The 57,671-nt window shown below is 71.5% G+C and carries 42 protein-coding genes, 9 tRNA genes, 1 pseudogene and 1 riboswitch (1 of these 53 running past the window's edge); of the genes and pseudogenes, 28 read left to right on the plus strand and 24 right to left on the minus strand.

Annotated features, from left to right (window positions below; genetic code table 11):
• From CG723_RS42610 to CG723_RS42630, 5 genes and pseudogenes are all read left to right on the plus strand, one after another.
• A pseudogene (locus tag CG723_RS42610) lies at positions 1-790 on the plus strand (DNA polymerase III subunit gamma and tau); the annotation flags it as partial.
• Positions 791-977: 187 nt separating this feature from the next.
• Complete coding sequence (gene purD, locus CG723_RS42615) at positions 978-2,231, plus strand: phosphoribosylamine--glycine ligase (RefSeq protein ID WP_100598979.1); 1,254 nt, start codon at positions 978-980, stop codon at positions 2,229-2,231.
• A gap of 274 nt (positions 2,232-2,505) precedes the next feature.
• Positions 2,506-4,362, plus strand: a complete 1,857-nt coding sequence (locus tag CG723_RS42620; protein ID WP_100598980.1) for a hypothetical protein — start codon at positions 2,506-2,508, stop codon at positions 4,360-4,362.
• Positions 4,363-4,564: 202 nt separating this feature from the next.
• The gene (locus tag CG723_RS42625; RefSeq protein ID WP_234374832.1) at positions 4,565-6,106 is read left to right on the plus strand and encodes a N,N-dimethylformamidase beta subunit family domain-containing protein; all 1,542 of its coding nucleotides are present in this window, start codon (positions 4,565-4,567) and stop codon (positions 6,104-6,106) included.
• 113 nt (positions 6,107-6,219) lie between these two features.
• Positions 6,220-7,116, plus strand: coding sequence for a phosphoribosylaminoimidazolesuccinocarboxamide synthase (locus tag CG723_RS42630; protein ID WP_100598939.1), 897 nt, complete (start codon positions 6,220-6,222; stop codon positions 7,114-7,116).
• A 57-nt stretch (positions 7,117-7,173) separates the two neighbouring features.
• Here CG723_RS42630 and CG723_RS42635 read toward each other — a convergent pair.
• From CG723_RS42635 to CG723_RS42670, 8 genes are all read right to left on the minus strand, one after another.
• Positions 7,174-7,249, minus strand: a tRNA-Gly gene (locus CG723_RS42635).
• A 23-nt stretch (positions 7,250-7,272) separates the two neighbouring features.
• Positions 7,273-7,881, minus strand: a complete 609-nt coding sequence (locus CG723_RS42640; RefSeq protein WP_100598940.1) for a response regulator transcription factor — start codon at positions 7,879-7,881, stop codon at positions 7,273-7,275.
• A complete protein-coding gene (locus CG723_RS42645; protein ID WP_100598941.1) occupies positions 7,878-9,137 on the minus strand; it encodes a sensor histidine kinase in 1,260 nt (419 codons plus the stop codon). Before CG723_RS42645 ends, CG723_RS42640 begins: the two co-directional genes overlap by 4 nt.
• 17 nt (positions 9,138-9,154) lie before the next feature.
• Positions 9,155-9,964 carry an ABC transporter permease gene (locus CG723_RS42650; RefSeq protein ID WP_100598942.1) on the minus strand — a complete coding sequence of 270 codons (810 nt, stop codon included), beginning with the start codon at positions 9,962-9,964 and terminating at the stop codon, positions 9,155-9,157.
• Entirely contained in the window at positions 9,961-10,932 is a 972-nt protein-coding gene (locus CG723_RS42655; RefSeq protein WP_100598943.1) for an ABC transporter ATP-binding protein, read from the minus strand. The genes CG723_RS42650 and CG723_RS42655 overlap by 4 nt, the downstream gene beginning before the upstream one ends.
• Before the next feature lie 154 nt (positions 10,933-11,086).
• Positions 11,087-11,162 (minus strand) — tRNA-Gly (locus CG723_RS42660).
• A gap of 79 nt (positions 11,163-11,241) precedes the next feature.
• A tRNA-Gly gene (locus CG723_RS42665) sits at positions 11,242-11,313 on the minus strand.
• A gap of 111 nt (positions 11,314-11,424) precedes the next feature.
• Entirely contained in the window at positions 11,425-11,766 is a 342-nt protein-coding gene (locus tag CG723_RS42670) for a histone-like nucleoid-structuring protein Lsr2 (protein WP_100598944.1), read from the minus strand.
• A 328-nt stretch (positions 11,767-12,094) separates the two neighbouring features.
• Between CG723_RS42670 and purS the strand changes: the two genes are divergently transcribed.
• The 9 genes from purS (at position 12,095) to purM (ending at position 21,368) form a co-directional block, all read left to right on the plus strand.
• Positions 12,095-12,361 (plus strand): phosphoribosylformylglycinamidine synthase subunit PurS, encoded by a 267-nt coding sequence (purS, locus tag CG723_RS42675; protein WP_100598945.1) that lies wholly within the window; start codon positions 12,095-12,097, stop codon positions 12,359-12,361.
• On the plus strand, positions 12,358-13,041 hold the full coding sequence (gene purQ / locus CG723_RS42680) for a phosphoribosylformylglycinamidine synthase subunit PurQ (RefSeq protein WP_100598946.1): 684 nt from the start codon (positions 12,358-12,360) through the stop codon (positions 13,039-13,041). The genes purS and purQ overlap by 4 nt, the downstream gene beginning before the upstream one ends.
• Positions 13,038-15,287, plus strand: a complete 2,250-nt coding sequence (gene purL / locus CG723_RS42685) for a phosphoribosylformylglycinamidine synthase subunit PurL (RefSeq protein WP_100598947.1) — start codon at positions 13,038-13,040, stop codon at positions 15,285-15,287. Before purQ ends, purL begins: the two co-directional genes overlap by 4 nt.
• Positions 15,288-15,453: 166 nt before the next feature.
• Positions 15,454-15,978, plus strand: coding sequence for a hypothetical protein (locus CG723_RS48420; protein WP_234374833.1), 525 nt, complete (start codon positions 15,454-15,456; stop codon positions 15,976-15,978).
• Positions 15,903-16,691, plus strand: a complete 789-nt coding sequence (locus CG723_RS48425; protein ID WP_234374834.1) for a hypothetical protein — start codon at positions 15,903-15,905, stop codon at positions 16,689-16,691. Before CG723_RS48420 ends, CG723_RS48425 begins: the two co-directional genes overlap by 76 nt.
• 49 nt (positions 16,692-16,740) lie before the next feature.
• Positions 16,741-17,535, plus strand: a complete 795-nt coding sequence (locus CG723_RS42695) for a maleylpyruvate isomerase family mycothiol-dependent enzyme (RefSeq protein WP_100598948.1) — start codon at positions 16,741-16,743, stop codon at positions 17,533-17,535.
• Between the two features lie 52 nt (positions 17,536-17,587).
• Positions 17,588-18,388 (plus strand): META domain-containing protein, encoded by an 801-nt coding sequence (locus tag CG723_RS42700; protein ID WP_159032683.1) that lies wholly within the window; start codon positions 17,588-17,590, stop codon positions 18,386-18,388.
• Between the two features lie 345 nt (positions 18,389-18,733).
• Positions 18,734-20,260 carry an amidophosphoribosyltransferase gene (gene purF / locus CG723_RS42705; RefSeq protein ID WP_100598950.1) on the plus strand — a complete coding sequence of 509 codons (1,527 nt, stop codon included), beginning with the start codon at positions 18,734-18,736 and terminating at the stop codon, positions 20,258-20,260.
• A gap of 34 nt (positions 20,261-20,294) precedes the next feature.
• On the plus strand, positions 20,295-21,368 hold the full coding sequence (purM, locus tag CG723_RS42710; RefSeq protein WP_100598951.1) for a phosphoribosylformylglycinamidine cyclo-ligase: 1,074 nt from the start codon (positions 20,295-20,297) through the stop codon (positions 21,366-21,368).
• 126 nt (positions 21,369-21,494) lie between these two features.
• Here the strand turns inward: purM and CG723_RS42715 are convergent, their stop codons facing one another.
• Positions 21,495-21,752: a DUF3073 domain-containing protein gene (locus tag CG723_RS42715; protein ID WP_100598952.1), complete on the minus strand. Its 258-nt coding sequence runs from the start codon at positions 21,750-21,752 to the stop codon at positions 21,495-21,497.
• A gap of 289 nt (positions 21,753-22,041) precedes the next feature.
• The gene (locus CG723_RS42720) at positions 22,042-23,133 is read right to left on the minus strand and encodes a Leu/Phe/Val dehydrogenase (RefSeq protein WP_100598953.1); all 1,092 of its coding nucleotides are present in this window, start codon (positions 23,131-23,133) and stop codon (positions 22,042-22,044) included.
• Positions 23,134-23,353: 220 nt separating this feature from the next.
• On the opposite strand from CG723_RS42720, the gene CG723_RS42725 reads away from it, so the two are divergent.
• The gene (locus CG723_RS42725) at positions 23,354-24,199 is read left to right on the plus strand and encodes a hypothetical protein (RefSeq protein WP_100598954.1); all 846 of its coding nucleotides are present in this window, start codon (positions 23,354-23,356) and stop codon (positions 24,197-24,199) included.
• Positions 24,200-24,667: 468 nt separating this feature from the next.
• A complete protein-coding gene (gene bldC / locus CG723_RS42730) occupies positions 24,668-24,874 on the plus strand; it encodes a developmental transcriptional regulator BldC (protein ID WP_003949541.1) in 207 nt (68 codons plus the stop codon).
• A 558-nt stretch (positions 24,875-25,432) separates the two neighbouring features.
• Here the strand turns inward: bldC and CG723_RS42735 are convergent.
• From CG723_RS42735 to hrpA, 3 genes are all read right to left on the minus strand, one after another.
• Positions 25,433-25,633 carry a DUF6274 family protein gene (locus CG723_RS42735; protein ID WP_100598955.1) on the minus strand — a complete coding sequence of 67 codons (201 nt, stop codon included), beginning with the start codon at positions 25,631-25,633 and terminating at the stop codon, positions 25,433-25,435.
• A gap of 175 nt (positions 25,634-25,808) precedes the next feature.
• Positions 25,809-25,883 (minus strand) — tRNA-Asp (locus CG723_RS42740).
• Between the two features lie 94 nt (positions 25,884-25,977).
• Entirely contained in the window at positions 25,978-29,997 is a 4,020-nt protein-coding gene (gene hrpA, locus CG723_RS42745; protein WP_100598956.1) for an ATP-dependent RNA helicase HrpA, read from the minus strand.
• Positions 29,998-30,118: 121 nt separating this feature from the next.
• On the opposite strand from hrpA, the gene CG723_RS42750 reads away from it, so the two are divergent.
• Entirely contained in the window at positions 30,119-31,219 is a 1,101-nt protein-coding gene (locus tag CG723_RS42750) for a hypothetical protein (protein ID WP_100598957.1), read from the plus strand.
• A gap of 129 nt (positions 31,220-31,348) precedes the next feature.
• On the opposite strand, the gene CG723_RS42755 is transcribed toward CG723_RS42750, so the two are convergent.
• The 4 genes from CG723_RS42755 to CG723_RS42770 all read right to left on the minus strand — a co-directional run bounded on the left by CG723_RS42755 (position 31,349) and on the right by CG723_RS42770 (position 33,388).
• A tRNA-Phe gene (locus CG723_RS42755) sits at positions 31,349-31,422 on the minus strand.
• A gap of 24 nt (positions 31,423-31,446) precedes the next feature.
• Positions 31,447-31,521 (minus strand) — tRNA-Asp (locus tag CG723_RS42760).
• Positions 31,522-31,560: 39 nt separating this feature from the next.
• Positions 31,561-31,633 (minus strand) — tRNA-Glu (locus CG723_RS42765).
• Between the two features lie 177 nt (positions 31,634-31,810).
• Positions 31,811-33,388, minus strand: a complete 1,578-nt coding sequence (locus CG723_RS42770; protein WP_100598958.1) for a metallophosphoesterase family protein — start codon at positions 33,386-33,388, stop codon at positions 31,811-31,813.
• A gap of 81 nt (positions 33,389-33,469) precedes the next feature.
• On the opposite strand from CG723_RS42770, the gene CG723_RS42775 reads away from it, so the two are divergent.
• The 5 genes from CG723_RS42775 to CG723_RS42795 all read left to right on the plus strand — a co-directional run bounded on the left by CG723_RS42775 (position 33,470) and on the right by CG723_RS42795 (position 38,874).
• The gene (locus tag CG723_RS42775) at positions 33,470-33,820 is read left to right on the plus strand and encodes a metallopeptidase family protein (RefSeq protein WP_199842109.1); all 351 of its coding nucleotides are present in this window, start codon (positions 33,470-33,472) and stop codon (positions 33,818-33,820) included.
• Positions 33,821-33,946: 126 nt separating this feature from the next.
• Positions 33,947-34,465 carry a hypothetical protein gene (locus tag CG723_RS42780; RefSeq protein ID WP_100598960.1) on the plus strand — a complete coding sequence of 173 codons (519 nt, stop codon included), beginning with the start codon at positions 33,947-33,949 and terminating at the stop codon, positions 34,463-34,465.
• Positions 34,466-34,697: 232 nt separating this feature from the next.
• Positions 34,698-36,956, plus strand: a complete 2,259-nt coding sequence (locus CG723_RS42785) for a DEAD/DEAH box helicase (protein WP_100598961.1) — start codon at positions 34,698-34,700, stop codon at positions 36,954-36,956.
• A gap of 179 nt (positions 36,957-37,135) precedes the next feature.
• A complete protein-coding gene (locus tag CG723_RS42790) occupies positions 37,136-38,680 on the plus strand; it encodes an amino acid permease (protein ID WP_100598962.1) in 1,545 nt (514 codons plus the stop codon).
• A gap of 121 nt (positions 38,681-38,801) precedes the next feature.
• Positions 38,802-38,874: transfer RNA gene (locus CG723_RS42795), tRNA-Lys, on the plus strand.
• Positions 38,875-38,947: 73 nt separating this feature from the next.
• Here CG723_RS42795 and mgtA read toward each other — a convergent pair.
• Positions 38,948-41,506, minus strand: a complete 2,559-nt coding sequence (gene mgtA, locus CG723_RS42800; RefSeq protein WP_100598963.1) for a magnesium-translocating P-type ATPase — start codon at positions 41,504-41,506, stop codon at positions 38,948-38,950.
• Between the two features lie 178 nt (positions 41,507-41,684).
• On the opposite strand from mgtA, the gene CG723_RS42805 reads away from it, so the two are divergent.
• Positions 41,685-42,140: a tellurite resistance TerB family protein gene (locus CG723_RS42805; protein WP_100598964.1), complete on the plus strand. Its 456-nt coding sequence runs from the start codon at positions 41,685-41,687 to the stop codon at positions 42,138-42,140.
• 51 nt (positions 42,141-42,191) lie between these two features.
• Here the strand turns inward: CG723_RS42805 and CG723_RS42810 are convergent.
• A tRNA-Met gene (locus CG723_RS42810) sits at positions 42,192-42,265 on the minus strand.
• A 199-nt stretch (positions 42,266-42,464) separates the two neighbouring features.
• Between CG723_RS42810 and CG723_RS42815 the strand changes: the two genes are divergently transcribed.
• The 3 genes from CG723_RS42815 to CG723_RS42825 all read left to right on the plus strand — a co-directional run bounded on the left by CG723_RS42815 (position 42,465) and on the right by CG723_RS42825 (position 46,096).
• Positions 42,465-43,571, plus strand: coding sequence for a PP2C family protein-serine/threonine phosphatase (locus CG723_RS42815; protein ID WP_234374835.1), 1,107 nt, complete (start codon positions 42,465-42,467; stop codon positions 43,569-43,571).
• 259 nt (positions 43,572-43,830) lie between these two features.
• Positions 43,831-43,976: riboswitch (cyclic di-AMP (ydaO/yuaA leader) on the plus strand.
• An 11-nt stretch (positions 43,977-43,987) separates the two neighbouring features.
• Positions 43,988-45,040: a M23 family metallopeptidase gene (locus tag CG723_RS42820; protein WP_100598966.1), complete on the plus strand. Its 1,053-nt coding sequence runs from the start codon at positions 43,988-43,990 to the stop codon at positions 45,038-45,040.
• Positions 45,041-45,151: 111 nt separating this feature from the next.
• Positions 45,152-46,096, plus strand: coding sequence for an aldo/keto reductase (locus CG723_RS42825; protein ID WP_100598967.1), 945 nt, complete (start codon positions 45,152-45,154; stop codon positions 46,094-46,096).
• 7 nt (positions 46,097-46,103) lie between these two features.
• Here CG723_RS42825 and CG723_RS42830 read toward each other — a convergent pair whose 3' ends face one another.
• From CG723_RS42830 to CG723_RS42845, 4 genes are all read right to left on the minus strand, one after another.
• On the minus strand, positions 46,104-47,465 hold the full coding sequence (locus CG723_RS42830) for a PrsW family intramembrane metalloprotease (protein ID WP_100598968.1): 1,362 nt from the start codon (positions 47,463-47,465) through the stop codon (positions 46,104-46,106).
• A 43-nt stretch (positions 47,466-47,508) separates the two neighbouring features.
• Positions 47,509-48,342, minus strand: a complete 834-nt coding sequence (trmB, locus tag CG723_RS42835) for a tRNA (guanosine(46)-N7)-methyltransferase TrmB (protein WP_100598969.1) — start codon at positions 48,340-48,342, stop codon at positions 47,509-47,511.
• 98 nt (positions 48,343-48,440) lie between these two features.
• A complete protein-coding gene (gene lhgO / locus CG723_RS42840; protein ID WP_100598970.1) occupies positions 48,441-49,670 on the minus strand; it encodes an L-2-hydroxyglutarate oxidase in 1,230 nt (409 codons plus the stop codon).
• 104 nt (positions 49,671-49,774) lie between these two features.
• Complete coding sequence (locus tag CG723_RS42845) at positions 49,775-51,202, minus strand: MFS transporter (RefSeq protein WP_100598971.1); 1,428 nt, start codon at positions 51,200-51,202, stop codon at positions 49,775-49,777.
• Between the two features lie 614 nt (positions 51,203-51,816).
• Here CG723_RS42845 and CG723_RS42850 point away from each other — a divergent pair.
• A complete protein-coding gene (locus CG723_RS42850) occupies positions 51,817-53,922 on the plus strand; it encodes an asparagine synthase-related protein (RefSeq protein ID WP_100598972.1) in 2,106 nt (701 codons plus the stop codon).
• 80 nt (positions 53,923-54,002) lie between these two features.
• Complete coding sequence (locus tag CG723_RS42855; RefSeq protein WP_100598973.1) at positions 54,003-57,278, plus strand: BTAD domain-containing putative transcriptional regulator; 3,276 nt, start codon at positions 54,003-54,005, stop codon at positions 57,276-57,278.
• A gap of 24 nt (positions 57,279-57,302) precedes the next feature.
• Here CG723_RS42855 and CG723_RS42860 read toward each other — a convergent pair whose 3' ends face one another.
• On the minus strand, positions 57,303-57,671 hold the 3' end of the coding sequence (locus CG723_RS42860; RefSeq protein ID WP_100598974.1) for a sigma-70 family RNA polymerase sigma factor. The gene runs 1,584 nt beyond the window's last position; only the last 369 of its 1,953 coding nucleotides appear in the window; its start codon lies off the right edge, out of view; it ends in the stop codon at positions 57,303-57,305.

The raw sequence follows: 57,671 nt of genomic DNA on the forward strand, positions 1-57,671 counted from the left end.
CCCCGCCGGTGGCCGCAGGCGCCCCGGCGGCTGGCCCACGGCCGCGCCCACCGGCGGAGGCACCGGCGGAGGAACCGGTGGGAGCCAGCCCTCCCCCGCGGCGCCAACGCCGCCCCCCGCCCAGCACCAGCCCCAGCCGCAGGCGCCCGCTCAGCCCCCCGCCGCGGCACCGCCCGCCGCCGGTGGGCTCGACCCGCGCAGTCTGTGGCCGAACATCCTCGAAGTGGTCAAGAACAAGCGCCGCTTCACCTGGATCCTGCTCAGCCAGAACGCGCAGGTGACCGGCTTCGACGGCACGACTCTCCAGCTCGGCTTCCTGAACGCCGGAGCGCGGGACAACTTCGCGAGCAGCGGCAGCGAAGAGGTCCTGCGGACGGCGCTGGCCGAGCAGTTCGGCGTCCACTGGAAGGTCGAGGCGGTCGTCGACCCCTCGGGCGGCAGCGGTGGCGGCCAGGCTCCGCCCCCCGCTCCGGGCGGCGGCTACCCGGGCCAGGGCGGTGGCTACGCGGGCCAGGGCGGCGGTGGTGCCCCCGCGGCACCCACTCCGCCGCGCCCGTCGGCCCCGCAGGCACAGGCCCCGGCCGCGCCGCGCCCCCCGGACCGGTCCGCTCCGCAGGCCTCCGCCCCCGCGCCGAGACCGGCGGCCCCGGAGCCGCCCCCGGTCTCCATCGAGGACGACATCCCGGCCGACGACGACGCCGACCTCGACGAGTCGGGGGTCCTCTCCGGCCACGACCTGATCGTCCGCGAGCTCGGGGCGACGGTCGTCGAGGAATTCACGAACGAGTAGGCGGCCTCGTAGCGGGGGCCGGACAGCACGGGCCACGCAGCACAGCCACTGCCCGGCTCAGCCCCCCGTAAAGGCCCCGGACCGCCCCCCGGCACCCCGTCCCATGGAGAAACGCACGAACCCCCGCCGCCCCCGCTCTCGGCGGCCCGTACAAGAGCACACCGGCCCGCCGCCTATGCTGGCTGGCGTGAAGGTCCTCGTCATCGGCAGCGGCGCCCGCGAACACGCCCTGTGCCGCTCACTGTCCCTCGACCCCGACGTCACCGCGCTGCACTGCGCGCCCGGCAACGCAGGAATCGCCGAGGTCGCCGAGCTGCTCCCGGTCGACGCCCTCGACGGCGCTGCCGTGGCCCGGCTGGCGGGTGAGCTGGCCGCGGACCTCGTCGTGGTCGGCCCGGAGGCGCCCCTTGTCGCAGGGGTCGCCGACGCCGTACGCGCCGCGGGCATCCCCTGCTTCGGTCCCTCCGGGGAAGCCGCACAGCTGGAGGGCTCGAAGGCGTTCGCCAAGGATGTGATGGCGGGGGCCGGAGTGCCGACCGCCCGCTCGTACGTCTGCACCACCCCGGCCGAGGTCGACGAGGCGCTCGATGCCTTCGGCGCCCCGTACGTCGTCAAGGACGACGGCCTCGCTGCCGGCAAGGGCGTCGTCGTGACCGACGACCTCGAGGCCGCCCGCGCGCATGCCAACGCCTGCGACCGCGTCGTCATCGAGGAGTTCCTCGACGGCCCCGAGGTATCGCTCTTCGCGATCACCGACGGCGTGACCGTCGTCCCGCTCCAGCCCGCGCAGGACTTCAAGCGCGCGCTCGACGGCGACGCGGGCCCCAACACCGGTGGCATGGGAGCCTATTCGCCGCTCCCGTGGGCCGACCCGAAGCTCGTCGACGAGGTCATGGAGACGGTCCTCCAGCCGACGGTCGACGAACTGCGCCGCCGCGGCACGGCCTTCTCCGGCCTGCTGTACGCGGGGCTCGCGATCACCTCGCGCGGCGTGCGGGTCATCGAGTTCAACGCCCGGTTCGGCGACCCGGAGACCCAGGTCGTCCTGGCCCGCCTGAAGACCCCGCTCGCCGGCGTCCTCCTCGCCTCGGCCGACGGCACGCTCGCGGACCTGCCGCCCCTGCGCTGGAGCGACGAGGCGGCCGTGACCGTCGTCGTGGCCTCCCACAACTACCCGGAAACGCCGCGCACCGGCGACCCCATCACCGGTCTCGCCGACGTGGCCGCGCAGGACGCGCCCCACGCGTACGTCCTGCACGCCGGGACGAAGCGGGACGGGGGCGCCGTCGTCAGCGCCGGTGGCCGTGTGCTCTCCGTGACCGCGACGGGCTCGGACCTCACACAGGCCCGCGAGCGCGCGTACGCGGCGGTCTCGCGGATCGGCCTCGACGGCTCGCAGCACCGCACCGACATCGCGGCGAAGGCGGCCGCGGAGGCCTGACCGCAAGCCTCACCTGCGTGGACCTCAGGCCCTTGATCCGAAGCGGATCAGGGGCCTGAATGTCATCCACCTCTACCCAAAGCCATTCCATCGAGTGACCGCTCGTCCATCCGGCTGACGATGCCTTGAACCCCAACTAGGGTGCGGCGGAAGCGTTCGGGCACTTGGCCCACCGGCATTGCGATGTCAGTGACGGGTGCCACAGTGGGGGAGTGGACAACGCCATGGGTGCAGGAAACATAAGCAGCAGGGGGTGACATCGGTCGTGTCCGGTATGGGTGCGGAGATGGGCGCGCGGGCCGCGCGCTCCCGGGCTCTCGCGGTGCTGCGCATCCGCGGCAGAGCGCTGGCCGTCGCCCTGCTGCCCGCGGCCTTCGCGGTCGTGCTGGCCGCGGGCGCCGCCACCGGGCACATGGTCGGCGACGGCTGGCGGACGGTGCGGTGGCTCGTGACGGTCCTCGCCCTGGTCGTCCTGGCGTGCGCGGCGGGCATCGCCCTCGTGGTGGCCCGCGCCCGCCCGGCGGTCAGCCCGACGGTGCCGATCGCCGAGGAGCGGGCCCCCGATCTCTACCGGCTGGTGCGCGATCTCGCCGACCGGCTCGACGTCCCGGCCCCCTCCGCCATAGCGCTCACCCCGGACTGCGACAGCTGGCTGGAGGACCGTACGCATCCCGCGCACGGACCGCCCAGACCCAAGGACGACGAGGGCCGGATCCCGCGTGACGCCGACGGCCCGGGCATCCGGGGCGGCGGCGCCGGCAGAGGCCGGGTGCCGGCCGCGCCCGTCCTGGTCATCGGCTCCCCCTTCCTGTGGTGGATGCGCGTGGGCGAGCTGCGCGCCGTACTCGCCCCGGTCGTCGCCGGTACGGGGCCGTCGGCGCATCCGGACATAGCGGCCGCGCGCCGCTTCGTGCGGGGCCTGGACGCGGCGGTCGCCGTCGCTGCGGCGCCCGGTCGCGGACCGCTGGGGCGGGCGGTCCTCGGTTGCGTCGGCTGGGTCGCGCGCCTGCTCCTTCGCAGCTGCCGGGGCCACGCCGGCGAGATGGAGCGCGGGGTCGCCGCGGCCGCCGCCGAGCGCGCACAGACGGTGGACTACGGCGTGCGGATCGTCGCCCAGGAGCAGGTCGGCCTGGCCTACGCGGGCTGGGACCGGCTCCTCACCCGGGTCGCACTGCCCGCCTGGCGCATGGGGCGCTGGCCCTCCCGTCTGGACGTGGGCGTCGTCGCCGCCCTCACCGAGCTCTCCCGGCGCGACCGCCTCGCCGAGGGCTTCGCCTCCCGGCTCGGGGAGCGGCCCGCCTGCGATCTGCTGGAGGAGCCGGGCACGGTGGACGAGGCGGCGTCGCTGCTCGCGGCCCGGCTGTTCCACGGAGGCCCCGCCGAGCCGGGCCCCGACTGGGCGCCGGTCGACTGGCAGGAGTATCCGGACGAGGTCGTGGACCGTAAGTGGCGCATGGACGCGGCGCGTCTCCACCGCGTCCTCGACGCACTGGGCGTACGCAGCTCCGCGGACCCCGCGTCCCCCGACCCGGAGGGCCCGACACTCGCCCGGGTGATGGAGCACCTCGCAACGGCGACGCGCGCCGGGGACTCCGTAGGGCCCGTGGCCCCCGTAGACCGGGAAGATCCCACCGTCCCCGCCAAGGACCTCACCGCCGCCGCCGACACCGACGCCACCGTCTCCCCCGACGACGACTCCACCGCCCCCGAGGGCCCCGAGGACCGCGAGGACACCCCCACCGCTCTTCTCGCCGCCGGCCTCAGTGCCGAGTCGGCCCGCGAGGAGTGTGAGCGCCCGGCCCCGCCCGTGCCCGCCGCCGGACAGGGGCCCGACGGCGCGCTGTGGGACGAAGGCATGCTCCCGCTCTTCCCGCTCCAACCACCCCGCACGGGACGCGAGTTGGTGGCCGACCACGTCACGGCGATGGTGTGCTGCGCCGCCGTGGACACGGCCGGAGCCGCCCCCGGCCTCGACTGGCTGGACGGCCCCTCACTCCTGGTCGACGGCGAGCGCGCCAAGGATCTGACCCCGCGGGTCCTGAGCCTCGTGGAAGACGGGGACCCGGAGCCTCTGCGCGCCTGGCTCACCCGCCTCGGCATCCGCCCCGAGAAGCCGGTCCGACTGGTGTAGGCCGCGACGGCAATCGCGGCACACCCGCACCCCGCGCCTCTCGCATCCGCACCGTCCACCCCCAACCTCCGGAGGCTCACGTTCCGTTCACGTCAATTCGCGACGAACGGTGACGGAGTGCGTGCGTAATGTGATGTGCTGGGGTCGGTCGCTGACAGACGGAGCGCACGAGGGCTCGGGGGAGCGAGGGAGGGAAGCGGGCATGGGGCCGGAACGGGAGGGGCAGAAGGCCGGGTGGCCGGAACACGCGCGGTCACCCCGCACCATCCGCCGCTGGGAGTCCGGCGCGCTCGCCCACGCCGTGAGCGACCCCTTCGGCCAGGGCCCCCTGCCGTGGCTGCGCGGCAGCGAGCACTACTTCGACGACACGGGCCAGGTGGTCCCCTGGTACGTCGACCACGCCCCCCAGCCCGGTGCGAGCACCATCGCGACCAGCATCCCCAGCCCCCGCACCGGCGGCCCCCGCATGGCCGACGACGTGCACCGCCAGATCAAGGGCTTCACGTCGACCGGAGCGGCCGCGCCCGGCGAGGCGATCGACTTCCACATCACGGTGGACCCGCCCCAGCAGTTCAGCGTCGACATCTACCGCATCGGTCACTACGGCGGCGACGGCGCCAGCAAGATCATCACCAGCCCGCGGCTCTCCGGCATCGTCCAGCCGGCCCCGCTCACCGCGGACCGTACGGTCTCCTGCCACCACTGGTGGCTGTCCTGGCGCCTGCAGATCCCGTCGTTCTGGAACGTGGGCGCGTACGTGGCCGTCCTCACCACCGTCGACGGCTACCGCTCGCACGTCCCCTTCACGGTCCGCGACAGCCGGCCCGCCGATCTCCTCCTGCTCCTGCCGGACGTGACCTGGCAGGCGTACAACCTCTATCCGGAGGACGGGCACACGGGCGCGAGCCTCTACCACGCGTGGGACCAGGAGGGGCGGCTGCTCGGCGAGGGCGACGCCGCGACGACGGTCTCCTTCGACCGCCCGTACGCCGGCGCGGGCCTCCCCCTGCACGTCGGCCACGCCTACGACTTCATCCGCTGGGCCGAGCGGTACGGCTACGACCTCGCGTACGCCGACGCCCGCGACCTGCACGCGGGCCGCATCGACCCGACCCGCTACCGGGGCCTCGTCTTCCCCGGCCACGACGAGTACTGGTCGACGCCGATGCGCCGCACCACCGAAGTGGCCCGCGAGCACGGCACGTCACTCGTCTTCCTCTCCGCCAACACCATGTATTGGCAGGTGGAGTTGGGCCCGTCCCCGTCCGGCGTGCCGGACCGGCTGCTCACCTGCCACAAGCGCAGAGCGCCCGGGAAGTCCGCCCTGTGGCGCGAGATCGACCGCCCCGAGCAGCAGCTCATGGGCATCCAGTACGCGGGCCGGGTCCCGGAGCCTCACCCCCTCGTCGTGCGGAACGCCGACCACTGGCTGTGGGAGGCCACCGGGGCGCACGAGGGCGACGAGATCGACGGCCTGGTCGCGGGCGAGGCCGACCGCTACTTCCCGCGCACCGCGCTGCCCGAGCACGAGGACCGCATCCTGCTCGCCCACTCGCCCTACCGCGACAGCGAGCGGGCGCCGCGCCACCAGGAGACGTCCCTGTACCGGGCGCCGTCCGGATCGCTGGTCTTCGCGTCCGGCACGTTCGCCTGGTCCCCGGCCCTCGACCGCCCCGGCCATGTCGACCCGCGGATCCAGCGCGCGACGGCCAACCTCCTCGACCGGATCTGCAAACGCGACTGACCAGCCGCGCCCCGACCCGTCTCCGCAGCTGCCGCCCGCCGGACCCGTGGCCAAAACTCATCCCCGTATGAGCGAGAATCAGGTGCACTCGTACATATCCACGGGGAGGAACCGTGTCCGGATTCGTCGAAAAGCCCGAACCCCAGCAGGTGCCGGGCCTGGTACACCTCCACACCGGCAAGGTGCGGGACCTGTACCGGAACGAGGCGGGCGACCTCGTGATGGTCGCCTCAGACCGCATGTCCGCCTACGACTGGGTGCTGCCCACCCCCATCCCCGACAAGGGCCGCGTGCTCACGCAGCTGTCGCTGTGGTGGTTCGACCAGCTCGCCGACCTGGTCCCCAACCACGTCCTGTCGACCGAGCTGCCGCCCGGCGCCCCCGCCGACTGGCAGGGCCGCACCCTCATCTGCAAGTCGCTGCGCATGGTCCCCGTCGAGTGCGTGGCCCGCGGCTATCTCACGGGCTCGGGCCTCGTCGAGTACAACGACTCGCGCACGGTCTGCGGCCTCGCGCTGCCCGAGGGCCTGACCGACGGCTCTGAGCTGCCCGCCCCGATCTTCACGCCCGCCACGAAGGCCGAGGTCGGCGAGCACGACGAGAACGTGTCGTACGAGGAGGTGGCCCGCCAGGTCGGCGCGGAGACCGCCGCCCAGCTGCGCCAGATGACGCTCGCCGTCTACGGCCGGGCCCGGGACATCGCGCGGGAGCGCGGCGTGATCCTCGCGGACACCAAGTTCGAGTTCGGCTTCGACGGCGAGGCGCTGATCCTCGGCGACGAGGTCCTCACCCCGGACTCGTCCCGCTTCTGGCCCGCCGCCGAGTGGGAGCCGGGCCACGCCCAGCCGTCGTTCGACAAGCAGTACGTGCGGAACTGGCTGACGGGCCCCGAGTCGGGCTGGGACCGCAAGAGCGAGCAGCCGCCGCCGGCGCTTCCGCAGCAGATCGTGGACGCGACGCGCGCCAAGTACATCGAGGCGTACGAGCGCCTGACCGGCGTCAGCTGGTAACCACGGCGCCGCAGATGCGTGAAAGCCCCCGGCACCTGAGGTGCCGGGGGCTTTCTGTGGAGCGAACGACGAGGTTCGAACTCGCGACCTCAACCTTGGCAAGGTTGCGCTCTACCAACTGAGCTACGTTCGCACTGCGCCGTGGCGCGAGAGCAACTATACCCAACCTCGCTCCCGTGCGAGCCGCACTGCCGAGTGCCGGTTCTCGGCGCCGAGCTTCGAGACGGCGGACGACAGATAGTTCCGTACGGTCCCCTGCGAGAGCGCGGCGCGCTCCGCGATCTCCGCCACGGGCGCCCCGTCGGCGGCGAATTCGAGCACCTCGGCCTCGCGTGCGGTCAGCGGGGAGTCGCCCGCGGCGATCGCGTCGGCCGCCAACTCCGGGTCCACATAACGGTTTCCCGCGTGCACGGTCCTGATGATCTCGGCGAGCCGCTGGGCGCTCACGGTCTTCGGCACGAAGGCGCGCACCCCGGCGGACAGGGCCCGTTTCAGATGTCCCGGCCGCCCGTGACCGGTCACGATCATGACCCGGCACGCGGGCAGTTCACCGCGCAGCGCTGTGGCGACCTTCACACCGTCGGCGCCCGGCATCTCCAGATCGAGCACGGCCACATCGGGCCGGTGCGCCCGGGCCATGGCGAGCGCCTCGGGCCCGGTGGCGGCCTCGGCGACGACGACCAGATCGTCCTCGAGCCCGAGCAGCGCGGCGAGCGCCCCGCGGATGAGGTGCTCGTCATCGGCGAGCAGCACGCGCACGGTCACCCGGCGCTCCTTTCGTACGCGGCGTCGCGCCGCTGTTCCACGGTGGGCCCGGCGAGCGGCACCTCGGCCACGACCCGGAACATCCCGTCCGCATCCGGCACCACACCGGCCTCAAGCGTTCCGGCGACCTCGGCAAGGCGCTCCCGCAGCCCCGCGAGCCCCGACCCGCCGCTCAGGGCCCCAGGCGTTCCGGCCCCGTCGTTCTCCACGCTCAGGACCACCGCGTCCGGCCCCACCCGTACGCCGATGTCGCAGCGCCGGGCGTCCCCGTGCCGCAGGACGTTCGTCGTGGCCTCGCGGACGACCCAGCCGAGGGCGGACTGTATGGGGCCGGGCAGCTCGGCGGCCGGACCTGTCACCTCGCAGGAGATCCCCGCTGCGGTCAACACGCCCTGCGCGCCCGCCAGTTCGGCCGACAGGTCGGCTTCGCGATAGCCGCGTACGACCTCCCGTACTTCCCTCTGTGACTCCTGGGCGATGCGCTGCACCTCGGTCATCTGGTCCACGGCCTCGGGCCGCCCGCGCAGGGTGAGCTGGACCGCGAGCTCGCTCTTGAGCGCGATCACGGCGAGATTGCGGCCCATCACGTCATGGAGATCGCGCCCGAACCGCAGCCGCTCCTCGGCGACGGCGAGCCGCGCCCTGGTCTCGCGGGCCTCGTCGAGTTCGTGGACGGCGTTCAGCAGCCAGACGGAGAATCCGGCGGTCAGCGCGAAGATCGCGGTGGTGAACAGCACGGTGGCCGCCGTGATGAGGGCGGCGGGCGCGGGCAGCCCGGACGGCACGGACGCCGCCCCGGCTCCGAGGGACGCGCCGAGCGCCGCGCCGATCACCCGCCTGCGGGTGCGCAGCCCGGGCGTGGCACAGCCCGCGCCGACCATGAGGATGCCGACGAAGAGGACGAGCGCGGTGCGGGTGCCGGCCTCCTCGTCCGCGGGCACCCGCAGCATCACGCCGAGCGTCCCGACGGCGATCACAGCGGTGACGACGCCGTACGCGATGACGAGGCGGACCGGCTGCTCGCGCCGGCCGCGCGTCCAGTCGAGCGCCCTGGACGTGGTCACCGCGCCGAACACGGCATGCGCACAGAGCGCGAGGAACAGGGTCCACGCGAGCGCGGCCGGCACCTCACCGAAGGCGAGCGGCCCGAGCCAGCAGATCTCGACGAGCCCGAAGGAGTGCAGAGACCACCGTGTGTACGTCTCCACCTTCGCCGGGGTGCTCTTCCCCCGCCACCACGCGCCAGGCCGCTTCATGTCCCCGCTCCGTCGGATCACCGCCGTGGTTCCCAGCGGAACCACCGTCGTACAGCAAACACGGCGAGGACGGTCCAGGCCACAGCGGTGGCGACGGCGCCCAGGGCGTCGTACGCGGAGAGATCCCCGGTCCAGCCGCCCCGTACGAGGGTGATCACCGGCGTGAGGGGGAGCAGTTCGCACACCGACGCGAGGCGGTCCGGCATGACTTCGAGCGGTACGACGGTGCCGGAGCCGAGCATCGAGAGGAGCAGCAGCGGCATGGCCGCGACCTGCGCGCTCTCGACGCTCTTGCTGAAACTCGCGGTGACGGCGGCGAGCGCGGGCCACATCACCAGCCCCAGCAGCAGCCCCAGGACGGCGTAGTACGGCGCCTGCGGAGCTCCCACGTCGAGGAACGCCGTGCAGGCGGCGACGAGGACGAGGCTCTGCGCGAGGCCGATGGCGACGGAGGGCACCGCGGCGCCCGCGAGGATCTCCGCGTCCCGCAGCTCACCGGTGCGCAGCCGCTTGAGGACGAGTTCCTCGCGCCGCGCCGCGTACACGCCGACCAGCGCGCTGTAGACGGCGAAGAGGAGGGAGAAGCCGATCGCGGACGGCAGCAGCACCGAGCCGACGGTGAGCCCCGCACCCTTCAGGTCCATGCTGTCGATCGACGAGCGCACGCTGAACGGCAGCACCAGCGGCACGAACACCGCGGTGAAGAGCGTGCCCTTGCTGCGCCCGATCAGCGTCAGCTCCGCGCGGGCGAGCGCCCGCATCCGCCCTGCGGCCGTCGTGCGGCCCGTGACCGCGGGCTTCGTCCTGTCCGTCACGACCGCGCTCATCGCGCCGCCACCTCGTCCCTGTGCTCCGTGCCGGCCATGGTTTCCGTACGCGCGTCCTGCGCGATCCGCAGGAACGCCTCTTCGAGGGACGCGCTGCGCACGTCGAGCCCCCGCAGCTCGACCCGGGCGTCCCTGGCCCACAACAGGAGCCCGGTGGCGGCCCGTTGGAGCTCGCCGGTCCGCAGCCGGATGGTGCGGCCGTCCGTCTCGTGGCCGCTGACGCCGAGCTCGGCGAGCGGCGGGAGGTCGCCGGGGAAGTAGCCGTCGGGAAGTTCGAAGGAGATGTGCGAGGGCTGGGCGGCGACGACCTCGTCGACGCGGCCCTCGGCGGCGATCCGCCCCTCGTGCAGGATGGCGAGCCGGTCGGCGAGCTCCTCGGCCTCTTCGAGGTAGTGGGTGGTCAGCAGCACGGTGGTGCCTTCGGCGCGCAGCTCGCGCACCAGGTTCCAGGTGGCGCGCCGTCCCTCGGCGTCGAGGCCGGTGGTCGGCTCGTCGAGGAAGAGGACCTCGGGCCGGCCGAGCAGCGCGAGCGCCAGGTCCAGGCGCCGCTTCTCGCCGCCGGACAGCTGCTTCACGCGGACCCGGGACCGCCGTTCGAGCCCGACGAGCTCAAGGGCCTCACCGGCGGGCCGGGCACCGCTCGTGCATCCGCCCCACATCCGGACGGCCTCGGCGACGGTCAGCTCGGACGGAAAGCCGCCTTCCTGGAGCATGACCCCGACGCGCGGCCTGACCAGGTCGCGTTCCGTGTACGGGTCGTGCCCGAGGACCCGTACACGGCCGCCGGCCGGGACGGCGAGTCCTTCGAGGAGTTCGACGGTGGAGGTCTTGCCCGCGCCGTTGGTGCCGAGGAGGGCGAAGAGTTCTCCGCGGGCGACGGAGAAGGTCACTCCGCGCACCGCCTCGTACGAGCCCCCGTACACGCGTCGCAGATCGGTGACGTCGATCACGCGCTCGTTCGTTTCCATGCTCCGAGCCTTTCCCGGGGCCGGGGCGAGGAGCAGTGCGCGCTGTCACCGAACCGCATGACAAATGTCAGAGCGGGTCGCGGACATGTGCCGCAGGAGATGAGAGGGGGCGGACATGCAGAAGGCCCCGGTCCGATGGACCGGGGCCTTCAACTGGAGCGAACGACGAGGTTCGAACTCGCGACCTCAACCTTGGCAAGGTTGCGCTCTACCAACTGAGCTACGTTCGCACTGCCTCCGATCGACTCTCATCGATCGGCGCGAGCACCAGCCTACCGCACTCCGAAGAGTGGTCGGTACGCGATGCAGAGCGGGTGACAGGAATTGCACACTGCGCCTTCCCCCTGGAAGGGGGATGTTCTACTACTGAACTACACCCGCAAGACTCCGTGAGGTCCGGCCTTTCGGCCTCGCCCCTCGGCGTGCTCCAGACTTTAGCTGATCAACAGGGGTGCAGCGCAAGTCGGCTGCTCTGCGGGCTGCCGGAGGGGGTCAGTTGGCCGCCTCGAACGCCTCGTAGACCCGCTTGGGGATGCGGCCGCGTGGCGGGACGTCCATCTTGTGCGAGCGCGCCCAGGCGCGGACGGTCGCCGGGTCGGCGGACACCGCGGTGTGCTTGAAGCTCCTGACGGTCTTCCCCGACGCCGCACGGCCCGAGCCGGTCTGCTTGCGGCCGGCCTGGAGGAAGGGAGCCAGCGCCTTGCGCAGTTTCTTGGCATTGGCTGGATTCAGGTCGATCTCGTACGACTTGCCGTCGAGACCGAACGCGACCGTTTCTGCGGCTTCTCCGCCGTCGATGTCGTCGGAGAGAGTGACCACGACACGCTGCGCCACGAATATCGGTCCCTTCGTGCGACATCTGCACCTTGACGTGCGCCGATGTCGACTGTCCGGCTGTTATGGGGCAAAGCAGAGGCGAACTGCCCGCTTTCGCCATTTCCTTTTTACCCTGCATGGCATTGCATTGTGAAGACCGACTAAATCCCCCCGCGTGTCCGGAGGCAATGGGTCTCCGAAATCTTTCCCCGGATTTTCCACGGGGTCACCGGGGCTGTTGCAGTAACGTGATCCGGCTCTCGTAGCTTCCTACGGTCTACGCGAGTAGAAATTTTGTCCGGGTAGTCTGAAGGGACCTGCTCAGCACCACACACCGGGAGTGCCAGTGGCACGCGTCGTAGTCGACGTCATGCTCAAGCCGGAGATCCTCGACCCCCAGGGCCAGGCGGTGCAGCGTGCACTGCCGCGCCTCGGTTTCGAGGGCATCTCCGACGTACGTCAGGGAAAGCGATTCGAACTCGAGGTTGACGGGCCCGTTGACGATGCCGTCCTCGCCCGTATCCACGAGTTGGCCGACACGTTCCTCGCCAACACCGTGATCGAGAACTTCACCGTGAAGGTGGAAGAACCCGCGGTGGGGGCAGAAAAGTGACCGCTCGTATTGGAGTCGTCACCTTTCCCGGATCCCTCGACGACCGGGACACGCAGCGCGCGATCCGACTCGCCGGTGCGGAACCCGTAGCCCTCTGGCACAAGGACAAGGATCTGAAGCAGGTCGACGCTGTCGTCCTGCCCGGTGGATTCTCCTACGGCGACTATCTGCGGGCGGGTGCCATCTCCCGGTTCTCGCCGGTGATGGAGAGCGTCGTCGACCAGGCCAAGGCGGGTCTTCCCGTTCTCGGTATCTGCAATGGCTTCCAGGTCCTGACCGAGGCTCATCTGCTCCCCGGCGCGATGCTCGGCAACGACCATCTGCACTTCATCTGCCGTGACCAGAAGCTGCGCGTGGAGAACACGGACACCGCCTGGACCGCCGACTACACGGCCGGCCAGGAGATCCACATCCCGCTGAAGAACATGGACGGCCGCTACGTCGCCGACGAGCGCACGCTGGACATGCTGGAGGCGGAGGGCCGCGTCGCCTTCCGTTACGTGGGCTTCAACCCGAACGGCTCGCTCCGCGACATCGCCGGCATCACGAACGAGGCGGGCAATGTCGTCGGTCTGATGCCGCACCCGGAGCACGCCGTCGAGCCGCTCGTCGGCTCCGGTCGCACCGACGGCCTCCCCTTCTTCACCTCGATCCTCAAGAAGCTGGTCGCCGCCTCATGAGCCTCGACACCGTTGAGAACGCCGCACAGACCCCCGACGTCGAGCTCCCCTGGGCCGAACTCGGCCTGAAGAAGGACGAGTACGAGCGCGTCGTGGAGATCCTCGGCCGCCGCCCGACCGGCGCCGAGCTCGCCATGTACTCCGTGATGTGGTCCGAGCACTGCTCGTACAAGTCGTCCAAGATCCACCTGCGCCAGTTCGGCGAGAAGGCGCCGCAGTCCGACGCGCTGCTCGTCGGCATCGGTGAGAACGCCGGTGTCGTGGACGTCGGCCAGGGCTACGCCGTCACCTTCAAGGTCGAGTCGCACAACCACCCGTCGTACGTCGAGCCCTACCAGGGCGCGGCCACCGGCGTCGGCGGCATCGTGCGCGACATCATCGCGATGGGCGCGCGCCCGGTCGCCGTCGTGGACCCGCTGCGCTTCGGCGCCGCCGACCACCCCGACACCAAGCGTGTCCTGCCCGGTGTCGTCGCGGGCATCGGCGGCTACGGCAACTGCCTGGGCCTGCCGAACATCGGCGGCGAGGTCGTCTTCGACGCCTGCTACCAGGGCAACCCGCTGGTCAACGCGGGCGCCATCGGCGTCATGCGGCACGAGGACATCCACCTCGCGAAGGCGTCAGGACCGGGCAACAAGGTCATCATGTACGGGGCCCGGACGGGCGGTGACGGCATCGGTGGCGCCTCGATCCTGGCCTCCGAGACCTTCGACGACGCGAAGCCCTCGAAGCGTCCCGCCGTGCAGGTCGGTGACCCCTTCCAGGAGAAGCTCCTCATCGAGTGCACCCTGGAGGCGTTCGCCGAGAAGCTCGTCGTCGGCATCCAGGACCTCGGAGCCGCCGGAATCTCCTGCGCCACCAGCGAGCTGGCGTCCAACGGCTCGGGCGGCATGCGCGTCGAGCTGGACGACGTACCGCTGCGCGACTCCACGCTCTCGCCCGAGGAAATCCTCATGAGCGAGTCGCAGGAGCGCATGTGCGCGGTCGTCGAGCCGGAGAAGGTCGCCCGCTTCCTCGAGATCTGCGAGAAGTGGGACGTCATCGCGACCGTCATCGGTGAGGTCACCGACGGCGACCGCCTGGAGATCTTCTGGCACGGCGAGAAGATCGTCGACGTCGACCCGCGCACGGTCGCCCACGAGGGCCCGACCTACGAGCGCCCGTACGCCCGCCCCGCGTGGCAGGACGCGCTCCAGGCCGACGATGCGAACAAGCTGCCGCGGCCCGCCTCCAAGGAGGAGCTGAAGGACCAGGTCCTGAAGCTGGTCGCGTCGCCCAACCAGGCGTCGAAGAAGTGGATCACCTCGCAGTACGACCACTTCGTGCAGGGCAACACCGTCCTCGCGCAGCCCGAGGACTCGGGCATGATCCGCATCGACGAGGAGTCGGGGCTCGGCGTCGCCATCGCGACCGACGGCAACGGCCGTTACGCGAAGCTCGACCCGTACCACGGCGCGCAGCTCGCCCTCGCCGAGGCGTACCGGAACGTCGCGACGACCGGCGCCAAGCCGCTCGCGATCTCCGACTGCCTGAACTTCGGTTCGCCCGAGGACCCGGACGTCATGTGGCAGTTCGTCGAGGCCATCCGCGGTCTCGCCGACGCCTGCCAGATCCTCGGCACCCCGGTGACCGGCGGAAACGTCTCGCTGTACAACCAGACGGGCGAGGCGGCGATCCACCCGACGCCGGTCGTGGCCGTGCTCGGTGTCATCGACGATGTCGCCCGCCGCACGCCGGTCGCCTTCAGGGAAGAGGGCCAGCTCCTCTACCTGCTCGGCGACACCCGCGAGGAGTTCGGCGGCTCGGCCTGGTCGCAGGTCGTCCACGACCACCTCGGCGGTCTGCCGCCGCAGGTCGACCTGGAGCGGGAGCGGCTGCTCGCCGACATCCTGATCTCGGCGTCCCGCGACGGCATGATCGACGCCGCGCACGACCTGTCCGACGGCGGTCTGATCCAGGCCGTGGTCGAGTCGGCGATGCTCGGCGACAAGGGCGCGCGGCTCATCGTGCCCGACGGCCTGGACGCGTTCACGTTCCTGTTCTCCGAGTCGGCGGGCCGCGCGGTCGTCGCCGTCCCGCGGAGCGAGGAGCTGCGCTTCACCGACATGTGCGGCGCACGCGGCCTCCCGGCCACCCGCATCGGCGTGGTCGACGGCGACACGGTCGACCTCCAGGGCGAGTTCGCCCTCTCCCTCACGGAACTCCGCGAGGCCCACGAGGCGACGATCCCGGCGCTGCTGGCCTGACGATCGTCCCCGTACGAACGCGAAGGCCCCACTCGGCTGTGAACTGCCGGGTGGGGCCTTCGCGTTGAGCGCCCCACGGGCAGGTGTGAGGCGCCGTCCCGCACGCACCCTGCTGGTAGCTTCGATGACTCGCAGGCCGGGATCGGGGGGTGGAGGAGCGATGGACGTGCCGCGCCGTGTGCGCAAGTCCGTCAACGTACTGCTGTGCCTGGTCGCCGTGGCGGGGATCGGGTGGAGCGGCCGCGAGATCTGGCAGGTCTGGCAGGGCCGGCACCAGATCGACGAGGCCTGCGCGGGGATCGTGCCGCCCGGGCGGGTGCTCGCGCTCTCGCCGGCGGGCGGCACTCTCTCGCACCGACAGGCGGACGAGGGCACGATCGAACTCGACGCCGGCCTGCCGCAGGACTGTGAGATCTTCAGCACCGAGGCGGGCGAGAAGCACGGCACCAGCAGCGGCGAACGGTGGTTCTTCACGGGCACGGTGGGTGCGCTGCCGGAACAGTCTGTGGTCACCGACGACCCGCTGGAAGAACTCGTGGACTTCAACGGAGACCCCACCTACCCCGTCCAGCCGCTCGGCGCGGTGTGGCGGGCGTGGTGGGGGACACGGGGGTCATGGTCCAACTCCCCTGCCCGAAGGGACGGTCCAACGGAGTTCCGGTCACGGACCTGTGGGCGCGGGCCGAACTGATGGACCCTGGCCCGCATTTCACCGAGAAAGGCCAGCTCGGCGCGCACGACCGGCAGACGCTCGCGAAGGCCGCGGTCACCATGGCCAACCGTCTCGCCGAGCGGCTCGGCTGCGCCGAACGGCTGCCCGATCCTCCGTCTGACATCCCCGCCTTGACCGAGGGCCCGGTCCCGGCAGCGCGCGCCGACGGTACCTGCGCCTGGTACGGGAAGGCGGGCCTCTCCCGCCGGCCGGGGCTCCCCGACCAGGTCCTCCAGAGCCGTGCGGACGACAGGTTGTGGGACGAGAGCTGCGGCCTCGTCCTCGGCGGGAGCCGCGCCCGGGCGCTCTGGCTGGCCGGGACGAAGGATCACGAACACCTCATCAGCCCGAAGCGGCCGGGCCAGTACTTCGTCTCCCTCCACACCTACGCGGGAGAGGAAGCCACAACCATCAGGCTCAGCCGCACCGACTACGACGAGCCCGCGGACGAGGCCGAACCGGGCAAGGCGGGCCGCAGCAGCGAGGAACCGGTCTGGTGGGCCTCATCCGAGTGCGACGGGCGACCGCAGATCCACACCATGACCGCCGCCTACGGCTACGACGACCTGATGACCCCCGCCCTCGAGAAGGTCTTCCGGGCCTACGTCGACGACGTCACCGAGCGCCGCGGCTGCTCGCAGGTCAAGTTCCCCGCCGCCTCGACGTTCCAGACGGAACCCGACGGGGCCTAGGCCCCACGTCCGCGAGGAACGCATGCCGGTCGCGGCATAGGCTCCCCCCATGCCACCGGCCAAGAAGCGCGCCCGCTCCTATGACTCCGCCAAGACCCGGACGGCGGTGCTCGCACAGTTCGCCCTCGTACGGGATGCAGTGGCGAGCCTCACGCAGGAGCAGCTCAGCGCCCCGACCCGGCTCGGTGACTGGACCGTGCGGGAGCTGGCGGCGCACTTCACGATGGCGGTCGGCGCGGTGGTCAGGGGGCTGGAGATGCCCGAGCCGGCCAAGCATGAACTCCCGCTCCTGGACTGGCCGTCGGGGACCGCTACCGAGTCCGCCGCCATCGCCGACGGCACCCGCGAACTCGCCGCGAGCGCCACACCCGAGGAACTCTTCGCGCGCACTACGGCCCGTCTTGAGACGGCCCTCGCCGAGGCCCCGGACACCCGCCTCGTCCCCACGCGGTTCGGCGCCATGCCCCTCGCCGACTTCCTCGTCACCCGTACCGTCGAACTCGTCGTCCACACCGACGACCTGAACGACGCGCTGCCCGGACTCGATGTCCCCTACGACCGTCAGGCGCTCGCCGCCTGTACGAGGTTGCTCGCCGACGCCCTCGCCGTGAAGGCGCCCGGCGCGTCGACCGAGGTGCGGATCCCGCCGTTCGCCGTCGTCCAGTGCGTCGAGGGCCCCCGCCACACCCGCGGCACCCCGCCGAACGTCGTCGAGACGGACCCGCTCACCTGGATCCGCCTCGCCACCGGACGCGTCGAGTGGCGCGCCGCCGTGGACGACGCGAAGGTCAGCGCGAGCGGCGAGCGGGCCGATCTCAGCAAGCTGCTGCCCCTCATGAGCTGACCCGATGGCGGATCGGGGGAACCGATCCGACCGCCCCGCCCGTCCAACCGCCATGCACAAGCAATCCCGGAACCTCACCGTCCTGGCCGCGCTCCTGCCCCTCGCGGCCGTCGCAGCGTGCGGATCACAGACCGTGTCCGTCGCGGGTGCGCCCGTCACCGGGGTCCGCTGGGACGTCGAGAGCGTCACCGTCGACGGCGCGACGACACAGGCCCCCGAGAGCACCTACGTGGAGTTCCCCTCGGCGGACCGGGCGCGCGGCAACAACGGCTGCAACAGCTTCGACGCGGAGGCCGAGATCGACGGCGACACGATCCGTATCGGCAGGACCGCCGTGACGATGACGATGTGCACCGACAAGAAGCAGCGGGACTTCGAGAAGACGTTCAGCCGCGCCATCGGCGGCAGCAACAGGGCCAGGACCGACGGTGACCACCTCACCCTCACCACCGACGACGGCGACACGATCGCCCTGGTCAAGGACCGTCCGGCGCCGCTGACCGGCACCGAGTGGACCGTCACGAGCCTGCTCTCCGACGACGTCGCGACCTCGCTGCCCAAGGAGGTCGCGGGCCGCGCCACGATGACCTTCGAGAAGGACGGCCGGGAGGGCGCCGCCACCGGAAACCTCGGTTGCAACTGCTTCCGCGCGAAGGCCGAGTTCCGCGACGGCCACCTCACGCTCGGCAGGCCCGTCACCACCCGCATGCTCTGCCAGGGCCCGCGCATGGACACCGAGCGCGCCCTCCTGAAGCTCTTCGCCCAGAAGCTGTCGTACGAGGTCCAGGGCCGCACCCTCACGCTGACGGCTCCCGACGGAACCGGCGCCGCGGCGGGAGCGGGCCGGGACTGACCGGACAGCGCCCGCACCCCGCGCCCCGCAACCCGCCCCCGCCTCCGCAGCGAATTCCGTCACACTCGTCACCGTCCACGCGCCCGGCGCCGCCCCCACCGGCACCCACCGCCCTGCACCCGCCGCCGGCGCCGCACCCGAGCCCGCCCAGCCATGCCCGTAGCACACGAAGAACCAGGTCAGCATCATGATCGCGCCGAATGGCCGGGACGGGCGGAAGGGGGCGGGCGGGGGCCGGCGCACCCCCGGACATGGGCTTCACGGACGGGCGCCACCGGCTCGACCAGGCGCGGGATCACGTTCGCCAATTCGGACCAGTGGTCGATCTCGCCTACACTCGGTGGCGTGCCACGTGGTGACGGTCGACTCAATCATGATCTGCTCCCCGGCGAGAAAGGCCCCCAGGACGCTTGTGGCGTCTTCGGTGTCTGGGCTCCCGGTGAAGAGGTCGCCAAGCTGACTTACTTCGGGCTCTACGCCCTCCAGCATCGAGGTCAGGAATCCGCGGGGATCGCGGTGAGCAATGGCTCCCAGATTCTCGTCTTCAAGGACATGGGCCTCGTGTCCCAGGTCTTCGACGAGACCTCTCTCAGCTCTCTCCAAGGTCATATCGCGGTCGGTCACGCCCGCTACTCGACCACCGGCGCCTCCGTGTGGGAGAACGCCCAGCCGACGTTCCGCGCCACCGCGCACGGCTCGATCGCGCTCGGCCACAACGGCAACCTGGTCAACACGGCGCAGCTCGCCGAGATGGTCGCGGCCCTCCCCAAGGAGAACGGCCGCAACACCCAGCTCGCGGCGACCAATGACACCGACCTCGTCACCGCGCTCCTCGCGGGCCAGGTCGACGACGACGGCAAGCCGCTGACCATCGAAGACGCCGCCGCCAAGATCCTTCCGGAGGTTCAGGGCGCCTTCTCCCTCGTCTTCATGGACGAGCACACCCTCTACGCGGCCCGCGACCCGCAGGGCATCCGCCCGCTGGTCCTCGGCCGGCTCGAGCGCGGCTGGGTCGTCGCCTCCGAGTCCGCCGCCCTCGACATCTGCGGCGCCAGCTACGTGCGCGAGATCGAGCCGGGCGAGTTCGTCGCCATCGACGAGAACGGCCTGCGCACGTCCCGATTCGCAGAAGCGAAGCCCAAGGGCTGTGTCTTCGAGTACGTGTACCTGGCCCGCCCCGACACCGACATCGCCGGGCGGAACGTGTACCTCTCCCGCGTGGAGATGGGCCGCAAACTCGCCAAGGAAGCACCGGTCGAGGCCGACCTGGTCATAGCGACGCCGGAATCGGGCACTCCCGCCGCGATCGGTTACGCGGAGGCCTCCGGCATTCCGTTCGGCGCCGGACTGGTCAAGAACGCGTACGTCGGCCGGACCTTCATCCAGCCCTCGCAGACCATCCGGCAGCTCGGTATCCGGCTGAAGCTCAACCCGCTCAAGGAAGTCATCAAGGGCAAGCGCCTGGTCGTCGTCGACGACTCGATCGTGCGCGGCAACACCCAGCGCGCCCTGGTCCGCATGCTCCGCGAAGCGGGCGCGGCCGAGATCCACATCCGGATCTCCTCTCCCCCCGTGAAGTGGCCGTGCTTCTTCGGCATCGACTTCGCGACGCGCGCCGAGCTGATCGCCAACGGCATGTCGATCGACGAGATCGGCAAGTCCCTGGGCGCCGACTCCCTCTCCTACATCTCCATCGACGGCATGATCGAGGCCACGACCATCGACAAGCCGAACCTCTGCCGCGCCTGCTTCGACGGCGAGTACCCGATGGACCTTCCCGACCCCGAGCTGCTCGGCAAGCAGCTCCTGGAGACCGAGCTCGCGGCAGGACCGGCGAACACCGCCGCCACCGACGCCCTCCGTCGCCCGTAAGACCCCCGTCGTACGACACGAAAGTTCTCAAGCCATGTCTGAGACACCTGGTGCCAGCTATGCGTCCGCGGGCGTCGACATCGAAGCGGGCGACCGCGCCGTCGAACTGATGAAGGAGTGGGTGAAGAAGACGCAGCGCCCCGAGGTCGCCGGCCTCGGCGGTCTCGGCGGATTCGCCGGCCTCTTCGACGCCTCCGCCTTCAAGCGTTACGAGCGTCCGCTGCTCGCCTCCGCCACGGACGGAGTCGGCACGAAGGTCGACATCGCCCGCCGCCTCGGCGTGTACGACACCATCGGTCACGACCTCGTCGCGATGGTCATGGACGACATCGTGGTGTGCGGCGCCGAGCCGCTGTTCATGACCGACTACATCTGCGTCGGCAAGGTGCACCCCGAGCGTGTCGCCGCGATCGTGAAGGGCATCGCAGAGGGCTGTGTCCTCGCCGGCTGCTCCCTCGTCGGCGGCGAGACCGCGGAGCACCCGGGCCTGCTCGGCGCGGACGACTTCGATGTCGCGGGCGCCGGCACCGGCGTCGTGGAGGCCGACCGGCTGCTCGGCCCGGATCGTATCCGTACGGGTGACGCGGTGATCGCCATGGCGTCCTCCGGCCTTCACTCGAACGGGTACTCGCTGGTCCGCCACGTCCTCTTCGACCGCGCGAACCTGAAGCTCGACCAGCACATCGAGGAGCTCGGCCGCACGCTCGGCGAGGAGCTTCTGGAGCCCACCAAGATCTACTCGCTGGACTGCCTGGCACTGACCCGCACCACGGACGTCCACGCGTACAGCCACATCACGGGCGGCGGCCTCGCGGCCAACCTGGCCCGGGTCATCCCGGACGGCCTGCACGCCACCGTGGACCGCTCCACGTGGGCGCCCGGCGCGATCTTCGACCTCGTCGGCAAGGCCGGCGCGGTGGAGCGCCTGGAGCTCGAGAAGACGCTGAACATGGGCGTCGGCATGATGGCGATCGTCCCCCAGGACGCGGTGGACTCGGCGCTCGCGACGCTCGCCGACCGCGGCGTGGACTCGTGGGTCGCCGGTGAGATCACCGAGCGCGGCGAGCACGTCACGGGCGCGGCGCTCACGGGTGACTACAGCAAGTAAGGCCCGCAGGGCAGCACAAAACCCGGTCCGGCGGTGTGACCACCCCGGACCGGGTGAAGTGCAGTTGCTACGAAAACGAGAACTGCGAAGAACTACTGCTGGACTGCAGACTGCAGGACTGCGAGGTCAAGCGCCGCGGCGCTGCGGCGAGGGACCGGACTCATCTGAGTCCTCGTCATCCTCGTCGTCGTTATACAGATCCGCGTACTGGGCGTACGGGTCGTCTTCCTCGTCGTCGTCCTCGAACGGCTCGCCATTCGGCGGCTGATTCGAGGTCGAAGCGCCCAGCTCATTGGCCAGACGCGACAGATCAGTCCCGCCGCTGCTGTACTTCAGCTGGCGGGCGACCTTCGTCTGCTTGGCCTTTGCCCGGCCGCGCCCCATGGCTCGACCCCCTCGGTGACGGGGCTCGACGGCCCCAGAGTCTTGACACGCGTTCATGATCTCGAACGGGCTCTCCGCAGAGAGACCCGTCCTTAGGGCTTCCACGGTACCTGCTCCCGCGGCCATACGGTACGTCGCCCGCAGGACGCGCCTGGGCGCAGGACCAGCAAGGTGCCCTGTCCTCGCTGGTCAGCTGCGATTTTAACCTCTTCTTGGCGGGCGACCCGCCGACGGGCGTGAGTCTTGTCTCCCGCATCCGCCGCCGGGCCGCTCCCGGGCACCCCGAACGTCAGCGGCGGCGGGCCTCCGCCATGCGCTGCTCGGCGATCCGGTCGGCCGCGGCGGCCGGCGGAATCCCGTCCGCCTTCGCACGAGCGAATATGGCCAGCGTCGTGTCGAAGATCTTCGCCGCCTTGGCCTTGCACCGGTCGAAGTCGAAGCCGTGCAGCTCGTCGGCGACCTGGATCACTCCGCCGGCGTTCACGACGTAGTCGGGCGCGTAAAGGATCCCGCGGTCGGCGAGGTCCTTCTCCACGCCCGGGTGGGCGAGCTGGTTGTTGGCCGCGCCGCAGACGATCTTCGCAGTGAGGACGGGGACGGAGTGGTCGTCGAGCGCGCCGCCCAGGGCGCACGGAGCGTAGATGTCGAGACCCTCGGTACGGATGAGCGTCTCGGTGTCCGCCACGGCCCGGACGGACGGGTGCTTGTCCTGAATCCGCCGTACGGACTCCGCGCGCACGTCCGTGATCACGACTTCGGCGCCGTCCGACAGGAGGTGCTCCACGAGGTGGTGGCCGACCTTGCCGACGCCCGCGACGCCGACCTTGCGGTCGCGCAGCGTCGGGTCGCCCCACAGGTGCTGGGCGGAGGCCCGCATGCCCTGGAAGACGCCGAAGGCGGTGAGCACGGACGAGTCGCCGGCGCCGCCGTTCTCGGGCGAGCGCCCGGTCGTCCAGCGGCACTCGCGCGCGACGACGTCCATGTCGGCGACGTAGGTGCCGACGTCGCACGCCGTCACGTAGCGCCCGCCGAGGGAGGCGACGAAGCGGCCGTAGGCGAGCAGCAGTTCCTCGCTCTTGATCGTCTCGGGGTCACCGATGATCACGGCCTTGCCGCCGCCGTGGTCGAGGCCGGCCATGGCGTTCTTGTACGACATCCCGCGCGAGAGGTTCAGGGCGTCGGCGACGGCCTCCGCCTCGCTCGCGTACGGGTAGAAGCGGGTGCCGCCGAGGGCGGGGCCCAGGGCGGTGCTGTGGATGGCGATGACGGCCTTGAGGCCACTGGCGCGGTCCTGGCAGAGCACGACTTGCTCATGGCCGCCCTGATCCGATCGGAACAGGGTGTGCAGAACATCGGCAGGGGCGCCGGTTACGTCGGTCACTGTGGTGACTCCCGGTCAAGTAGCGGCGGTTGGAGACGGTGCCCGTACGGGTGGCGGGTCCCGTTGGGCAAGAGACTAGAGCCTGCGCCGAGCCGCCAGATGCGCAGTGCCGGGGATCACCCTCTCCCGGAGTACGCGCGTGTCCGGCCAGGTGCGATCAGCTTCGGCCATGGGACGATTTGCAGTGTTTTCCAGGCGCAGGCCGGGGGAGGGAGCAGCCGTGCCCAAGGTGTCGTCGGTGACCGTGCCCTACGCGTCGTATCTACGCGTGTACGAACCCCTCGCGGCGTTCCCCGAGCCCGAGCGGAGCCACTGGGAGCGCTATGCGCAGCGCCGCGAGCGCCCCTCCTACCAGGACGAACTGCGCCGCTCGCTGGCCGACTTGCTGCCCACCCCGCCGGTGCCCGTGCCGGTCCACGAGAGCGACGACGCGTTCGTCATCGAGACGGACGGTGTGGTGTGCGTGTGTCCCTGGCGCACGCGACTGCGCGGCTGGCAGGCGCTGGACGAGCTGCCGGGGCGCCTGCCGACACCCGTGCTGGACGCGGTGCTCCCGCCGGTGGTCCGCCGGCAGTCCGCCGCGGACTACGAGCGCTGGCTGGCCCGCAACCCCGACGCCCGCCCCTGGATCCGCACGTCCACCTGGCAGATCCCGCTGAACTGGTTCGTGCTCGTCGCGGACGAGGAGCGCGAGTACGGCAAGGGGGCCGCGGACGGCGAGGCGCCGGTGCTGCGCTACCGCACGCCGATGGTGCAGGCGCGCCGCCGGGTCGCGCGGGGGCTTCGCACGCTGCGGGACACGATGGACGAGGGGCCGCTGATCGACGGCCTGGTGGATGTGGGGCGCTGGCTCGAAGAGTTCCATCCGCGTTCATTCGTCGAACTCGACTACGGCGGCCTGGTGCACGCCTTGTCCGCGGAGGATCTGGATGGTGATCATTCCGCTGCGGACGTGGCGGAGGGGATCGAGGCGCTGCGGCGCGGTGATGGTGACGGTGCAGAAGCGGCGTACGCGCGGCTGATGGAACGTTGGCGTGCGGTGCGGGACCGGCAGTTCGCGAACTGACCGGACAGACGTGCGGGGACGTAGGTCCTGAACCGGGCTTTTGCCTCAAGCGTGATGGACCGCACTTACTTCTCCCTTGCGTCCATCGCCCCCCCTCGTGCCAAAATAGGACAAGGAGTCCGGGGAGGACTCCATCCGGTTGCTTTCGTCCGCGTTCAGCCGGAATCTCAGCATTGCACGCTATGGGGGGTCTCGTGACTCCTGGCGCCACTGTGACTGATCGTCACAGTGGCGTGACTGTCCGCTATGGCATGGTCCATCGGCTTCCGTCGCTGATGAACACCTGGGAGGGCAATTCCATCGGTTTGGCCGACGCGGCTGGACGGATGGTGTAGTTGTAGTGCCGAGGACAAGCCGTTCGTCCTATAACCGACTCGACTCGCGTCCGCCATTTCGGGCAACGCGGGTCAAGGTGCAGAATTTAGAGGAATGAACCGAGAAGGTTCGGTTCTCCCGAGGAGGCCGCTCATGACCGCTCGCACCCCTGATGCCGAGCCGCTGCTGACCCCGGCTGAGGTCGCCACGATGTTCCGCGTCGACCCGAAGACGGTGACGCGCTGGGCAAAGGCTGGCAAGCTCACGTCGATTCGCACGCTCGGCGGGCATCGCCGCTACCGCGAGGCGGAGGTCCGCGCACTGCTCGCGGGCATTCCGCAGCAGCGCAGCGAGGCCTGAACAACTGAATAAAACGGGCGTTCCGGGCTCCCCAGCCCTTTTCGCGCCCAACCTATAGCTCCACACGACGCGGGTCTGCCCCAACAGGCCCACGCCTGCTCATGCTTCAAGGGTGCGTCGTCGATCGCGCTGGACTCCGCCGGGTCCAGCGCGATTTTTTTTATGCGCGGATCCGTGCGGGCCGGGTGGCCTGTGGGGTGCCTGTGCGTGGCTTTGTGGGCGGCCCTGTGGGTCCCTGATGGAGCGCCTGTGGCGGTCTGCCGGGGAGTGCCGGCGGGTGCTCGGCGGGTCGCCGGAGAGGTCCGTCGGAGGGGTCGCGGGGTGGGCCTTCGGGAGTGCCCCGGCGGGCCCTGAGGGTGGTGCAATTGCACATATTAAATTGAGGTGTTGTAGGGCGGGTGTAAGAAACGCTGTTTCCAAAACTGATCCCGTGATGCCCGTCACACGCTCGAACACTTGTTGCTGGCGAGGCCCTTGAGTTAGAGGGGATTCGCGTGGCGGTGTCCGTCGTTCTCCCCCAGGCTCCCACCAGTTGGGGCCGCCGTCCGGCGCCTTTGGTCATGCGGTGGGGGGACTTTCGTCCTCCGTGGCCCCCCGGTCCCTCTCGCGGCCCCCTGCGGGCTCTCTGCCGGGCTCCAGGGCGAGGCGCAGGAGTTGGTGGCAGACGGGGCAGTGCCGGGTCAGATGGCGGTAGCCGGAGGCGGCGGAGAGGTGGGCACGCAGCAGAGCGCGCGTCTCGTGCCGGGCGGATGCCGCCATGCGTCACCTCCGGGTCGGGAATCCCTGCTGTCTGAGTACCGGGGGAGCGGGACGCAGTCAAGACGCCCGGGGGCGGGGCGCGGGGGCACGGACGCGCGGGGCCGGGCCTCACGGGCGGGCGCGCACACGACTGAGGCCCGCATCCCTTGCGGGATGCGGGCCTCAGTCTTACGTGCGGTCCTGACGGGATTTGAACCCGCGGCCTCCACCTTGACAGGGTGGCGAGCACTCCAAACTGCTCCACAGGACCTTGCTTGCGGCACTTGGTGTTGCTCTGTGCTGCGAGATGAGACTGTACAGCAGCGCAGGCCCGGCGGTCGAACTCACTTAACGTGCCCGGTCCGTTACGGCGCTGCCGCGTCGATCGCCTTCACGATCCGCTTGTCCGAGACGGGGTACGCGGTGCCGAGCGCGTGGGCGAAGTAGCTGACCCGCAGCTCCTCCAGCATCCAGCGGATGTCCAGGACTTCCTGCGGCACGGGCCGCCCCTGCGGCATCTGTTCGAGCAGCCACGCGTACTCGTCCTGCATCTCGTGGACCTTCTCCATGCGCGACGTGTCCCGCTGGACGTTCGTCGGCATCTGCGTCAGGCGCCGGTCGGCCGCGACCAGGTAGCGCACCAGGTCGGGCAGGCGCCGCAGGCCGGTGTCCGTGACGAAGCCGGGGCGGATCAGGGCCGTCAACTGGGTCCGCACGTCCGTGAGGTTGGCGAGCAGCGTCGGGCTCTTCGTGGACTTCAGGCGGCGCTCGCAGGCCTGCCAGGCGGCGAGCACCTGTTGTACCTGGCCCACCGTCCGTACGGTCGTGTCGACGATCTCGGCGCGCACCTTGTCGTAGAGCTTCCGGTACGACTCCTCGTCCCAGGCCGGGCCGCCGAAGTCCGCGATGAGCTTGTCGCAGGAGGCCATGGCGCAGTCGTCGAAGAGCGCCTGGACCGTGCCGTGCGGGTTCGCGGACAGGGCGAGCTTCTGGGGGTTGGTCAGCTTGTCCGAGGCGAACTTGCCCGGGTTGACCGGGATGTTGCGCAGGATCAGCCGGCGCGTGCCCTTCCACATCGCCTGCTGCTGCTCGGCCTCCGTGTCGAAGAGGCGGACGGAGACCGTGTCCCCGTCGTCGACCAACGCCGGGTACGCCTTGACGGGCTGGCCGGCGCGCCGGGTCTCGAAGACACGGCTGAGCGTGCCGATCGTCCAGTCCGTGAGGCCCGAGCGCTCCACGGACGCGCCGCCCGAGCGCTCGGCCGTGGCCGCTGCCGCCTGCGAGATCGCCTTGCGGGCCTTCGGCTTGAGGCGGAGCTTGAGCGCCTCCAGGTCCTTGTCCTCGCCGAGGGTCCTGCGCCGCTCGTCGACGATCCTGAACGTGATCTTCAAGTGGTCGGGTACGCGGGACAGGTCGAAGTCGTCCGGGGTGACGGGGACGCCGACCATGCGCTGGAGCTCGCGGGCGAGCGTGGTGGGCAGGGCCTCCTGCTGTGTTGCCTGGCGGCCATCGGCCGACGGCACAGCCCGCTCCAGGAACGCCTTCGCGTAGTTCGGCGCCGGGACGTAGTGCCGGCGGACCGGCTTGGGCAGGGAGCGGATCAGCTCCGTGACCACGTCCTCGCGCAGGCCCGGGATCTGCCAGTCGAAGCCCTCGGACGTGACCTGGTTGAGCACCTGGAGCGGTACGTGGACGGTCACACCGTCCGCGTCCGCACCCGGCTCGAACTGGTACGTCACCCGGAACTTCAGCGGACCCTGGCGCCACGAGTCCGGATAGTCGTCCTTGGTGATGGCCTCCGCCGACTCGCGGATGAGCATCGAGCGCTCGAAGTCGAGGAGTTCGGGCTCGTCCTGCTTCTTGTGCTTCCACCAGCTGTCGAAGTGGGCGCCCGAGACGACATGGTCCGGGATCCGCTGGTCGTAGAAGTCGAAGAGCGTCTCGTCGTCGACGACGATGTCGCGGCGGCGGGCACGGTGCTCCAGCTCCTCGACCTCGGTGAGCAGCCTGCGGTTGTCCGAGAAGAACTTGTGGTGCGTGCGCCAGTCCCCCTCGACGAGCGCGTTCCTGATGAACAGCTCGCGGCTCACCTCGGGGTCGATGCGCCCGTAGTTCACCTTGCGCTGGGCGACGAGCGGGACGCCGTACAGCGTCACCTTCTCGTACGCCATCACGGCCGCCTGGTCCTTCTCCCAGTGCGGCTCGCTGTACGTGCGCTTGAGGAGGTGCTCGGCGAGGGGCTCGACCCACTCCGGCTCGATCTTCGCGTTGACGCGGGCCCACAGCCGCGACGTCTCGACGAGCTCGGCGGACATGATGAAGCGCGGGGGCTTCTTGAAGAGGGCGGAGCCGGGGAAGACGGCGAACTTGGCGTTGCGCGCGCCCAGGTACTCGTTCCGCCCGCCGCGTTGCTTGGGGTCCTTGTCCGTGGACTCCTTCACGTCCTTCATCCCGATGTGGGAGAGCAGGCCGGCGAGCAGCGAGATGTGGACCTGCTGGTCGGGGGCGTCAGCACCCGCCGAAGGCTCCTCCAGATGAAGGCCCATCTGCTTGGCGACCGTACGCAGCTGCGTATAGATGTCCTGCCACTCGCGGATGCGCAGGAAGTTCAGGTACTCCGACTTGCACATGCGGCGGAACGCGGACGAGCCGAGCGTCTTCTGCTGCTCGCGCACATAGCGCCAGAGGTTGAGGAACGCCAGGAAGTCGGACGTCTCGTCCTTGAAGCGGGCGTGCTGCTGGTCCGCCTGCGCCTGCTTGTCGCTGGGGCGCTCGCGCGGGTCCTGGATGGACAGCGCGGCCGCGATCACCATGACCTCGCGCACGCAGCCGTTCTTGTCGGCCTCCAGGACCATCCGGGCCAGGCGCGGGTCCACCGGCAGCTGGGCGAGCTTGCGGCCCTGCTCGGTGAGGCGTTTACGGACGTCCTTCTCCGCCGGGTTCAGCGCGCCCAGCTCCTGGAGGAGCTGCACGCCGTCGCGGATGTTGCGGTGGTCCGGCGGGTCGATGAAGGGGAACTTCTCGATGTCGCCGAGCCCGGCCGCGGTCATCTGGAGGATGACGGAGGCGAGATTCGTACGGAGGATCTCCGCGTCCGTGAACTCGGGGCGGGCGACGAAGTCGTCCTCCGAGTACAGGCGGATGCAGATGCCGTCCGACGTACGGCCGCAGCGGCCCTTGCGCTGGTTGGCGCTGGCCTGGCTGATCGCCTCGATGGGCAGGCGCTGCACCTTCGTGCGGTGCGAGTACCGCGAGATGCGGGCGGTGCCCGGGTCGATCACGTACTTGATGCCGGGGACGGTCAGCGAGGTCTCCGCGACGTTCGTCGCGAGGACGATGCGGCGGAGCGAGCCCGAGGGGCGCTGGAAGACGCGGTGCTGCTCCGCGTGCGACAGGCGTGCGTAGAGCGGCAGGACCTCGGTGAACCGGAACTTCTTCTTCTCCAGCGCGTCCGCCGTGTCGCGGATCTCGCGCTCCCCGGACAGGAAGACGAGGATGTCGCCCTTGCCCTCGCCCTGGAGCTCCTCGACGGCGTCGGTGATCGCAGTGATCTGATCACGGTCGGCGTCGTCCGAATCCTCTTCGAGCAGGGGTCTGTAGCGCACCTCGACCGGATACGTACGGCCGCTGACCTCGACGATCGGGGCGTCACCGAAGTGGCGGGAGAAGCGCTCGGGGTCGATCGTCGCCGACGTGATGACGACCTTCAGGTCCGGGCGCCTGGGCAGCAGCTGCGCCAGATAACCGAGCAGGAAGTCGATGTTCAGGGACCGCTCGTGGGCCTCGTCGATGATGATCGTGTCGTACGCGCGCAGCTCGCGGTCCGTCTGGATCTCGGCGAGCAGGATGCCGTCCGTCATCAGCTTCACGAACGTGGCGTCCGGGCTGACCTGGTCCGTGAAGCGGACCTTCCAGCCGACGGCCTCGCCCAGCGGGGTGTCCATCTCGTCCGCGATCCGCTCGGCGACCGTGCGGGCCGCGAGCCGGCGGGGCTGGGTGTGCCCGATCATGCCGCGCACGCCGCGGCCGAGTTCGAGACAGATCTTGGGGATCTGGGTCGTCTTGCCGGAGCCGGTCTCGCCCGCGACGATCACGACCTGGTGATCGCGGATCGCGTCGGCGATCTCTGCCTTCTTCTGGCTGACGGGGAGCTGCTCGGGATACGTGATCTCGAGCGCCTCGTACCGGCCGCGGCGCTGCGCCGTCCGGGCCTCGGCCTTCTCGGCCTCCGCCTCGATCTCGGCGAGCACGGCGGCCCGGGCTTCGGGCTTGCGGATGCGGCGCGCGCCTTCGAGCCTGCGGCCGAGCCGGTGCGCATCGCGCAGGGACAGCTCGGACAGGCGCTGGGCGAGGGTGCCGAGGACGGGGGCAGGCTGCGTAGACATACGTCCTTCAGGATCTCACCTCCGGGAAACGGGTGGCGAATGGTTTTGACGTGGGCCGGTATCAGTGGAGACCGGAGCGTTTGCCGATGAAGGTCCGATATGGGTGTTTTAACGTGTCCATATGTCTGAGCCGAGCGACGACGATCACGATCACGGCGCACACGACCACGGCGCGCACGGGCGCGTGCCGACGCGCGGGGAGCGCTGGGAGGACTTCAAGAAGTCGCCGTTCCTGCCCGCGACCGTCCTCGTGTTCATCATCGCGGCCGCCGCGGGCCTCTTCGCGGGGTCGTACACCTACACGATGGCGAACCCGACGCCGCACCGGATTCCCACGGCGGTGGTGGGCGCGGCGAACGCGAAGCACGGTGGGACGGCGTTCCTGGCCGGCATGGAGAAGGCGCTGAACGCGTCCCTCGAAGTGCACCTGTACGACAGCGTCGCGGCGGCCGTCGAGGGCGTGGACCAGCAGAAAGTCTTCGCGATCCTCGACGTACGGCAGGGGGACCGCGTGGCGCTCAAGGTCTCGGGAGCCTCCGGCGCCTCGGTGGCGCAGGTCCTTGCCGAGACCACCCCGCAGGTCGGCGCCGCACTCGGGGTCCCGGTCACCGTGACCGACATCAAACCGCTGCAGAAGGGCGACCCGCGCGGCCTCGCGATCTTCTACATCTCGCTGGCTGCCGTCATCATCGGCTTCGTCGGCGCGATCCAGCTGAGCGTTCAAGCGAGCGCCCTCAACCCGCTGGAGCGCATCGCGTACACCGCGGTGTACGCGATGCTCGGGGGCTTCGTGATCGCCGCGGTCGTGGACTGGTGGCTGGGCGCGCTCGATCTGCCGTTCGCCGAGTCCTGGGCCATCCTCGCGCTGACGATGTTCACGTCGGGGATGGTCTTCACGATGTTCAACACGCTGGTCGGCCGCTGGGCGATGATCCCGACCTGGGGGCTGATGGTGCTCCTCGGCAACCCGTCGTCGGGCGGCGCGGTGTCGTGGCCGCTGCTGCCGTCGGTGCTCGGCCGCATCGGGCGGTGGCTGCCGCCGGGCGGCTCCGTGAACGCGCAGCACACGGCCGTGTACTTCGGCGGGCACCAGCACGTGTTCCCGTTCCTGGTCCTCACGGCATGGGCCCTGCTGTCGACCACGATCTTCTGGGTCTGGCGCCACCGCCACCCGGGCGGCCGAACGACGGAACCGGCCCATGCCGGGGCGCCGGGGGCGTGACCCTGTCGGGTGACTGCGCCCGGATACGCCGAAAGCCCCGTCGGAGACAGGGCTTTCGGAAGATCGCTCGGGCGGTGCGCCGCTGGGAAAACGCAACAGGCCCCGTCCGGGGACGGGGCCTGAATCTTGTGGCTGGGGCCGGGATCGAACCGGCGACCTATCGCTTTTCAGGCGATCGCTCGTACCAACTGAGCTACCCAGCCACGCGGTTCGCGAACGAATCGCAGCGGTCCTGACGGGATTTGAACCCGCGGCCTCCACCTTGACAGGGTGGCGAGCACTCCAAACTGCTCCACAGGACCAAGCTGTTGTGCGACACAAGTGTCGCACAGGATGTTGCGTGCCCCCAACGGGATTCGAACCCGTGCTACCGCCTTGAAAGGGCGGCGTCCTGGGCCACTAGACGATGAGGGCAAAACTACTGGCCTTGCTGCTTCTGCGTCTATCGCCCAGAAGAGGACGTGAGAAGCATGTGACTCCGCTTCCCCCCAAGAGGTTCCGCTTCTTCCTCGACCTCTGGAGGTCTTGGAACGGTCAAGCCCCGACCGGCGCCCTTGGGCACGTCGCAGACTGTACTACGGCGTTTCGGTGTCAGCCAAACCGAATAGGCGAGGGTGCGGGCGAGCCCGTGGGCGGCGTCGGCGAGGGGGTCGCGCCCGGCTGGTTCTCCTTGGGCAGATGGCGGCTGACCTGTGCCGTCGTCAGGCCGAGGCCGCCCAGTTCGATCTCGTCCCAGGCCTGCAGACGGCGCGTGTCGCGGTCCAGATAGAGGACCGACGCCTGCACCGGGTCGGGGGAGCCGTCGTCGACGGCGCGCAGGCCGCTGCCGCCGGTCGAGCCCTCGATACGCAGCCGCGTGCCCAGCTTCATCACCTCGGTCGCTTCGTGGTGGATGTGGCCCGCGAGGACCAGCGGGACCGTGCCGTCCGTCTCGCGGGCGGCCACCGGGTTGTGGGCGATCGCGATGTCCACCGGCGTGCCCGCCTCCCGCTGGTCGCGCAGCGCGGAGGCGAGCCGGATGCCCGCCATGCGCTCGGCCGGGTCGCCCTGCGCCTTGACCGCGCGGTCCGGCGTGTACTGGGGGTCCCCGGTGCCGGCGAAGCGCAGTCCGGCGACGGTGACCGCCTTGCCGTTGTCGAGGACGCGGACGTTCCTGATGTGTGAGAGGTAGCGCTGGGTGGTCGCCGAGTCGTGGTTGCCGCGGACCCAGATGTACGGGGCGCCGAGGTCCTTGATCGGGTCGAGGAACGGGTTCTCGGCCGCCGAGCCGTGGTCCATCGTGTCGCCGGAGTCGACGATCACCGAGATGTCGTACTGCTTGACGAGCGAGGAGATGATCTTCCAGCTGGCCGGGTTGAGATGGATGTCCGAGACGTGCAGGACGCGGATCGTGGACGGGTCCGGCCGGTAGGCGGGGAGCGTCGACGTCACGTCGTAGAGCTTGGTCACATTGGTCACCAGGCGCGCCAACTCCTTTTGGTAGACGTCGAATTCGGTGACGATCGAGCGCGCGTTGCCGACCACCGAGGGGGCCGAGGAGAGCAGGCCCGAGAACTTCGGCTCCAGGACCGACTTGGGGTTCCAGGTCGCGTACGCCGCCCCTCCCGAGGCCGCCAGGAGGGCGAGCGCGAGGCCGCCGGCGCCGAGCGCGCGGCGGGGGCGGCGGTAGACGGCGAGGCCGAGCGCGGTGGCGCCGGAGACGACGGCGACGCAGGAGCGCAGGGCGAGGTCGAGGGTGCCGTGCTCGACGTCGCGGGTGACCTCGTCCTGGAGGCCCGAGAGGCGCTCGGGGTGGTCGACCAGGGCCTGGGAGCGGACCGGGTCGAGGCGGTCGACGTCCACGTCGAGGCGGATGGGGGCCGTGTGCGACTTGAGTTCCAGGGAGCCCAGCGGCGAGACGTTGATCTTCGTGCCGCCGGTCAGGGACGGGCGCAGCGTCATGCGGGTGTCCATCGGGCCCACCGGGACGCGGACGTTCCCCACGACGAGCAGGCCGAGCCACGCGCCCATGAGGACGACGGCCGCGAGGCCCAGGGCGCGGAGGTACGGGCGGGGCTGGAGGGTGAGATCGCCGGTGGGGCGGGGGCGGCGGGCGCGATGGTGGCGGCCCACCGCGGCGGGGATGTTCCGCAGGGCGGACAGGGCGGCGACAGCGGGGACGCGGGCCATTGGTCCCGTATGCCCATGCGGATGGTCCCGTATGCCCGGACGGACAGGTCGATCTGGCGGCGAGTGGCCGACAATGGCCGTGTGCTGGAGATGACGCGCGAGGAGTTCGAGGAACTGGTCGCCGAAGCCCTGGACCGGATTCCGCCGGAGCTGACGCGGCTCATGGACAACGTGGCGGTGTTCGTCGAGGACGAGCCCGCCGCCGGGGAACCTGAGCTGCTCGGCCTCTACGAAGGGACGCCGCTGACGGACCGGGGTGAGTGGTACGCGGGCGTGCTGCCCGACCGCATCACCATCTACCGGGGACCCACACTGCGGATGTGCGAGTCCCGCGAAGACGTCGTCGCGGAGACGGAGATCACCGTGGTCCACGAGATCGCCCACCACTTCGGGATCGACGACGCGCGGCTGCACGCCCTCGGATACGGGTGACGGCCGGGCGGTGAGCGGGCGTGTCCTCTTGCGGGGGACGGGAGTTGGGAACGGTGACGCCGGTCTTTTCGGCGGTTCCCGTCTCGCTTCAGCTCCAGCTTTTCAGCGCCCCGGAGGTGCTCGCCCGTGCGCCAGCTGTCCGTACCCCCTCGTCTGGTCCGACTGGCCGCGGCGGTGGTGGCCGTCACGGCGGCGACCACCGGCTGCATGAGCGTCGCCCACGAGGGGGGCGGGACCGCCCCGTCGCACTCGGCGGGGCGGCACGGCGGGCGGGCGGCGCCGGACGGCGGGGCGGTGGTCCCCGGGGGCGGCGAGGGGCGGGCCGGGGGCCGGGAAGGCGCGAAGGGGGCGTCGTCGCCGAGCGGCACCGCGTCCGATGCGGCCTCGCACGCCGCCTCGCCCTCCGCGAGTCCCTCCAACGGCGCAACGGGTCCGGTGAAGCCCTCGGCGAGCGGGCGGACCACGCCACCGTCCCGGCCGACCCCGACGCGCACCGCGCCGGACACGCCCACGCCGACCCCGGACACCCCCACGCCGACGCCGGACCCGACCACCGCGGAGCCCTCGTCGTCGGCGCACGAACAGGCGTCGGCCCGGGTGCAGGTCGACCGGGAGCCGGCGCCGCGGGCGGGGATGCCTGCGTAGGACTTGCCCAGGGGGCGGGTGTGAGCGGGGTCTCAGGGGATCGGTTTGCGCGAGGGGGCGGTGGGTGACTATGGTGGTAGATCGTTTGATCCCATTTGCCCGGCGCCGTTAAGAGAGCGCCGCGTGGCGCGTTCTCTCCCCAGCCGTGGCTGGACCGCATTGAGGCGGTCGATTGCGAAATTCACGGAGTTGACGGGCGCGTGCCGAGACTCCGGAAGGTTTCGCATTTCGCATGTCCATTTCCAGTTCTGACCACACCGTCATGCCCGAGAACGACGAGGCCGTGCAGGTTCTCGCCGTCGACGAGGACGTGACTGCCGTTGCCGTCGGAGAGGCCGCTGACAGCGCCTCCGCCGAGGCCGACACCGACACCCCCGCCGAGCCCACCTTGACCTTCGGCGACCTCGGTCTGCCCGAGGGCATCGTCCGCAAGCTCGCGCAGAACGGCGTGACCGCGCCGTTCCCGATCCAGGCCGCGACCATCCCGGACGCCCTGGCCGGCAAGGACATCCTCGGCCGTGGCCGCACCGGCTCCGGCAAGACCCTCTCCTTCGGTCTGCCGACCCTGGCGCGTCTCGCCGGCGGTCACACCGAGAAGAAGAAGCCCCGCGCGGTCATCCTGACCCCGACCCGCGAGCTGGCGATGCAGGTCGCCGACGCCCTCCAGCCCTACGGCGACGTCCTCGGCCTGAAGATGAAGGTCGTCTGCGGCGGTACGTCCATGGGCAACCAGATCTACGCCCTCGAGCGCGGCGTCGACGTCCTCGTCGCCACCCCGGGCCGTCTGCGCGACATCATCAACCGCGGCGCCTGCTCGCTCGAGAACGTCGAGATCGCCGTTCTCGACGAGGCCGACCAGATGTCCGACCTGGGCTTCCTGCCCGAGGTCACCGAGCTGCTCGACCAGGTCCCGGCCGACGGCCAGCGCATGCTGTTCTCGGCCACGATGGAGAACGAGATCTCCACGCTGGTCAAGCGCTACCTGACCAACCCGGTCACGCACGAGGTCGACGCCGCCCAGGGCGCCGTCACGACCATGACCCACCACATCCTGATCGTGAAGCCCAAGGACAAGGCGCCGGTCACCGCCGCGATCGCCTCCCGCAAGGGCCGCACGATCATCTTCGTCCGCACCCAGCTGGGCGCCGACCGCATCGCCGAGCAGCTCCAGGACGCCGGCGTGAAGGCCGACGCGCTGCACGGCGGCATGACGCAGGGTTCTCGTACCCGCGTCCTCGCCGACTTCAAGGACGGCTACGTCAACACGCTCGTCGCCACCGACGTCGCCGCCCGCGGTATCCACGTCGACGGCATCGACCTGGTCCTGAACGTGGACCCGGCCGGTGACCACAAGGACTACCTGCACCGCTCGGGCCGTACCGCGCGTGCCGGCAAGTCCGGTGTCGTCGTCTCCCTGTCGCTGCCGCACCAGCGCCGTCAGATCTTCCGCCTCATGGAGGACGCGGGCGTCGACGCCTCGCGCCACATCATCCAGGGCGGTGCCGCCTTCGACCCGGAGGTCGCCGAGATCACCGGCGCCCGGTCCATGACCGAGGTCCAGGCCGAGTCCGCGGGCAACGCCGCGCAGCAGGCCGAGCGTGAGGTCACCTCCCTCACCAAGGAGCTGGAGCGGGCCACGCGTCGCGCCGGCGAGCTGCGCGAGGAGGCCGACCGCCTCACCGCGCGTGCCGCCCGTGAGCGTGGCGAGGACGCCGAGGGTGTCGCCGCCGCTGTCGCCGCCGCTGCCGAGAAGGCCGCCGAGGCGTCCGTCCCGGAGCAGGCTGCCGCGCCGGCCGAGCGCCAGGAGCGTTCGTCCTCGTACGAGCAGCGTCCGCAGCGCCGTGACGAGCGGGGCAACTACGAGAAGCGCGACCGTCGCGACGACCGTCCGTCGGGCGGCTTCAACCGTGACCGCCGTGACAACGACCGTGGTGGCTTCCGCCGCGACGACCGTCCCTCCGGTGGCGGCTTCAACCGTGACCGTCGTGACGAGCGCCCCTCGGGCGGTGGCTTCCGCCGCGACGACCGTCCCTCCGGTGGCGGCTTCAACCGCGACCGCCGTGACGACAACCGTGGCGGCTTCGACCGCGACCGTCGTGACGACCGCGGTGGCCGTTCCTTCGAGCGTCGTGACAACGACCGTCCGTCCGGCGGCTTCCGCCGCGACAACGACCGTCCGTCCGGCGGCTTCAACCGTGACCGTCGCGACGACCGTCCCTCCGGTGGCGGCTTCAACCGCGACCGTCGCGACGAGCGCCCCTCGGGCGGCGGCTTCCGCCGTGACGACCGCCCCTCCGGCGGCCACCGCGGCAGCGACCGTCCGTTCAACCGTGACCGTCGTGACGACCGTCCCGCCGGCGGCGGCTTCCGCTCCGGTGGCCACGACCGTCCGTACGGCCGCCGCGACGACCACCGCGGTGCGGGCTCCGGCTCGACCGGCGGTTCCTCGTTCCGCCGCGACGAGAAGCCGCGCTGGAAGCGCAACGGCTGAAACGGCTGAAGGCCGCAGTGCCTGATGGCCTGACGGCCTGACCTGAGAAGGGCCCGGGAGACGATCACGTCTCCCGGGCCCTTCTTTCCTTTCGCGCTCCTGTACCGCCGTTCACCCGCGGGTATTTTGTGGCCAACGCCCGCGCATGCCCCGCCCCCGGTACGGGAATCGCTGGGGGCATGACAAGTGATCCAGCGGCGCAGCAACCGCCGCCATCGACCGACGAGGAACGTCTCGCCCAGCTCGGCTACACGCAGGTCCTCGCCCGCAGGATGTCGGCGTTCTCCAACTACGCCGTCTCCTTCACGATCATCTCGGTGCTCTCCGGGTGCCTGACGATGTATCTGTTCGGGATGAACACCGGCGGCCCCGCCCTGATCACCTGGGGGTGGGTCGGGGTCGGCCTCATGACGCTGTTCGTCGGGCTCGCGATGGCGGAGATCTGTTCCGCGTACCCGACCTCCGCCGGCCTCTACTTCTGGGCGCACCGGCTCGCACCCGCGCGGACGGCCGCCGCTTGGGCGTGGTTCACGGGCTGGTTCAACGTCCTCGGTCAGGTCGCGGTGACCGCCGGAATCGACTTCGGCGCCGCGTCCTTCCTCGGCGCGTATCTGAACCTCCAGTTCGACTTCGAGGTGACGCCGGGGCGGACGATCCTGCTGTTCGCGGCGATCCTCGTGCTGCACGGACTCCTCAACACCTTCGGCGTGCGCATCGTCGGGCTGCTCAACAGCGTCAGCGTCTGGTGGCACGTCGTCGGCGTCGCCGTCATCGTCGGCGCCCTCGCCTTCGCGCCGGACAGCCACCAGTCCGCGTCCTTCGTCTTCACGAAGTTCGTCAACAACACCGGCTGGGGCAGCGGGTTCTACGTCGCCCTGATCGGACTGCTGATGGCCCAGTACACCTTCACCGGCTACGACGCCTCCGCGCACATGACCGAGGAGACCCACGACGCGTCCACCGCGGGGCCGAAGGGCATCGTGCGGTCCATCTGGACGTCCTGGATCGCCGGGTTCGTGCTGCTCCTCGGCTTCACCTTCGCCATCCAGTCGTACCAGGGCGCCCTCGGCTCGGCCACGGGCGCGCCACCCGCGCAGATCCTGCTCGACGCGCTCGGGGCGACCGCCGGGAAGCTGCTGCTCCTCGTCGTCATCGGCGCGCAGCTCTTCTGCGGCATGGCCTCCGTCACCGCCAACAGCCGTATGATCTACGCCTTTTCGCGTGACGGCGCGCTGCCGTTCTCGCACGTCTGGCACACCGTCAGCCCGCGCACCCGCACCCCCGTCGCCGCGGTGTGGCTGGCGGCGCTCGGCGCGCTCGTGCTCGGACTGCCGTATCTCATCAACGTCACGGCGTACGCGGCCGTGACCTCGATCGCCGTCATCGGTCTCTACATCGCCTACGTCGTCCCGACCCTGCTGCGGCTGCGCAAGGGCGACGACTTCGAGCGCGGGCCCTGGCACCTGGGCAGGTGGTCGCGGCCGATCGGGATCGTCGCGGTGGTGTGGGTCGCCGTCATCACGGTCCTCTTCATGCTGCCGCAGGTCTCGCCGGTCACTTGGGAGACGTTCAACTACGCCCCGATCGCGGTCCTTGTGGTCCTCGGATTCGCGGGCGTGTGGTGGCTGGTGTCGGCCCGGCACTGGTTCCTCAACCCGGAGCACGCGCGGACCGTCGCGCGTGAGGCGGGGCGCGTGGGAACGCCGGAACCGGTCGATCCGTGAGCGGCGGGCGCCCCGCCCGGCCGCCCGTGTGACATCCGACAGGCCGCGGAGGCCGATACCCGATCGGCCTCCCGGCCCCGGCGGGCTATGCTCGGGGATGCGTCGGCGCGGGCCGGCGCGTGGACCCTTAGCTCAATTGGCAGAGCAGTGGACTTTTAATCCATTGGTTGTGGGTTCGAGTCCCACAGGGTCTACCGCGTGAACAGCGGCCCGGACGGCTTCGGCCGACCGGGCCGCTGTGCTGTTCCCGCCGAACTCCGCCGGCCCTCACGCCTCCCGTAGGTACCGCCTCTTCACCGCCGTCAGCGCGACCGCGTACAGGGCGAGTACCGCCGCGAGGAGCGCGTAGTACACGGGCGGCAGGGGAGTCATGCCGAGCGGGCGGGCGACGGGGGTCAGGGGCAGCAGGATGCCGACGACGGTCAGGGACGCGACCGCCCAGCGAACCGGGCCCGGCGTGCGCGGGGCGCGGCCGGTGCGCAGGAGCAGCATCACCAGAGCCTGCGTCAGGAGGTTCTCGGTGAACCAGCCCGAGTGGAACGCCGCCTCGTCGGCCGCGCCCGCCGTGGAGCGCAGGGCGAGCGCGAGGACGCCGAAGGTCGCGAGGTCGGCGGCGGCGTTGAGGACGCCGAACCCGGTGATGAAGCGCAGGAAGTCGCGCGGGCGCAGCGTCGTGGGCCGGCGCAGGGCGTCGGGCGCCGGGCGGTCGAAGGCGAACGAGAGCTGGGCCCCGTCGAAGCACAGGTTCTGCGCGAGCACCTGTGCCGGGAGCATCGGCAGGAACGGCAGCAGGAGGCCCGCCGAGAGCATCGCGATCACGTTGCCGAGGTTCGAGGAGAGCGTGACGCGCAGATACGTGGCGATGTTGCCGCTGCTGTGACGGCCCGCGGTGATCGCGTGGCCGATCGCGGTGAGGTCCTTGCCGGGCCGGTCCGCGGGCTGCGCGAGCACGATGTCCGCCGCGTCGCGCGCCACCGGGACCGCGTCGCGCGGGCAGATCCCGACGTCGGCGGCGCGCAGCGCGGGCAGGTCGTTCACGCCGTCGCCCAGGAAGCCGACGGTCGTCTCCCCGCCGGCGCGAAGCGCGGTGACGATGCGCGCCTTGTGGGCGGGGGTGCAGCGGGCGAAGACGGTGGTGCGGTGGGCGAGGCGGGCCAGTTCCTCGTCCGTGAGCGCGTCGAGGACGTCCGCGGTCTGTACGTCGCCGGGGGCGAGCCTCAGATCGCGCAGGGCGCGAGCGGCGGTGCCGGGGTGGTCGCCGGTGAGCACCTTGACCGTGACGCCGCGCTCTCCGAGATCGCGCAGGGCCTGCGCGGCGGTCGGCACGAGGGCGTCGGTGAAGGCGACGAAGCCGGTGAAGGTGAGGCCGCGTTCGTCGGCGGTGCGGTACGGGCGGTGCCGGGCGGGGCGTTCGGCGGTCGCCACGGCGAGGAGCCGGAGCCCGTCGCCGGACAGCGCCGCGGCCCGGGCGAGCAGGCTCGCGCGCTCGGCGTCGTCGAGGGCGCACCGGTCGAGGACGTTCTCCACGGAGCCTTTGACGGCGAGCGTGACCGTGCCGAGGCCGCCGGGCCGCCGGACGACTGCGGTGGCGAGGCGGCGTACGGGGTCGAAGGGCAGGGCGGTGATCCCGTCGTACGTGTCCGTGACGGCCGGGTCTGCCGCGAGGCCCTGCGTGATGACCGCCTCGTCGAGCGTGTCCGGGGTCGGCAGGTCGGCGAGCTGGAGCGTCCACCAGGCGGAGACGGCTGCCCAGTGCAGGGCGTCGGGGTCGGTGCGGGCGAGGTCGACGGCCGGGCGGTCCTGGGTGAGGGTGCCTGTCTTGTCGACGCAGAGGATGTCGACGGCGCCGATGTCGTGCAGCGCGGGGAGCCGTTTGACGATGACGCCGTGGGTGCGGGCGAGCAGCGCGGAGCCGCGGGCGAGCGCCGTCGTGACGATGACCGGCAGCATCTCCGGGGTGAGCCCGACGGCCACCGCTACGGCGAACGGCAGGGTCTCCAGGCCCCGGCCGCGCAGCGCGGCGCCCGCCATCAGGACCAGCGGCGGCGTCAGCAGCATGAAGCGGATCAGGGTCCAGGAGATGCCGTGCACGGAGCGCTCGAACGCGCTCGCCCCGCGCGGTGCGCCGACCGTGCGGTGGGAGGCGGCGAAGCGGGTGCCGGCGCCCGTCGCGAGCACCACGGCGCTCGCGCTCCCGGAGGCCACGCTGCCGCCCTGGAAGCACAGATGCGCCGACTCGCCGTCCGCGGGCAGGTCCACGGGCCGCTTGTCGACGGGCACCGACTCCCCGGTGAACGCCGCCTGTTGCACGGTCAGGCCCTGCGCCCGCAGGAGGCGTACGTCGGCGGGGACCAGGTCGCCGGGACCGAGCAGCACCACGTCGCCGGGCACCAACTGGCTTACGGGGGCCTCGTGTTCGGCCGGTGGGGCGCTCTCGTCGTCGCCGGGGCGGCGCAGCACGGTCGCCGTCGTCGCGACCAGGTCGCGCAGGCCCGCCATGGCGCTGTCCGCGCGGCGCTCGCCGGCGGAGCGCAGGCCGCAGCTGACGGCGACCAGGACGAGGATCACGCAGGCGGTGCCCCAGGCCGCGACGGTCGCCGAGACGAGGCCGAGGCAGAGCAGGACGCCGGTGAACGGGTCGCGCAGGCTGCGGGCGGCCAGGCGGGGCCAGGACAGGGGACGCGTACTCGGCAGGACGTTCTCGCCGTGGCGGGCGAGGCGCCGCTCGGCCTCCGCCTCGGTGAGGCCGCGCGGGCCGCTGTCGAGGGAGCGCAGGAGCTGGAGGGTCGTACGGCCGGGGTCCGTCTCCGGGGCTGTGTCGGTCACTCTCGGGCGCCGTCAGGGATTCTCGGGTGTCGTCACCGTCGTCTTCTCCCGTTCATCGGACCGCGAAAGGCTCCCCGGCAATGGGTTCGAGCCTTCAGTTTAGGGGCGGAACTTTTGCCGCCCTCCGCTAGTTTCTACAAAGCTGTAGAAGATCAGTAAGTGCCGATCGAGGAGAGTCATGGCCCTGTGGGATCGCTTCAAGGAGTCCGCGTCGACGATGCAGACGCAGCTCATGGCGAAGAAGAACGACCTGAAGAGCGGCGCCTTCCGTGACGCGAGCATGGCGATGTGCGCGCTGGTCGCCGCGGCCGACCGGAATATCGACCCGGCCGAGCGCAGCCGCGTGGCCCAGCTCATCTCCACGAACGAGGTGCTGCAGAACTTCCCGGCGGACCAGCTCCAGAGCCGCTTCGACGCGAATCTGAACAAGCTGACCGCCGACTTCGACTTCGGCAAGGTCAGCGTCCTCCAGGAGATCGCCAAGGCGAAGAAGAAGCCCGCCGAGGCGCGCGCGGTCATCCAGATCGGCATCGTCATCGGCGGCGCGGACGGCGACTTCGACAAGACCGAGCAGGCCGTCGTCCGCGAGGCCTGCCTGATGCTCGACCTGCCCCCGCACGAGTTCGACCTGTAGGCGGATACACCGAAGGCCCGGAACCATTGGTTCCGGGCCTTCGGCCTTCAGTAGCGGGGACAGGATTTGAACCTGCGACCTCTGGGTTATGAGCCCAGCGAGCTACCGAGCTGCTCCACCCCGCGTCGGTAAACACGACTCTACGCCATTGCGGCGACAGAACGCGAATCGGTTGCCCGGCGTTCCATGGTCAGCCGCCTCGGGCCCCTTTCACCCGGTCGGTCCCGCCAGGTCGCCCGCTGCCTTTTGCGGGGGAACCCTGGAGTGGGGCCCGACGACGTGCGCAGGCGCGGGACCGACGCGGACGGTGGCGGGAGACGAGCGGTGGGGCAGCGAGGAGGACACGGGCGAGAGGCGGAGCAGGGCCTGTCCCGGGCCCGGTTCTTCGTACGTCTGCTGCCCGTGCTGCTCATCGTGGTCGGGGCGATCTACGACTACGTCACGCCGTCGACGTTCACCGGCGTCCCCCTCTTCACCGCCGCCCCGCTGGTCGCCGCCCCGTTCTTCTCGCCTCGCGGCACTTTCCTGACCGGCCTCGCGACCGTCGCCGTCGTACTCGGGGTGCATCTCAGATACACCCGCAGTTACGACACCGACGCCATCACCGAACTCGTCACGGTCGTCACCGTCGCCGTCCTCGCCTGTGTCATGAACCGCGTCGTGCGGCGGGGCAGTGAGCAGCTCACCTCCGTGCGCCAGATCGCCGAGGCGGCCCAGCGCGCCGTCCTGCCCGAGCCCGCGGAGCGCATCGGCGGCCTGGAGATCGCGGCCCGCTACGAGGCGGCCCAGGCGGGGGCCTTCATCGGGGGCGACCTGTACGCGGTGCAGGACACCCCGCACGGGGTGCGGCTCGTCGTGGGCGACGTGCGCGGGAAGGGCATGGGCGCGGTGTCCGCCGTGGCCGTCGTCATCGGCGCCTTCCGGGAGGCGGCCGAGCAGGAGGCGACCCTGGAGGCGGTCGCGCAGCGCCTGGAGCGGGCGCTCGCGCGGGAGGGGCTGCGGCGCAACGGCCTCGACGAGTCCGAGGGTTTCACCACGGCCGTGCTCGCCGAGATCCCGCACGGCAACGCCCTCGTACGGGTCATCAACCGCGGCCATCCGGAACCCCTGATCCTGGGCGGCGACGGGGCGCTCAAGGTCCTGTCGCCGCCGGAGCCCGCGCTGCCGCTCGGGATGGGTGGCCTCGGCAGCTGGCCCGACCGGGCGTCCGAGACCGAGTTCCCGTCCGGGGCGACGCTGCTGCTCTACACCGACGGTCTCTCGGAGGCGCGCGACGCGGAGGGCACCTTCTACGACCCCGCGGCCCGGCTCGCGGGGCGAATGTTCTCGGGCCCCGATCCGCTGCTGGCCGCGCTCACCGCCGAGGTCCGCCGGCACACCGGGGGCGGCACGACGGACGACATGGCGCTGCTCGCGGTGAGGCGGCCGTGAAGCAGCAGTGAAGCAGCCGTGACCGCCGTCTTCACCTTCCGTAGTCGAACGGCGTCGCTGCGCATAACATTTGACAAACCGTCAGATGGGCGGCCCGCTCCGACGGCCGGTCAACTCGCCCGATTCCGCCCGCTCGTGCCCCGATAAGTCCAGGCCAAAGGCGTTAAAGATCAGTCGGAACGGCTTGGAATCGGACCCCGGTGTCTATTAACGTTCGATAACGCAGCGCGGTCGTCCCAGCCGTCACAAGAGATGGCTCCGTGCGCACGCGCCTAATCCCGCAAGGGAGCCGGGGAACCACCAACTTGGGGTGAATCGGACGTCTTTCCTTGCGGAAGGCGTCGGTAGGAGACCTTCCTGCTCCGAACCCGTCAGCTAACCCGGTAGGCGAGAAGGAAGGAAAGGAGCGCGCCCCCGTGGCGTCCAACCGGCCTGCCCCAGAGTTCTCCTACGCGCCGATCGACGAAGAGTTCGGCGAAGCGGACGAGCGGACCTGGGACGAGTGGAATCCCACCGAGGAGTCCGTCCGCCCCGTACGCGGCAGGCACCGCGTAGCCAAGCAGCGCGGCGGTCTCGCGCGCAGCTCCACAGTTCTCGGGGTCGGCGTGATCGCGGCCGTCGGCGCGGGCGGCATCGCCACCGCGCAGGGCGGCAAGCCCCCCGTACACATCTCGATGCCCGACCTCTCGGCCGTCAAGAACTCGCTGCCCGACGCCAAGTCGCTGCCCGGCGTGGGCGCGCTGATATCCGACGGTTCGGACGACGACTCGTCCGGCGCCGACGCGGCCCCGCTGACCGGCGCCGGCATCACCACCGCGGACGCCGAGCAGGGCACGACCGCCGGTGAGGCCCTGCGCGCCCGCATCATGCAGCAGGCCGAGCAGCAGCAGGACCAGGCCGCCGACGCCGAGGCCGCAGCCGCCGAGGAGGCCGCCGCGAAGAAGGCCGCCGAGGACGCGGCCAAGGAGCGGGACGCCGCGTCTGCGAAAGCCGCCGCCGAGAAGAAGAAGGCGGAGGAGGCCGCGAAGAAGAAGGCCGAGGCCGAGCGCCTCGCCAAGCTCGCCAAGAGCTTCACGCTGCCGGTCGCCTCCTACACGATCACCGGCACGTTCGGTCAGCCCGGCTCGATGTGGTCCTCCGGCTACCACACGGGTCTCGACTTCGCCGCTCCCACGGGTACGCCGCTGAAGGCGATCCACTCCGGCACCGTCAAAGAAGCCGGCTGGGCGGGCGCGTACGGCTACCGCACCGTCCTTGAGCTGCCGGACGGCACCGAACTCTGGTACTGCCACCAGTCGTCCCTCAACGTCAGCGCAGGCCAGAAGGTGACCAGCGGCGACGTCATCGGCCGCGTCGGCGCCACCGGCAACGTGACCGGGCCGCACCTCCACCTGGAGGTCCACCCCGGCGGCCAGGCGACCGGAGTGGACCCCGCGCCGTGGCTGCGCTCCAACGGCCTGACCATCTAAAGGTTCGTAACCCTCCGAACCCCGGTGGTCCTGACGGCAACCCCCCGACGTCAGGGCTGCCGGTCGGCCATGCCCGGAATATCTTGCTCCGTATCGGTGTTCTGACAGGCCATGACTTCTCTTCGCAAGCTTGGCTCGTCAGACCTCGAGGTGTTCCCGCTCTCCCTCGGCGGCAATGTGTTCGGCTGGACCGCCGACGAGGCGCAGTCCTTCGCCGTGCTCGACGGGTACGTCGCCGCCGGCGGCAACTTCGTCGACACGGCCGACGCGTACTCGTCGTGGGTTCCGGGCAACAAGGGCGGCGAGTCCGAGACCGTCATCGGCAAGTGGCTGGCCGCGCGCGGCAACCGCTCCGATGTCGTCATCGCCACCAAGGTCGGCGCCCACCCCGACTTCAAGGGCCTGTCCGCGAACACCATCAAGTCCGCCGCAGACGAGTCGCTGCGCCGCCTCGGCACGGACTACATCGACCTCTACTACACGCACTTCGACGACCCGTCCGTGCCGGTCGAGGAGATCATCTCCGCCCTCGACGAGCTGGTGAAGTCCGGCAAGGTGCGCGCCATCGCCGCGTCGAACCTGACCCCGGAGCGCCTCCAGGAGTCCCTGGACTTCTCCGACCGCGAGGGCCTCGCCCGCTACGCGGCGCTCCAGCCGCACTACAACCTCGTCTCGCGCGACACCTACGAGGGCCGTCTCCAGGAGGTCGCCTCGCGCAGCGGTCTCGCCGCCGTCCCGTACTACGCCCTGGCGTCCGGGTTCCTGACGGGCAAGTACCGGCCGGGCACCGAGGTCGACAGCCCACGGGCCGCGGGCGCGGGCCGGCACCTGCAGACCGAGCGCGGCGTGCGCGTCCTCAAGGCCCTCGACGAGGTGGCGCAGGCGCACGGCGCCGAGGTCGCGACGGTCGCCCTCGCCTGGCTCGCGTCCCGCCCGACGGTGGCCGCGCCGATCGCGTCCGCCCGCACCGTGGAGCAGCTGCCGGCGCTGGTGGCCGTGGCCGACCTGGAGCTGACGGACGCGGAGCTCTCGAAGCTCACGGAGGCGTCCGCCTGAGGCGTACTCAGTAGCGGTACGGGTTGTACGCGTTGTGGGCACTGTGCGCGGGGAACTGGGCGACCGGCCCCGCGTGCACCGGCCCCGCGTGCACCGGCCCCGCGTACATCGGCGGCACCCACACGGGCGGAGCGGTGGCGCGGGACGCGTAGGCGAGGGCGGGGCGGGCCGCGTGGCGCCGCGCCCACAGCTCGTCGAGCAGCTCCCGCTCCCGTACGACATAGTCCGCCCCGGCCCGGCCGCGCCGCCCGCGGTGGCGCAGGAGCGCGAGTGAGGTCGCGTACTGCTGGTACTGGGCGACGGCCTTGGCCGTCGCCTTGCCGCCGTGGTGCTGCGCGAACTCGCGGGCCAGGCGGCGGGCGCGCATCGAGCCGAGGGCGAACGGCTCGGCCGGGCCGACCCAGCCGGCCGCCGCGTATGCGGGCAGCTCGGAGCGCACCCTGCGCAGTTCGCGCTGGCGGGTCCCGATCGCGAGCCAGGTCAGCAGCCCGAACGCGGGCATCATGAACAGCGCGTAGACCCCGAAGAACCCGAACCGGCCGAACGCCGACGAGCCGTTCCACGTGGCGTGCATGCCCATCGCGAGCAGCAGCCCGGCGAGGGGCAGGAACACGCGCCGCACCGGCCCGCGGTCGGGCGCGGTCCAGGCCGCGACGCCGAAGCCGATGCCGGTGAGCACCGTGAACAGGGGGTGCGCGAAGGGCGACATGACGATGCGTACGAAGAAGGTGGCGGCGGTCACCGAGGCGATGCCGGTGCCGCTGTTGAGCTGGTCGGTGCCGAAGGCGTTGCCCAGATAGAGGATGTTCTCGGTGAACGCGAAGCCGGTGGCGGTGACGCCGGCGATCACCACGCCGTCGACGATCCCGGTGAAGTCCCGTCTGCGGAACAGGAAGATGAGCAGGACGGCGCAGGCCTTCGCGGACTCCTCGACGATGGGCGCTATGACCGTCGCGCCGAGGGTGTCGGCGTTCGCCGGGTCGGCCGAGTTCGTGGCGATCCAGTGGGTCGCGAAGCTGTTGGCGACGATCGCGATCAGCGCGGCGGCGCAGGCGCCCCAGGCGAAGGAGAACAGCAGGTTCCGCCAGGGCCCGGGCGCGACCCGGTCCAGCCAGCGGAACGCGGCTATCAGCAGCGGGACGGGCAGGACCGCGAGGCAGAGCCCGACCAGGAACCCCTTGGTGCCGGTCTGTTCCCGCACGAGGGCGAGGATCACCAGGCCGGAGAGCGTCAGGAGCGAGACGAGCGCCCAGGCGTGCACGGCCTTCCGCTCCCACCAGCGCGGATGCCGCAGCGTGCCGGACCCCGGAGCGCCTGCTCCGGGCTGCGCGTGCGGAAACGCATTCGGATACGGGGGATAGGTCGCCACAGCGTTGACCCTAACGAGGGACGGGCCCGGCCGCGACGGGGTGTCAGTCCGCGGCGGTGGCCGGTGCGTGCGCGGCGCGCAGGAAGAGCAGGTCGTGGACCACGTGGCCCTTGTCCAGGCCCTGGCCCTCGAAGCGGGTGAGGGGGCGGAAAGCGGGCCGGGGCGCGTACCCGCCGTCGGCCTGCGTGTTCTCGTAGTCCGGGTGTTCGGTCAGGACTTCGAGCATCTGCTCGGCGTACGGCTCCCAGTCGGTCGCGCAGTGCACCAGGGCGCCGGGTTTGAGGGGGACCTTGGCGAGGCTGAGGAACTCCGGCTGGATCAGGCGCCGCTTGTGGTGGCGCTTCTTCGGCCAGGGGTCGGGGAAGTAGACGCGCAGCCCGTCGAGGGAGGCGGCGGGGAGCATCTCGCGGATCAGGATGATCGCGTCGCCGTTGGCCACCCGTACGTTCGTCAGGCCGTTCCGCTCGGCGAGGCCGAGGAGGTTGCCCTGGCCCGGGGTGTGCACGTCGACCGCGAGGATGCCGGTGTCGGGGTCGTCGGCGGCCATCTGCGCCGTCGCCTCGCCCATGCCGAAGCCGATCTCCAGGACGACGCGCTTCCTGCCGTCGAACAGCTCGTCGAGGTCGAGGACGCGCTGCCCGTCGATGTCGAGGCCCCACGCGGGCCACAGCCGCTGGAGGGCGTCCGCCTGGCCCGTGGTGACGCGGCTGCGGCGGGGCTGGAAGCTGCGGATGCGCCGCTCGAAGTGCGAACCGGCGGGGTCGGGCGCGGGCCCGTCGGGAAAGCGCGGCTCGCCCTTGGCGCGTGCGGGAGCCGGGGCTTCGGGACCGGCGGCCTCGGGGGTGTGGGCTTCGGGGGTGTGGGGTGACTCAGACACAGTGAGGCGATTTTAGACGCCGGATCCGGCCGGGGCCCAAGCTCAGGACCCGGAGCTCAGGACCCGGAGCCGAGGACCCGGAGTCGAGGACCCTGAGCTCAGGACCTGAGCTCACAACCCGCAGCTTGGGACCCGAGCGCGGCCAGGGCCCGCCGGGCGACCTCGCGGCCGATCGGGAGCGAGGCCGTCGCCGCGGGGGATGGCGCGTTCAGCACATGCACCGTGCGCGGGGCCTCGCGGATCAGGAAGTCGTCGACCAGGGTCCCGTCCCGCAGGACCGCCTGCGCCCGGACGCCGGCGGGCGCGGGCACCAGGTCGTCCGCGGTCACCGCGGGCAGCAGCCTGCGCACCGCCGCCGTGAACGCGTCCCGGGACACCGAGCGGCGCAGCTCCCCGGCCCCGTACCGCCAGTGCCGGCGCGCTATCCGCCAGGAGCCCGGCCAGGCAAGCGTGGCGCCGAGCTCGCGCGGTCTGACCGTCGACCAGTCGTAGCCCTCGAGGGCCAGCGCGGGCACCGCGTTCGGACCGACGTGCACGCTCTTGTCGATGCCGCGCGTGAGATGGACGCCGAGGAAGGGGAACGCCGGGTCCGGCACCGGATAGACCAGGCCGCGCACGAGCTCGGGGCGGGCCAGCTCGAAGTACTCACCCCGGAAGGGGACGATCCGCATGCCGGGGTCGTCCCCCGCGAGCCGGGCGATCCGGTCGCAGTGCAGCCCCGCGCAGTTCACCAGGACGCGCCCCCGGACGACGTCCCCGGCGGCCGTGCGCACCGCGACACCACGCTCCGCGCGGCGGTCGATCTGCACCACCTCAGCGCCGTACCGGATGTCCGCGCCCGAGGCCTCGGCGAGATGCCGGGCCACGGAGGCGTAGTCGGCGACACCCGTCGTGCCCACGTGGATCGCGGCGAGGCCGCGCACATACGGCTCGTACTCGCCGATCTGGGCGGGGCCGAGCTCCCGCACCGGAATCCCGTTCTCCCGGCCGCGCTGGACCAGGGCGTGCAGGCGGGGCAGTTCGTCGCGCTCGGTGGCCACGATCAGCTTGCCGGTGACCGCGTGCGCGACGCCGTACTGCTCGCAGAACTTGACCATCTCGGCCGCGCCCCGCACCGCGAAGCGGGCCTTGAGCGATCCGGGGCGGTAGTACACACCGCTGTGGATGACCCCGCTGTTACGCCCCGTCTGGTGTCTGGCGGGGCCACGCTCCTTCTCCAGGACGGTCACACGGGTTCCCGGTACCGCGCGCGTGAGGGCGTACGCCGTCGACAGACCGACGATCCCGCCGCCGATCACCAGCACATCGCAGTCGTACCCGCTCGTCATCACCGTGCCTCACCTCCCGACCCCGATACTGCACTGCGCCACTGACAACGCGTTCAAACCCGGGCGGTGGCCGTTCGGCTGGACCGGTTCTTCACACCTCTGCCCTACGCCGGCGCCATCAGGAGCGGCCTCGCCCTCTCCCGCAGCTCCACCACGCGCGGCTCGTCCCCGTACGGCTCGAGGCGGTGCAGCAGATCCTTCACGTACTCGGTGGTCCGGGCCGACGAGATCCGCCCCGCCACCTCCAGCGCGCGCGTGCCCTGCTCGCACGCAGCGTCCAGGTTCCCCGACTCCAGCTCGGCGACCGCCGACACCACGAGGCGTAACCCGTGCGAGCGCACGAACTCCTCCGTGGGCTTCGACAGGGCCTGCTCCGTGAAGCGCCGCACCTGGCGGGGTGCCTTCAGGTCGCGGTAGCACTCGGCGGCGTCGGCGGCGAAGCGGTCGTACGAGTAGAAGCCGAGCCACGACGGGTCGTGGTCCCCGTCGCGCGCCCGCTCCAGCCAGCCCTCCGCGGCCCGCAGCGCGGCCCCCGCGGCGTGCGCGTCACCGGCGCGCGCGTGTGCGCGTGCCTCCACGAGCCGGAAGAAGCTCATCGTCCTGGCGGTGGCGAGCCCGCGATTGCGCTCCAGGGCGGCCTGCGCCAGGTCCACCCCCTCGTCGCCGAACCCGCGGTAGGTCGCCTGGAGCGACATCGACGCCAGCACGTAGCCCCCCAGGGGCACGTCCGCCGCTGCGCGCGCGAGCCGCAGCGCCTGGATGTAGTACCGCTGTGCCGCCTCCTGCTGGCCCGTGTCGAACGCCATCCACCCGGCCAGGCGCGTCAGTTCGGCGCTCGCCCCGAACAGGGCGCGCCCCACGTCGTCCGAGTAGGCGCCGAGCAGCAGCGGGGCCGCCTCGACCCGCAGGCACTCGGGGACCATCGACGAACGCCAGTCACCGCCCCCGTACTTGGAGTCCCAGCGCCGCGCGTCCTCGGCCGCCTCGCGCAGTTTCCGGACGTCGCTGTGGCCGACCTTCTGAGGCGTGTTGTCCCCGCCGCTCTCCAGCGGCTGGGCGTCGCGTGCGACCGACGAGTCGGCCGGCGTTATCAGCCATCTCGACGCGGGCGTCGCGTACGCGCTGACCGCGAACGATCCGGCCAGCGACTGCCAGATCCCGCCGCCCGTGCGGCGGCCCGCGAGGTCGAGGCGGTACAGCTCCGTCGCCGACTTCACCGCCGCCCCCACGTCGCGCGGGAAGGCGAGGCCCACTTCGGGCGCGGGATCCGCGTCCGCCAGGCCGATCTCGTGCAGCGGCACGGGCCGGCCCAGCTTCTGGCCGATGGCGGCGGCGATGAGGTGCGGCGCAGCGCCCTGCGGCACCATGCCCTTGGAGACCCAGCGGGCCACCGAGGTCTTGTCGTAGCGAAGCGTCAGACCGCGTTGCGCGCCAAGGTCGTTGACCCGCCGCGCCAGGCCTGCGTTGCTGATTCCCGCGAGGGCGAGAACGGTGCCGAGTTTCTCGTTCGGCCCGCGTTGCTCCCTGGACATGCGCCACCCCTCGACACAGCCGGCTGCCGCGGTGGCATAACCGCGCGGCATTCGTACACCCAGCGTAGTTCGCCGGATCCCAAGCGTTAAGGGGCATAGTTCCGGATGGCGGGAATATTGTCCGTACGGGAGTACGTGCCCGGGGCGCCGCCGTCACGGTGTGCTCCGCCCGTGTGGCCGTGCGCCTGTGCGTGCGCTCTTCTGCGGTCATGGGGGGAGCGCTTCCATGGATGGTGCGTGGGTCGGCCCGCTGTACTGGATCCAGCGGGCTGGGGGACACCGCCGCCTTCATCCCCGCGGGCGGCGGACCGGTCCGGGAGGTGCAGGGCGCCTCCCGGACCGTGCGTTGCGCGCCGTGGCCGATGTGGTGTGCACAGGTCTGGCCATCCACAGCCGATTTGGCCGAAAAGCGATGGCGCCGTACGGCGTCACCGATGCCCCCGAGCGGTCTCTGGGGGGTTCAACTACCGCTCAAAAGGGGCGCATTCGGTGGCGCACGTGCCGCCCGGTCGCCCCTCCCGTAGGCCTCCTTCGTGGCAGCATGGGGACTCTGTTCCTGTGATTTCCTCTGATTCCTTCTGACGAGGTTCTGTCCACAACCTGTGGAGGCGGCGATGCGGTGGTTGGTGGGGTGGAGCAGTACCGCCGCCGGGCCCGTGCGGTTCGGGTCCGCGGGTTCGACCGGACCCGACGGGGAGACCGTCCATCCCGTGGGTTCGCAGCTCCTGTGGGGTGACCCCGATCCGCTGTGGGCGGTCGGCGACTGGCGTCCGGACGAGGTCAGGATCGTCAGCGCCGACGAGCAGACCCGTATCGCCGTACTCGGCACCTGCGGCGCCACCGACGAGCAGCTGCGGGTCGGCCTGTTCGCCGCGCGCGGCGGGGCCCTGCGCCACCTCACCGCCTGGTCCGGCAGCTACACCGCGGTCGTCCAGGTCGGCCGGCGCCTCATGGTCGCCGGTGATCTCGCGGGCGCACGGCCCGTGTTCTACACGCCCTGGGCCGGCGGCACCGCGTACGCGACGGCCGCCCTGCCGCTCGCCGACCTGATCGAGGCCCACCTCGACATCGGCCATCTCGCGGCCCTGCTCGCCGCCCCCGACGTGCCCGAAGCCCTGCACGACTCGACGCCGTACCAGGGCGTACACCGCATCCCGCCGGGCCACGCGCTGATCCTGCGCGCCGGTGCCCGCGAGATCGCCGGCTACGAACCGGTCGCGTCGCTCGCCGTCGCCGCGCCCTCCGCGGACCCCACCGGCTCGGTGGACGCCCTGCGCGACGCGCTCGTCGAGGCCGTACGCGCCCGGCTCGCCGCGCCCCGGCACGTCCCCGGCGCCGACATCGACCCAGGACCCGTCCCCGGAATGGGCCCCGCCGAGCGGCGCGCGGCCCGCGGCATGCCCGTGCCCGGCATCGGCGCCGACCTCTCCGGAGGACCCGCGTCCGGAACTCTCGCGCTGCTCGCGGCGGGACTGCCCGGGCTGCCCGGCACGGTCCTCGGCCACGGCACGGGCGCGGGCGAACGCCTCCTCGCCGTCACCTTCAACGACCTGTCCGCGGGCGCCGAAGGACGCGAGGCCGAACTCCAGCGCGCGGGCGCCATCGCCGCGAACCCCCGGCTGCACCACGTCGTCGTCACCGCAGGCGAAGAGGCGCTCCCTTACGCCGAGTTGGACGGCCCCCTCACCGACGAGCCCGGCCCCTCCCTGATCACCGCCGCCCGCCACCGCACCCGCCTTCTCTCCGGGAGCGCCGACCACTTCACGGGCTACGGCGCCCGCCAGGTCCTCGACGCACACCCGGCCCGCCTTGCCGACCTCCTCATGGACCGGCGCCGGCGTCACATGGTCAAGCCGGTCGCCGCGCTCGCCAAGGCGGACGGCGGCTCCGTGCTGGTGCCCGCGCGCGTGTACGGCGCGGCGCGCAAGCTGGCCCGCACGCCGTACAAGGCGGGCATCGCAAGCCTCGCGGAGCGGCTGCTGCAGCGGAATTTCGAGGACCCGGGCGGTGAAGCGGGCGCCGTCGGCGCATCGCTCGCGGCCCTCGCCTGGGCGAGACCGGGGCCCGCCGCGCGCTGGCTGACGGGCGAGGCCCTCGCTGAAGTATCGGTTCGCCTCCAGGACGGCGCGACGCGTCCGGGGCCAGGACCGGGGCAGCGGCCCGGCGCGTTCCGGGCCCGCGCCGCTCTCGCCCGTCACGCGGCTGACCTGCGCGTCCTCGAACAGGCCGCCGAGGTCCGCTTCCAGCGCCTGCACGCCCCCTTCCTCGACAACCAGGTCGTACGCGCCTCCCGCGCCCTCCCCGAGGCGCTCCGCGTCCGGCCCGGCGCCCGCGCCGACATCCTGCGTACCGTCCTCGAAGGCGCCGGCGTCAGTGAACTTCCCGCCGGCTGGGGCGCCCCCTCGCACGCGTCGTCCGCCGCGGCGGCCCGCACCGGCCTGCGTGTCCGTGCCGACCACCTCATCCAGCTCTTCGACACCCCGCTCCTCGCCCAGACCGGCCTGATCGAGGCCCGCGTCGTCCGCAAGGCCCTGCGCGCGGCGGCCGACGGCGAGCCCCTGCCGCTGGACGGCCTCGCCGACCTCGTCTCCCTCGAACTCTGGCTGCGCCGCCTGCTCGCCCGCCGCGGCACCTGCTGGACCGGTACCCCGGCCCGCCAGCGCGCCGTCCCCACAGGGAGCGTCGCACCGCAGCGGGGCGCACTGGGAGCCGGGCGCTGAAGCACTGCGCCCGTGGTGTCCTCAGCGCCCCGAACCGGAATCCGCGCGACTGAGCCCGTCCCGACCGTGAGAATGGACCCGTGCGGTACCGAATCCTGGGCGTCACCGAGGCGTACGACGATCAAGGCACACCCCTGCCCGTGGGTGGACAGCGCCTGCGAGCCCTGCTCACGTCGCTCGCGCTGCACGCCGGCCGCACCGCCCCCGCGGACGCGCTCATCGGCGACGTATGGGCCGACGAGCCACCCGCCGACGCGACCGCCGCCCTCCAGGCCCTCGTCGGCCGACTGCGCCGTGTCCTCGGCAAAGACGCCGTCACTTCGGAGGCGGGCGGCGGCTATCGCCTCGCCGCCCGCCCCGACGACGTGGACCTGTACGTCTTCGAGCGCCTCGTCGGTGAGGGCACGGCCGCCCTCACGGCGCACGACCCGGCGACCGCGTCCCGCGCCCTGCGCGACGCGCTCGCCCTGTGGCGCGGACCCGCACTCGCCGACCTCGCCGACCGCACCGCCGCGACCCGCCCCGAGGCCCAGCGCCTCGAAGCGGCACGCGCGCGCGTGGAGGCCGATCTGCAGCTCGGCCGCGCCGCGGACGTCGTACCGGAGCTGACCGAACTCACCCACGCCCACCCGTACGACGAGCCGCTGCACGCCCTCCTCATCCGCGCCCTGCGCGACGCCGGCCGCGGCGCCGACGCACTCGCCGCCTACGAGACGGCCCGCCACACCCTCGCCGACGGCCTCGGCGCGGATCCCGGACCCGAACTGGCCGCCTTGTACGCCGACTTGCTCGACCCCGCCCGCGTCCACGCCGGCGACTCCGGCCGCCCGGCGCCGCCACGGCAGCCGCAGCGCGCCGGCAATCTGAGGCCACGCCTCAACTCGTTCGTCGGCCGGGAACCCGAACTCGACGCCATCCGTTCAGACTTGCAAGCGGCCCGCCTCGTCACCCTTACCGGACCGGGCGGCTCCGGCAAGACCCGCCTCGCCGAGGAAGCCGCTGCCGAGCACCCCCGTGCCTGGCTCGCCGAGCTCGCCCCGCTCGACCAGCCCGAGGCCGTGGCGGGCGCCGTCGTCAGCGCCCTCGGCCTGCGCGAGACGGTCCTGATGACCAGCGAGCACTCTGCGCCGCAGGACGACCCCGTGGCGCTGCTCGTCGAGCACTGCGCCCAGCGCAGCCTGCTCCTGATCCTTGACAACTGCGAACACGTCATCGGCGCCGCGGCCGAGCTCGCCGAGACCCTCCTCACCCACTGCCCCGGCCTCACGGTCCTCGCCACCAGCCGCGAACCCCTGGGCGTGCCCGGCGAGTCCGTGCGCCCCGTCGAACCCCTGCCGCCCGACCCCGCGCACCGCCTGTTCGACGAGCGTGCCCGAGCCGTGCGCCCCGACTTCGACGTCACCGGCGACCCCGAGGCCGTGGCCGAGATCTGCCGCCGCCTCGACGGCCTGCCGCTCGCCATCGAACTGGCCGCCGCCCGCCTCAGACTCCTCACCCCCCGCCAGATCGCGGACCGTCTCGACGACCGCTTCCGCCTGCTGACCAGCGGCAGCCGCACCGTACTGCCCCGCCAGCAGACCCTGCGCGCGGTCGTCGACTGGTCCTGGGACCTCCTCGACGAGCAGGAGCGTACGGTCCTGCGCGAGGCGTCCGTCTTCGCCGGCGGCTGGGACCTGGAGGCCGCGGAGGCCGTCTGCACCGGCCCCGCATCCGACCTGATCGGCGCGCTCGTCGACAAGTCCCTCCTGGTGGCCACCCCGGGCCACGGCAGCATGCGGTACCGGATGCTGGAGACGATCCACGAGTACGCGACCGAACGCGCCGCCGAGACACCGCTGCTGCGCACCGAGGCCGAGCGGCGCCACGTCGCCTGCTTCCGAGCCCTCGTCGAGAAGGCAGACCCGCTCCTGCGCTCCGCCGAGCAACTCCCCTGGATCGAGCGCCTGGAGACGGAGCTCGACAACATCCGCGCCGCCCTGCACCGCTCCACGGTCACCGGCGACACCGAGGCCGCGGTCGAACTCGCCCTCTCCACCGGCTGGTTCTGGTGGCTGCGCAACTACCGCAGGGAGGGCGCCGAATGGGTCGGCCACATCCTGGAGGAGCTGCTCCCGACACCCCGCCCGGAGCGTCCGGCCCCCTCCGAATGCCGGGGTCCCCGGTCCGACAGGCGGACGTTCCCCGCTGCGGGTGACCTGGCGGACGAGGACGACCCGCTGTACTGGCCTCTCATGGAGCTGCGCCTCCTGCACATCTTCTTCGTGGCCCAGTCCGAACCTGAGAGCGCCCTGCGCGGGGAGGCCGACCGGGAGTACCTCGTGCGGGTGCGCGACGCCTTCGCGCGGCCCGGGCCCGTGGGGGCACGCTTCCCCGGCATCATCTGGCCGTTCACCGTGCACTTCCTGGACAACCCGGAAGACGTCAGGGCCGCCCTCGACCGGGCCATCGCCAACTGCCGGGTGTACGGCGGCGAGTGGGAGATCGGCGTCACCCTGATGTTCCGTACGCACACCGCCGTCGACGGGCCGGGCAACCTCACGGGCGTCGACGACGACGTAGCCGAGCTGCGGACCATCAGCCGCCGCGTCGGGGACCGGTGGATGCGGGCCCAGGTGTGCAGCGCGGCCGGTGAGGCGGCCATCGCGCGCAGCCGGTTCGACGAGGCGAAGGGCGAGTTCGAGGAGGCACTGCGCCTCGCCTACGAGGTGGGCGCCTACGCGGAGGCACCGTTCCTCATCGCCCGGCTCGGCGAGATCGCCTACCGCTCCGGTGAACCCGACGCGGCCCGCAAGCTCCTGGCCGAGGCGAGCGGGGAGGCCGACCGGTACGGGGTGCCGGACCCCCACGCATACGTGCACCTCCTGAACGCGCTGATGGCGGTGGAGGACGGCGAGGTGGCACGGGCCCGCGCGCTGTGCGACGAGGCGGCCAGGGAGTCCTCGCGCGGTACGCCGCCGCCGCAGTTCACGGCGGCCGTCGGGGGTGTCGACGCGCGGATCACCGCGGCCGAGTCGGGGCCTGCGCGCGGCCTCGCGGTCCTCACCGACGCCCTGCGGTACGCGGTCGAGACCCGTTGCGCGGAGATCGTCAATGCGGGCCTCGCGGGCCGCGGAGCACTCTTCCTGGCCCAGCTGGGCGACACGGAGGGCGCGGTACGGCTGGTGGCCGCGTCCGACGGCTGGCTCGGCGGCGCCGAGCGCCCGCTGCCCGAACGCGCCGAGATCGAGGCGCTGGAGGCGGAGGCGGTCGCCGCACTGGGCGCCGACAGGTACGCCGAAGCGCGCGCCGCGGGGGCGGGACACACGGCGGCCGAGGCAGTCACTCACCTGACGGAACGCGTCCGCCGCTTCAACTAGGACCGCTCACGCCTCAGCCGGGGCTCACCGACAGGTGAAACGGGACTCCGCCCAGTCCCCGACCGCGAGGGAGTCGAAGTTCGTCTGTGGCTCGGTGACCAGCCGGATCGCCTTGCGCTGCGCGAGATTCAGGTGAACCGGAACGGCAGGGTCCCCGCCCCTGAGGACCTGCGACCTCCACAGGCGCACCCCGTCCGCGTACACGGAGAACCGCACCGCTCCCGTGCCGAGCGTCATGTCGTCGACACCGGCGAAGGCGTCGTACGCGGTGCAGCTGCGGTTGAGGTCGATGGTCACGGTGGAGTTCGCGTGGACGGTGACGCCGTTCGCGTACTGCTTGTCCGCGACGCGCAGGCCGTAGCGCTGCCACACCCAGCTGCTCTCGCCGGGCCG

Origin of the sequence: Streptomyces sp. CB01635 (assembly GCF_002803065.1) — a bacterium.
GTDB lineage: Bacteria > Actinomycetota > Actinomycetes > Streptomycetales > Streptomycetaceae > Streptomyces.

Coding starts and splice junctions, on each gene's coding strand:
- CG723_RS42620 (WP_100598980.1), top strand. CDS start 2,506: ATGGGTGCGGAGATGGGCGCGCGGGCCGCGCGCTCCCGGGCTCTCGCG.
- CG723_RS42625 (WP_234374832.1), top strand. CDS start 4,565: ATGGGGCCGGAACGGGAGGGGCAGAAGGCCGGGTGGCCGGAACACGCG.
- CG723_RS42645 (WP_100598941.1), bottom strand. CDS start 9,137: ATGAAGCGGCCTGGCGCGTGGTGGCGGGGGAAGAGCACCCCGGCGAAG.
- CG723_RS42650 (WP_100598942.1), bottom strand. CDS start 9,964: ATGAGCGCGGTCGTGACGGACAGGACGAAGCCCGCGGTCACGGGCCGC.
- CG723_RS42655 (WP_100598943.1), bottom strand. CDS start 10,932: ATGGAAACGAACGAGCGCGTGATCGACGTCACCGATCTGCGACGCGTG.
- purL (WP_100598947.1), top strand. CDS start 13,038: ATGAGCCTCGACACCGTTGAGAACGCCGCACAGACCCCCGACGTCGAG.
- CG723_RS48425 (WP_234374834.1), top strand. CDS start 15,903: ATGGTCCAACTCCCCTGCCCGAAGGGACGGTCCAACGGAGTTCCGGTC.
- CG723_RS42695 (WP_100598948.1), top strand. CDS start 16,741: ATGCCACCGGCCAAGAAGCGCGCCCGCTCCTATGACTCCGCCAAGACC.
- CG723_RS42700 (WP_159032683.1), top strand. CDS start 17,588: ATGCACAAGCAATCCCGGAACCTCACCGTCCTGGCCGCGCTCCTGCCC.
- purM (WP_100598951.1), top strand. CDS start 20,295: ATGTCTGAGACACCTGGTGCCAGCTATGCGTCCGCGGGCGTCGACATC.
- CG723_RS42715 (WP_100598952.1), bottom strand. CDS start 21,752: ATGGGGCGCGGCCGGGCAAAGGCCAAGCAGACGAAGGTCGCCCGCCAG.
- bldC (WP_003949541.1), top strand. CDS start 24,668: ATGACCGCTCGCACCCCTGATGCCGAGCCGCTGCTGACCCCGGCTGAG.
- CG723_RS42735 (WP_100598955.1), bottom strand. CDS start 25,633: ATGGCGGCATCCGCCCGGCACGAGACGCGCGCTCTGCTGCGTGCCCAC.
- hrpA (WP_100598956.1), bottom strand. CDS start 29,997: ATGTCTACGCAGCCTGCCCCCGTCCTCGGCACCCTCGCCCAGCGCCTG.
- CG723_RS42750 (WP_100598957.1), top strand. CDS start 30,119: ATGTCTGAGCCGAGCGACGACGATCACGATCACGGCGCACACGACCAC.
- CG723_RS42770 (WP_100598958.1), bottom strand. CDS start 33,388: ATGGCCCGCGTCCCCGCTGTCGCCGCCCTGTCCGCCCTGCGGAACATC.
- CG723_RS42785 (WP_100598961.1), top strand. CDS start 34,698: ATGTCCATTTCCAGTTCTGACCACACCGTCATGCCCGAGAACGACGAG.
- CG723_RS42790 (WP_100598962.1), top strand. CDS start 37,136: ATGACAAGTGATCCAGCGGCGCAGCAACCGCCGCCATCGACCGACGAG.
- CG723_RS42805 (WP_100598964.1), top strand. CDS start 41,685: ATGGCCCTGTGGGATCGCTTCAAGGAGTCCGCGTCGACGATGCAGACG.
- CG723_RS42825 (WP_100598967.1), top strand. CDS start 45,152: ATGACTTCTCTTCGCAAGCTTGGCTCGTCAGACCTCGAGGTGTTCCCG.
- lhgO (WP_100598970.1), bottom strand. CDS start 49,670: ATGACGAGCGGGTACGACTGCGATGTGCTGGTGATCGGCGGCGGGATC.
- CG723_RS42845 (WP_100598971.1), bottom strand. CDS start 51,202: ATGTCCAGGGAGCAACGCGGGCCGAACGAGAAACTCGGCACCGTTCTC.
- CG723_RS42850 (WP_100598972.1), top strand. CDS start 51,817: ATGCGGTGGTTGGTGGGGTGGAGCAGTACCGCCGCCGGGCCCGTGCGG.